This is a genomic window from Promicromonospora sp. CA-289599 (assembly GCF_050936155.1).
Classification (GTDB): domain Bacteria; phylum Actinomycetota; class Actinomycetes; order Actinomycetales; family Cellulomonadaceae; genus Promicromonospora.
Map to the genome: position 1 here is coordinate 3,418,720 of NZ_JBNJNI010000001.1, position 56,955 is coordinate 3,475,674.

At 68.6% G+C, this 56,955-nt stretch carries 59 protein-coding genes (2 of these 59 cut by a window edge); 55 read left to right on the forward strand and 4 right to left on the reverse strand.

Translation table 11 applies throughout. The features are described from left to right. The 42 genes from ACQEVI_RS15160 to rplQ all read left to right on the forward strand — a co-directional run. Positions 1–206, forward strand: partial view of a S8 family peptidase gene (locus ACQEVI_RS15160; protein WP_432900277.1) — the final stretch only. 1,045 nt of this gene lie to the left of the window's left edge; the window shows 206 of its 1,251 coding nt (coding positions 1,046–1,251); the start codon falls outside the window, past its left edge; it ends in the stop codon at positions 204–206. Positions 207–226: 20 nt separating this feature from the next. Further along, complete coding sequence (locus ACQEVI_RS15165) at positions 227–2,839, forward strand: CHAT domain-containing protein (RefSeq protein WP_432900279.1); 2,613 nt, start codon at positions 227–229, stop codon at positions 2,837–2,839. A 157-nt stretch (positions 2,840–2,996) separates the two neighbouring features. Beyond that, a complete protein-coding gene (locus tag ACQEVI_RS15170) occupies positions 2,997–5,594 on the forward strand; it encodes a CHAT domain-containing protein (RefSeq protein ID WP_432900281.1) in 2,598 nt (865 codons plus the stop codon). 318 nt (positions 5,595–5,912) lie between these two features. After that, positions 5,913–6,443, forward strand: coding sequence for a 50S ribosomal protein L10 (gene rplJ, locus ACQEVI_RS15175; protein WP_432900283.1), 531 nt, complete (start codon positions 5,913–5,915; stop codon positions 6,441–6,443). 83 nt (positions 6,444–6,526) lie between these two features. Further along, positions 6,527–6,907: a 50S ribosomal protein L7/L12 gene (gene rplL / locus ACQEVI_RS15180; protein WP_432900284.1), complete on the forward strand. Its 381-nt coding sequence runs from the start codon at positions 6,527–6,529 to the stop codon at positions 6,905–6,907. Between the two features lie 408 nt (positions 6,908–7,315). After that, positions 7,316–10,828, forward strand: coding sequence for a DNA-directed RNA polymerase subunit beta (rpoB, locus tag ACQEVI_RS15185; RefSeq protein ID WP_432900286.1), 3,513 nt, complete (start codon positions 7,316–7,318; stop codon positions 10,826–10,828). A gap of 96 nt (positions 10,829–10,924) precedes the next feature. Further along, positions 10,925–14,809: a DNA-directed RNA polymerase subunit beta' gene (locus ACQEVI_RS15190; RefSeq protein ID WP_432900288.1), complete on the forward strand. Its 3,885-nt coding sequence runs from the start codon at positions 10,925–10,927 to the stop codon at positions 14,807–14,809. A 466-nt stretch (positions 14,810–15,275) separates the two neighbouring features. Beyond that, positions 15,276–15,650 carry a 30S ribosomal protein S12 gene (rpsL, locus tag ACQEVI_RS15195; protein WP_108492305.1) on the forward strand — a complete coding sequence of 125 codons (375 nt, stop codon included), beginning with the start codon at positions 15,276–15,278 and terminating at the stop codon, positions 15,648–15,650. After that, positions 15,650–16,120 (forward strand): 30S ribosomal protein S7, encoded by a 471-nt coding sequence (rpsG, locus tag ACQEVI_RS15200; RefSeq protein ID WP_182620558.1) that lies wholly within the window; start codon positions 15,650–15,652, stop codon positions 16,118–16,120. The genes rpsL and rpsG overlap by 1 nt, the downstream gene beginning before the upstream one ends. Before the next feature lie 92 nt (positions 16,121–16,212). Further along, positions 16,213–18,315, forward strand: a complete 2,103-nt coding sequence (gene fusA / locus ACQEVI_RS15205; protein WP_432900291.1) for an elongation factor G — start codon at positions 16,213–16,215, stop codon at positions 18,313–18,315. A 122-nt stretch (positions 18,316–18,437) separates the two neighbouring features. Then, positions 18,438–19,634, forward strand: a complete 1,197-nt coding sequence (tuf, locus tag ACQEVI_RS15210; protein ID WP_432900293.1) for an elongation factor Tu — start codon at positions 18,438–18,440, stop codon at positions 19,632–19,634. 525 nt (positions 19,635–20,159) lie between these two features. Next, entirely contained in the window at positions 20,160–20,468 is a 309-nt protein-coding gene (gene rpsJ, locus ACQEVI_RS15215) for a 30S ribosomal protein S10 (RefSeq protein WP_019146773.1), read from the forward strand. Positions 20,469–20,482: 14 nt separating this feature from the next. After that, positions 20,483–21,136 carry a 50S ribosomal protein L3 gene (gene rplC / locus ACQEVI_RS15220; protein WP_357510385.1) on the forward strand — a complete coding sequence of 218 codons (654 nt, stop codon included), beginning with the start codon at positions 20,483–20,485 and terminating at the stop codon, positions 21,134–21,136. 5 nt (positions 21,137–21,141) lie between these two features. After that, on the forward strand, positions 21,142–21,834 hold the full coding sequence (gene rplD / locus ACQEVI_RS15225) for a 50S ribosomal protein L4 (RefSeq protein WP_432900296.1): 693 nt from the start codon (positions 21,142–21,144) through the stop codon (positions 21,832–21,834). Next, positions 21,831–22,133, forward strand: coding sequence for a 50S ribosomal protein L23 (gene rplW, locus ACQEVI_RS15230; protein WP_357443959.1), 303 nt, complete (start codon positions 21,831–21,833; stop codon positions 22,131–22,133). Before rplD ends, rplW begins: the two co-directional genes overlap by 4 nt. Before the next feature lie 31 nt (positions 22,134–22,164). Next, positions 22,165–23,001 carry a 50S ribosomal protein L2 gene (gene rplB, locus ACQEVI_RS15235; RefSeq protein WP_116673589.1) on the forward strand — a complete coding sequence of 279 codons (837 nt, stop codon included), beginning with the start codon at positions 22,165–22,167 and terminating at the stop codon, positions 22,999–23,001. Between the two features lie 14 nt (positions 23,002–23,015). Next, positions 23,016–23,297, forward strand: coding sequence for a 30S ribosomal protein S19 (rpsS, locus tag ACQEVI_RS15240; RefSeq protein ID WP_253869175.1), 282 nt, complete (start codon positions 23,016–23,018; stop codon positions 23,295–23,297). A gap of 67 nt (positions 23,298–23,364) precedes the next feature. Then, positions 23,365–23,724, forward strand: coding sequence for a 50S ribosomal protein L22 (rplV, locus tag ACQEVI_RS15245; protein ID WP_116673591.1), 360 nt, complete (start codon positions 23,365–23,367; stop codon positions 23,722–23,724). Further along, positions 23,724–24,569, forward strand: coding sequence for a 30S ribosomal protein S3 (rpsC, locus tag ACQEVI_RS15250; RefSeq protein WP_432900299.1), 846 nt, complete (start codon positions 23,724–23,726; stop codon positions 24,567–24,569). The genes rplV and rpsC overlap by 1 nt, the downstream gene beginning before the upstream one ends. 2 nt (positions 24,570–24,571) lie before the next feature. Then, positions 24,572–24,988, forward strand: coding sequence for a 50S ribosomal protein L16 (rplP, locus tag ACQEVI_RS15255; protein WP_108492297.1), 417 nt, complete (start codon positions 24,572–24,574; stop codon positions 24,986–24,988). 1 nt (position 24,989) lies between these two features. After that, positions 24,990–25,229, forward strand: a complete 240-nt coding sequence (rpmC, locus tag ACQEVI_RS15260) for a 50S ribosomal protein L29 (RefSeq protein ID WP_116673593.1) — start codon at positions 24,990–24,992, stop codon at positions 25,227–25,229. Positions 25,230–25,233: 4 nt separating this feature from the next. Further along, the gene (rpsQ, locus tag ACQEVI_RS15265; RefSeq protein WP_357443709.1) at positions 25,234–25,521 is read left to right on the forward strand and encodes a 30S ribosomal protein S17; all 288 of its coding nucleotides are present in this window, start codon (positions 25,234–25,236) and stop codon (positions 25,519–25,521) included. A gap of 137 nt (positions 25,522–25,658) precedes the next feature. Further along, on the forward strand, positions 25,659–26,027 hold the full coding sequence (gene rplN, locus ACQEVI_RS15270) for a 50S ribosomal protein L14 (protein ID WP_020016123.1): 369 nt from the start codon (positions 25,659–25,661) through the stop codon (positions 26,025–26,027). 2 nt (positions 26,028–26,029) lie between these two features. Continuing rightward, the gene (gene rplX, locus ACQEVI_RS15275; RefSeq protein ID WP_116673595.1) at positions 26,030–26,371 is read left to right on the forward strand and encodes a 50S ribosomal protein L24; all 342 of its coding nucleotides are present in this window, start codon (positions 26,030–26,032) and stop codon (positions 26,369–26,371) included. Then, positions 26,371–26,943 (forward strand): 50S ribosomal protein L5, encoded by a 573-nt coding sequence (gene rplE / locus ACQEVI_RS15280; RefSeq protein ID WP_116673596.1) that lies wholly within the window; start codon positions 26,371–26,373, stop codon positions 26,941–26,943. Before rplX ends, rplE begins: the two co-directional genes overlap by 1 nt. Position 26,944: 1 nt before the next feature. Continuing rightward, entirely contained in the window at positions 26,945–27,130 is a 186-nt protein-coding gene (locus ACQEVI_RS15285; protein ID WP_021480434.1) for a type Z 30S ribosomal protein S14, read from the forward strand. Between the two features lie 73 nt (positions 27,131–27,203). Beyond that, on the forward strand, positions 27,204–27,602 hold the full coding sequence (rpsH, locus tag ACQEVI_RS15290; RefSeq protein WP_357443703.1) for a 30S ribosomal protein S8: 399 nt from the start codon (positions 27,204–27,206) through the stop codon (positions 27,600–27,602). A gap of 21 nt (positions 27,603–27,623) precedes the next feature. Further along, positions 27,624–28,160 (forward strand): 50S ribosomal protein L6, encoded by a 537-nt coding sequence (rplF, locus tag ACQEVI_RS15295; protein WP_357510392.1) that lies wholly within the window; start codon positions 27,624–27,626, stop codon positions 28,158–28,160. Positions 28,161–28,162: 2 nt separating this feature from the next. Beyond that, entirely contained in the window at positions 28,163–28,534 is a 372-nt protein-coding gene (gene rplR, locus ACQEVI_RS15300; RefSeq protein WP_274993158.1) for a 50S ribosomal protein L18, read from the forward strand. A gap of 31 nt (positions 28,535–28,565) precedes the next feature. Further along, positions 28,566–29,219: a 30S ribosomal protein S5 gene (gene rpsE, locus ACQEVI_RS15305; protein ID WP_116673600.1), complete on the forward strand. Its 654-nt coding sequence runs from the start codon at positions 28,566–28,568 to the stop codon at positions 29,217–29,219. Next, complete coding sequence (gene rpmD / locus ACQEVI_RS15310; protein WP_020016131.1) at positions 29,219–29,401, forward strand: 50S ribosomal protein L30; 183 nt, start codon at positions 29,219–29,221, stop codon at positions 29,399–29,401. Before rpsE ends, rpmD begins: the two co-directional genes overlap by 1 nt. 26 nt (positions 29,402–29,427) lie before the next feature. Continuing rightward, entirely contained in the window at positions 29,428–29,856 is a 429-nt protein-coding gene (gene rplO / locus ACQEVI_RS15315) for a 50S ribosomal protein L15 (protein WP_432905958.1), read from the forward strand. A 213-nt stretch (positions 29,857–30,069) separates the two neighbouring features. After that, on the forward strand, positions 30,070–31,365 hold the full coding sequence (secY, locus tag ACQEVI_RS15320; RefSeq protein WP_432900304.1) for a preprotein translocase subunit SecY: 1,296 nt from the start codon (positions 30,070–30,072) through the stop codon (positions 31,363–31,365). Between the two features lie 80 nt (positions 31,366–31,445). Then, positions 31,446–32,003 (forward strand): adenylate kinase, encoded by a 558-nt coding sequence (locus ACQEVI_RS15325; protein ID WP_432905961.1) that lies wholly within the window; start codon positions 31,446–31,448, stop codon positions 32,001–32,003. Between the two features lie 3 nt (positions 32,004–32,006). After that, positions 32,007–32,894 carry a type I methionyl aminopeptidase gene (gene map, locus ACQEVI_RS15330; RefSeq protein ID WP_432900306.1) on the forward strand — a complete coding sequence of 296 codons (888 nt, stop codon included), beginning with the start codon at positions 32,007–32,009 and terminating at the stop codon, positions 32,892–32,894. 54 nt (positions 32,895–32,948) lie between these two features. Next, positions 32,949–33,311 (forward strand): hypothetical protein, encoded by a 363-nt coding sequence (locus ACQEVI_RS15335; protein WP_432900307.1) that lies wholly within the window; start codon positions 32,949–32,951, stop codon positions 33,309–33,311. Between the two features lie 294 nt (positions 33,312–33,605). Next, positions 33,606–33,827: a translation initiation factor IF-1 gene (gene infA / locus ACQEVI_RS15340; RefSeq protein WP_116673604.1), complete on the forward strand. Its 222-nt coding sequence runs from the start codon at positions 33,606–33,608 to the stop codon at positions 33,825–33,827. Positions 33,828–33,952: 125 nt separating this feature from the next. Further along, positions 33,953–34,066: a 50S ribosomal protein L36 gene (gene rpmJ / locus ACQEVI_RS15345; protein ID WP_003956441.1), complete on the forward strand. Its 114-nt coding sequence runs from the start codon at positions 33,953–33,955 to the stop codon at positions 34,064–34,066. 185 nt (positions 34,067–34,251) lie between these two features. Continuing rightward, positions 34,252–34,626 (forward strand): 30S ribosomal protein S13, encoded by a 375-nt coding sequence (gene rpsM, locus ACQEVI_RS15350; RefSeq protein WP_253869160.1) that lies wholly within the window; start codon positions 34,252–34,254, stop codon positions 34,624–34,626. Between the two features lie 78 nt (positions 34,627–34,704). Continuing rightward, positions 34,705–35,109: a 30S ribosomal protein S11 gene (rpsK, locus tag ACQEVI_RS15355; protein ID WP_116673606.1), complete on the forward strand. Its 405-nt coding sequence runs from the start codon at positions 34,705–34,707 to the stop codon at positions 35,107–35,109. Between the two features lie 183 nt (positions 35,110–35,292). Further along, complete coding sequence (locus ACQEVI_RS15360; protein WP_116673607.1) at positions 35,293–36,309, forward strand: DNA-directed RNA polymerase subunit alpha; 1,017 nt, start codon at positions 35,293–35,295, stop codon at positions 36,307–36,309. Positions 36,310–36,364: 55 nt separating this feature from the next. Then, positions 36,365–36,949 (forward strand): 50S ribosomal protein L17, encoded by a 585-nt coding sequence (rplQ, locus tag ACQEVI_RS15365; protein WP_432900310.1) that lies wholly within the window; start codon positions 36,365–36,367, stop codon positions 36,947–36,949. Between the two features lie 81 nt (positions 36,950–37,030). Here rplQ and ACQEVI_RS15370 read toward each other — a convergent pair whose 3' ends face one another. Further along, positions 37,031–37,792, reverse strand: a complete 762-nt coding sequence (locus ACQEVI_RS15370; RefSeq protein WP_432900312.1) for an ROK family protein — start codon at positions 37,790–37,792, stop codon at positions 37,031–37,033. 39 nt (positions 37,793–37,831) lie between these two features. Between ACQEVI_RS15370 and truA the strand changes: the two genes are divergently transcribed. Beyond that, entirely contained in the window at positions 37,832–38,746 is a 915-nt protein-coding gene (gene truA, locus ACQEVI_RS15375) for a tRNA pseudouridine(38-40) synthase TruA (protein ID WP_432900314.1), read from the forward strand. A gap of 70 nt (positions 38,747–38,816) precedes the next feature. On the opposite strand, the gene ACQEVI_RS15380 is transcribed toward truA, so the two are convergent. After that, the gene (locus ACQEVI_RS15380; RefSeq protein WP_432900316.1) at positions 38,817–39,242 is read right to left on the reverse strand and encodes a DUF5709 domain-containing protein; all 426 of its coding nucleotides are present in this window, start codon (positions 39,240–39,242) and stop codon (positions 38,817–38,819) included. Positions 39,243–39,524: 282 nt separating this feature from the next. On the opposite strand from ACQEVI_RS15380, the gene rplM reads away from it, so the two are divergent. The 4 genes from rplM to ACQEVI_RS15400 all read left to right on the forward strand — a co-directional run bounded on the left by rplM (position 39,525) and on the right by ACQEVI_RS15400 (position 42,872). Next, entirely contained in the window at positions 39,525–39,974 is a 450-nt protein-coding gene (gene rplM / locus ACQEVI_RS15385; protein ID WP_116673612.1) for a 50S ribosomal protein L13, read from the forward strand. A 43-nt stretch (positions 39,975–40,017) separates the two neighbouring features. After that, entirely contained in the window at positions 40,018–40,503 is a 486-nt protein-coding gene (gene rpsI / locus ACQEVI_RS15390) for a 30S ribosomal protein S9 (RefSeq protein ID WP_432900318.1), read from the forward strand. 124 nt (positions 40,504–40,627) lie between these two features. Next, complete coding sequence (glmM, locus tag ACQEVI_RS15395; protein ID WP_432900320.1) at positions 40,628–41,992, forward strand: phosphoglucosamine mutase; 1,365 nt, start codon at positions 40,628–40,630, stop codon at positions 41,990–41,992. Positions 41,993–42,182: 190 nt separating this feature from the next. Continuing rightward, positions 42,183–42,872: a DedA family protein gene (locus tag ACQEVI_RS15400; protein WP_432900321.1), complete on the forward strand. Its 690-nt coding sequence runs from the start codon at positions 42,183–42,185 to the stop codon at positions 42,870–42,872. A 4-nt stretch (positions 42,873–42,876) separates the two neighbouring features. Here ACQEVI_RS15400 and coaA read toward each other — a convergent pair whose 3' ends face one another. After that, positions 42,877–43,872: a type I pantothenate kinase gene (gene coaA, locus ACQEVI_RS15405; RefSeq protein WP_432900323.1), complete on the reverse strand. Its 996-nt coding sequence runs from the start codon at positions 43,870–43,872 to the stop codon at positions 42,877–42,879. Between the two features lie 121 nt (positions 43,873–43,993). On the opposite strand from coaA, the gene glmS reads away from it, so the two are divergent. The 3 genes from glmS to ACQEVI_RS15420 all read left to right on the forward strand — a co-directional run bounded on the left by glmS (position 43,994) and on the right by ACQEVI_RS15420 (position 46,995). Then, a complete protein-coding gene (gene glmS / locus ACQEVI_RS15410; RefSeq protein ID WP_432900325.1) occupies positions 43,994–45,895 on the forward strand; it encodes a glutamine--fructose-6-phosphate transaminase (isomerizing) in 1,902 nt (633 codons plus the stop codon). A 33-nt stretch (positions 45,896–45,928) separates the two neighbouring features. Then, positions 45,929–46,297: a pyrophosphatase gene (locus tag ACQEVI_RS15415; RefSeq protein ID WP_432900327.1), complete on the forward strand. Its 369-nt coding sequence runs from the start codon at positions 45,929–45,931 to the stop codon at positions 46,295–46,297. A 347-nt stretch (positions 46,298–46,644) separates the two neighbouring features. Further along, positions 46,645–46,995 carry a holo-ACP synthase gene (locus ACQEVI_RS15420; RefSeq protein WP_116673618.1) on the forward strand — a complete coding sequence of 117 codons (351 nt, stop codon included), beginning with the start codon at positions 46,645–46,647 and terminating at the stop codon, positions 46,993–46,995. A 15-nt stretch (positions 46,996–47,010) separates the two neighbouring features. Here ACQEVI_RS15420 and ACQEVI_RS15425 read toward each other — a convergent pair whose 3' ends face one another. Next, positions 47,011–48,060: an LLM class F420-dependent oxidoreductase gene (locus tag ACQEVI_RS15425; RefSeq protein ID WP_432900329.1), complete on the reverse strand. Its 1,050-nt coding sequence runs from the start codon at positions 48,058–48,060 to the stop codon at positions 47,011–47,013. Positions 48,061–48,158: 98 nt separating this feature from the next. On the opposite strand from ACQEVI_RS15425, the gene ACQEVI_RS15430 reads away from it, so the two are divergent. The 5 genes from ACQEVI_RS15430 to ACQEVI_RS15450 form a co-directional block, all read left to right on the forward strand. Beyond that, positions 48,159–49,907, forward strand: a complete 1,749-nt coding sequence (locus ACQEVI_RS15430; protein ID WP_432900330.1) for a bifunctional ADP-dependent NAD(P)H-hydrate dehydratase/NAD(P)H-hydrate epimerase — start codon at positions 48,159–48,161, stop codon at positions 49,905–49,907. 35 nt (positions 49,908–49,942) lie between these two features. Then, entirely contained in the window at positions 49,943–50,407 is a 465-nt protein-coding gene (locus tag ACQEVI_RS15435) for a hemerythrin domain-containing protein (protein WP_432900332.1), read from the forward strand. 278 nt (positions 50,408–50,685) lie between these two features. Next, complete coding sequence (locus tag ACQEVI_RS15440; RefSeq protein WP_432900333.1) at positions 50,686–53,022, forward strand: LuxR C-terminal-related transcriptional regulator; 2,337 nt, start codon at positions 50,686–50,688, stop codon at positions 53,020–53,022. Positions 53,023–53,340: 318 nt separating this feature from the next. Beyond that, complete coding sequence (locus ACQEVI_RS15445) at positions 53,341–56,076, forward strand: choice-of-anchor G family protein (protein ID WP_432900335.1); 2,736 nt, start codon at positions 53,341–53,343, stop codon at positions 56,074–56,076. A 53-nt stretch (positions 56,077–56,129) separates the two neighbouring features. Continuing rightward, on the forward strand, positions 56,130–56,955 hold the 5' portion of the coding sequence (locus tag ACQEVI_RS15450; RefSeq protein WP_432900337.1) for a copper amine oxidase. It continues 623 nt past the right edge of the window; the window shows 826 of its 1,449 coding nt (coding positions 1–826); it begins with the start codon at positions 56,130–56,132; its stop codon lies off the right edge, out of view.

Here is a 56,955-nt window from a genome sequence, read left to right on the forward strand (position 1 = left end):
ACGACTTCACGCAGGGCTTCGGAACATGGAGCGGCACCTCGTTCTCGTCGCCGTATCTCGCGGCGCAGCTCGCGGCGCAGCTGCTTGCACATAGGTCTTCCGGTCAGCAGCCGGCGCTTGACGCGCAAGGTCGTGTCAGCGATGCCTGGCATGCTGTGACCCAGGTCGGGGATCTCTACGCGGAGGTGCCCGTAGTGCCGGTGTGAGGTTCTGATCGGGGGGCGCGGTGGGCACAGCGGAGCTGGAGGCTCTAACCGAGCGATTCGAACGGGCGCGGGAATGGAACGTCCGTGCCCAACCGCGTCGTGCTCGCCGCGAGTTCCGCGCGCTTCTCCGGGATCTTGATCGCCGCGAGGCGGTGGACCTGACGATGGCCGACCGAGTGGCTTGGGCCTGGCTCATTGCTCGATCATGGATGGGACTCGCGCAGGCAGATCTCGCGTGCACCGGAGACCTTCCAGGAGCTCTCGAACTGCTTGACCGGGCACGGGGTGCTGCCCGGCTGCTCGAGGGTTTGGAACGTCGGCGCATCGAGGCGGTGACCGACGGACAACAGGGGCTGTTCCTGCTGCGGGTCGCGGGGAAGCCTGCGGAGGCGGTTCGCCTGTTTGACCGGGTACTTGCGGTCAGCGACTCCGGTGCACCGCGGGACCTTGCGATGGCGTACCTCAATCGGGCGATTGCTCTCTCCGATCTCGGAGACGTCGAGGGCGCGCTGGCGGACAACTTCGAGGCCGTCCGGCACGCCGAAGCGGCGGGATCGCCCACGCTCGTAGCCTTCGCACGGCACAACTCGGGCTACTACTTGAGCATGCTCGGCGATGCACCCGCAGCGCTCGCGGAGATGGCTGCTGCGCGTGAGCTTGCGCCAGACCAAGATGACGGCATCTCCATGCTCGGCCAGGCTGAGGTGCTGTATGGCGTTGGCCTGCTGGAGGAGGCGGAAGCGCTGCTGGACGAAGCGATACCGCAGCTACTCGCTGCGGGCCGGCGCACTGACCATGCCATTGCCGAATACGTTCGGGCACGTTGCCTCCTGGCGCTCCTGCGATTCGAGGAGGCGTCGGCGCTCGCAGCCCGGGCACGTGCCCATTTCACGGCTGTGGGCTACGAACAATGGGCCGTTCTCTCTCGGGTCCTGGAATTTGAAGCAGCCCTTGCACCGCTTCGTCGCGGTGTGCGGACACCGACAGGTGGTGAAGTCCGCCGTCGGGCACGGCAAGCGCTCACTGCCGCGCAGGACGGTGATGCCGCCGGACCAGTCCTGGGCCAGCACCCCGGTCACGCCGCACGTCTTGTCGCTGCGCAATGGTTCCTGCTGGCCGACGACCTTGATACGGCTCGTGTCACGCTCCGGGGCCTGCCCCGCGGCTTGACGAGCGCCCCGTTGACGATGCGGATCCAGCACTACACGGTCCAGGCGGAGCTGGCGTTCGCAGCTGACGACCGCACGAGGGGGCTTCGTGCCGTGCGGGCGGGTCTGAGGCTGCTTGCCGACCATCGCAGCAGGCTCGGCGCGGTCGAGTCAGTTACGGCTGCCGCCGCACACGGTGTGGAACTGACACGTATCGACGTCGGGGCAGCCGCGCACACCGGACGGCCGGCGGCGCTGTTCGACGCGGCGGAGCGAGGCCGTTCCACGTTCGCTGGTACGGGCCGCGTAACTCCGCCGGACGACGCAAGGGCCGCCGCGCTCCTCTTCGAGGCTCGAGGCTTGTTGGCCAGGGCGCGCGAGATGCCTGCTGACCAGGCAAAGGAGCGGGAGCGGCTCACTCGCCGTGCGCACCGGGCCCAGAGCGAGGTGCGGGAACGCTCGTGGCGCCATGCGGGTAACGCGGGCGGGGTGCAGCGTTCGGTGACTGCCCGCGAACTACGCCAGGTGCTCGTCGAGCGAGGCGACGACACGGCGGTGGTGGCCAACTTTGTAGTGCTCGACGGCATGCTGCGCTGTGTCCGTGTCGATGCCAAGGGCGTGACGGCCATCGAGTTCGGTCCGGCGCACGACGTGACCGAACGCGTCCGCCGCCTCGGCGCCGACTTCGCCATGGCCGCCAACGACCTCATCCCTGCACCCCTGCGCGCCGCCGCCAACGCCTCCCTGGCGCGCAACCTCAAGGTGCTCGACGACATGCTGCTCGCGCCCCTGCGCGCTCAGGGCGACCTCTACGTCGTGGGTCGTGAACCCCTGCTCAGCGTCCCCTGGACAGCGCTCCCGTCCCGAAGCGGTCTGCGCACCGCCGTCAACTCGTACGTCGCCCGGGGCCGCACCCACGCCCGTCCGAGCGGTAGCCGACGTCTGCTCGCGGCTGCGGGACCTGGCGTGCGGCACGGCACCGAGGAGGTCCACGCGGTCGGCAGGCAGTGGGCGGGCGCAACCGTGCTGACCGGGGACGACGCCGTCACCGAGCATGTCCGCACGGCACTCGCCACGCACGACGTCGTGCACCTCGCCACCCATGGCCAGCACGATGCGGACAACCCGCTCTTCGCGAGCATCGACCTCGACGACGGCCCGCTGTTCGCCCACGAGCTCGACGGGACGCCACTGCCCGGCTCGGTGGTGATCCTGTCCTCGTGCGAGGTCGGCGGCTCTACCCAGGTGCTCGGCGGCGAGGTGCTGGGCCTCACGTCGGTGCTCCTGCGCCTGGGGGCGCGCGCGGTGATCGCGTCCGTCGCGAAGCTCTCGGACGAGCTCGCCGCCCGGGTCATGCCACGCCTGCACGCTCACCTTCGTGAGTCCGACGATCCGGAGGCTGCGCTCGCGGCGGCCCTCAAGGACGTTGCCGAGCCGGTCCCGCTGGTCTGTTTCAGCTCGGTCGAGGGCCTCGCCGGCGCCTGATCTCGGGACGGGCGAATAGTGGTCCCAGCGGCCGTCTTCATCCAGGCCCGAGCCGCTGACCTGCGGCGTCGGAAAGAGCGGTGACACAAGACATCTCACCCCGCTAGCGTGTCCCGCCTGACGCCCCACGAGGGCGCGGAAATGGCTAGGGGGCAACATGTGGCCGGAACTCGAGGCGGAGCTGCTGGTCGCGCGGGACCTCAACTCCCGCTCGCGGCCGGGCGACGCGCTGCTGCGGTTCCAGGGGGTGCTCGACCGGCTTCGCGTCATGGACCTCGCTGAACTCGAGCCCGGAGACCACGAGCGCTGGGCGGAGGGTGTGGTGCGCTCCCTGACCGGGGAGGCGGTCGCCGTCCATGCGGTCGAGGACGCGCTCGACAAACCGCTGGCCATCCTCGAGGACGCCGAGTCCCGCGCGGAGACGGCGCCACCGGCGGTCCGGGCGCGTCTCGTCGCCGTCGTCGAAGGGACACGCGGCCTGCTCCTGCAGCGCTCCGGCCGGCTGGCCGATGCCATGGCCGCCTTCGACCGGGTGTTCGCGGATCCGGGAGTGCTCCACGGGCGAGACCTCGCGACGGTACTGCTCAACCGGGGCGCGACAGCCATCGAGCTGGGTCGGTTCGACGCGGCGCTCCGGGACTTCGACGTCTGCCACGAGCATGCGGTGCGTGCGGGCACGCCCTCGATCGCTTCGCTCGCCCTGCACAACATCGGCTTCGTGCGGTACGCGCTCGGCGACCTCCCCGGCGCGCTCCAGGCGATGGAGGCGGCCCGCGCCGTCGACCCGGAGCGGACCGACGGGCTGCTGGACATCGGCCGTGGCGCCGTCCTCTACGAGGCGGGGCTCCTCGAGGACGCCGAACGTGTGCTCACCCAGGCCATCTCCCGCATGGTCGGTCCTGGCCGCGCGCCGCACCGCGCGGAGGCCGAGTACTTCCGCGCCCGCTGCCTCATGGCACTGCACCGGTGGGACGAGGCCCGCACGGTCGCGGCCTTCGTCAGCCAGTACTACGCCGGGGTAGGCCATCCGCAGCGTGCAGCCATCGCCCGTGTCACGGAGCTGGAGGCGATCCTTCTGCCGGTCCGGCGTGGCGAGGCCCCTGTGCCCGACGACGCGCGCCACCGCGCCGAGCAGGCCATCGAAGCCGCGGAGGCAGGCGACGAGGTGGACCCGCTCCTGGGACAGTACCCAGGCCTCGCCGCGCGGTTCGTCGCCGCGCACTGGTATCTCCTCGCCGACGACGTCGAGGCCGCCCGCGCCGTGCTCGACGACCTCCCGGACGGCATCGCCGACGCTCCGCTGACCACCCGGATCCAGCGGCAGACGGTCCTCGCGCAGATCGCGTTCGCGGCGGGGGACCGGACCGCCGGCATCGCCGCCGTCACCCTGGGCCTCGGGCTGCTCGCCGACCAGCGCGTCGGCCTGGGCTCCGTGGAGTCGGTGACGGCCGCGGCCGCACACGGCGTCGACCTGCAGCGGACCGACGTCGCGGCAGCCGTGCGGACCGGCCGCCCCGACGCGCTGTTCGAGGCGGTCGAACGCGGACGCGCCACGTTCGCGGGGGTGGGTGGCACCGCAGCGCCGGACGACCCCGCCGTGCGCGCACTCGTCACGGAGGCCCGGGGGCTCGTCGTCCGGGCCCGCACCCTCACGAACCGCGAGAGCGCCCCTGAGCGTGCCCACCTGTTCGAACGCTCCGGCAGGCTCCTGGCGACCGCCCGCGAACGTGCCTGGCACCGCACGGGCACCGACGAGGCCGCGGCCGAGGAACGCCCCGCCACCGTCGCGGACGTGCAGAGCCTGCTCGCCACCCGCGACGACGGCGCGGTGGTCGCCAACTACCTGGTGCTCGACGGCGTCCTGCGGTGCGTCCGCGTGGACGCGGACGGTGCGCGCACCGTCGAGCTGGGCCCACGGGCCGACGTCGCCGAACGGGTGCTGCGCGCCCGGGCCGACCTCGGCGTGTGCGCCAACGAACTGGTGCCGCCGGCCATGCGCGCCGCCGCCCGGCGCTCGCTGACCCGCAGCCTGGACGCCCTCGACGAGCTCCTCGCCGTACCGCTGGAGGCGGACGGTTCGTTGTACGTCGTCGGCCGGGACCCGCTCGTCGGCGTCCCGTGGACGGCTCTCCCGTCCCGCAGGGGCAAGCGCACCACCATGCGTTCCTACGTCGCACGCGGACGAGCCCACGTGCGGGCGGGGGAGGGGCACCGACTGCTCGCGGCGCACGGCCCGGGTGTGACCCTCGGCGCGAGCGAGGTGCGGGCGGTGGGCGACATGTGGCCCGGCGCGACGGTCCTCACCGGTCCCGCAGCCACGACGGCCGCGGTACGCGAGGCACTCGCCACGCACGACATCGTGCACCTGGCGACCCACGGCCGACACGACGCCGACAACCCGCTCTTCGCCTCCATCGACCTGGCCGACGGACCACTGTTCGCGCACGAGCTCGACGGCGCCCGGCTGCCCGGATCGGTGGTGATCCTGTCGGCATGCGAGGTCGGCGGTTCCTCCCAGGTGGTCGGGGGAGAGGTCCTGGGCCTGACGTCGGTCCTCCTGCGCCTCGGTGCCCGCGCCGTCGTCGCGGCGGTCGCCCCGCTGTCCGACGCCGTCGCCGCCCGCGTGATGCCGCGCTTCCACGCGCACCTGCGCGCCACCGACGACCCGGAGGCCGCGCTCGCCGCGGCGCTCGCGGACGAGTCGGAACCGGCGCCGCTCGTGTGCTTCGGCTCCCTGGAGGGGCTGGAGCGCTGACGGCGGGCCACGCGCCGTCGGACAGCGTGTGGCGCGGGCCACCGTCCGCCCGTGCAGCACCACGCGTGCAGCCATGTATGATTCTCAGGTAACCCAAGACCGCCGGTCGTCCGACGCTGCCCGCTCTTCACGAGCACAGGGCGGAAGAAGACCGAAGTCCCGCTGAGAGCGGGGGCCTGCGCAGGTGACGAACTCGAGTGCGGCCCTGCCGTGCGAACCGAGCCCCGTGCACCTGCGCCGGGGCTCTTTCTCATTTTCCGGGGCACGCCCGGGGCATGCGCCCCAGGGGACGGTGGTACCACCACCGGAAGGATTGCCATGGCGAGGCCGGAGAAGGCAGCCGCTGTCGCGGAGATTGCGGGCAAGTTCCGCGACTCCAACGCGGCCGTGCTGACCGAGTACCGCGGGCTCACCGTCGCGCAGCTCAAGGAGCTGCGTCGGTCGCTCAGCGGCAACGCAACCTACGCCGTGGTGAAGAACACGCTGACGGGGATCGCGGCCAAGGAGGCCGGTGTCGAGGGTCTCGACGCCGACCTGAAGGGCCCGTCCGCCATCGCATTCGTGACCGGGGACCCGGTCACGGCTGCGAAGGGTCTGCGTGACTTCGCCAAGGCGAACCCTGCTCTGGTCATCAAGGGTGGCGTGCTCGACGGCCGCCCGATGTCCGCCGCAGAGATCACGAAGCTCGCGGACCTCGAGTCCCGCGAGGTTCTGCTGGCCAAGGTGGCCGGCGGTCTGAAGGCCACGCTGACGCGTGCTGCTTACGCCTTCAGCGCCAAGCCCGCCCAGGTCGCCCGCGTTATCGATGCCCTGCGTCAGAAGCAGGAGTCGGAGGGCGCTGCCGCCTGATCAGGCGGTCGCGCTAGAACAAAACCCCCTGCTTCTCGCGGGCCGCACCGGTCCGCGAAGCGCCTACTGAAAGGAACGCCATCATGGCGAAGCTCTCCACCGACGAGCTCCTGTCCGCCTTCGAGGAGCTCACGCTCATCGAGCTGTCCGACTTCGTGAAGGCCTTCGAGGACAAGTTCGACGTCACCGCCGCCGCTCCGGTCGCCGCTGCCGTTGCCGGCCCGGCCGCCGCCGCCGAGGCCGTCGAGGAGAAGACGGAGTTCGACGTCATCCTCGAGGCCGCCGGTGACAAGAAGATCCAGGTCATCAAGGAGGTGCGCGCGCTCACGTCCCTCGGTCTCAAGGAGGCCAAGGACCTGGTCGACGGCGCACCGAAGCCGGTTCTCGAGGCTGCCGACAAGGACGCCGCCGAGAAGGCCAAGGCTGCCCTCGAGGGCGCCGGCGCCACCGTCACCATCAAGTGACCTCAGGCTCCACCGCCTTCGGGCAGGTGTGACGGCGGCCCGGGCTCGTCCCGGGCGCCGTCCGCCGACTGCAGAGGCCCGCATCCCTCGGGGGTGCGGGCCTCTCGTTTTCACCCACGTCAGCCGCAGCGTCGCGGCAGTGCGGGCCGGTAGTGCGGATACGCAACGATTCGAGGATTATTGCGGTCTCGGCGTGCACGTAGTAGGGCGACTGGACATACTAGAACCAGATAGGTATGCTAGCGCTTTGCGCCCGCGTGTGCCCTCGACGCCTCCCCCTGCTTCCCGAAAGTCCTGGTTGCATCCCCTCTTGTGGGATGCCCTCCGGCGACCGGTGAAGTCCGGCAGAGCTTCCTGCAGCACCGCAGAGCGTACAGCGTTCACCCGAACTGCAGGGAAGGACCCCTCTTGGCTGCCTCGCGCACCCCTTCAGCTCCGTCCGCCGAAGCCATTGCGAACCGTACCGCTTCCCGTCGCGTTTCCTTCGCAAAGATCTATGAGCCACTCGAGGTCCCCGACCTGCTTGGCCTTCAGACCGAAAGCTTCGACTGGCTCCTTGGTAACCCAGCCTGGCAGGCCAGGGTAGAAATTGCCAAGACGGCTGGCCGTAATGATGTCCCGGAAACTTCGGGCCTCGAGGAGATCTTCGAGGAGATCTCCCCGATCGAGGACTTCGGCTCCTCGATGTCCCTCTCCTTCTCGAACCACCGCTTCGAGCCGCCGAAGTACACGGCGGACGAGTGCAAGGAGAAGGACTTCACCTACGCGGCCCCGCTGTTCGTCACCGCGGAGTTCGTCAACTACACCACCGGTGAGATCAAGAGCCAGACCGTCTTCATGGGTGACTTCCCGCTCATGACGGCCCGCGGCACCTTCATCATCAACGGCACCGAGCGCGTCGTCGTCTCCCAGCTGGTTCGTTCGCCGGGCGTCTACTTCGAGCGCACCCCGGACAAGACCAGCGACAAGGACGTCTTCTCCGCGAAGATCATCCCGTCGCGTGGTGCCTGGCTCGAGTTCGAGATCGACAAGCGCGACGCCGTCGGCGTGCGCGTCGACCGCAAGCGCAAGCAGTCCGTCACGGTGCTGCTCAAGGCCCTCGGCATGAGCGAGGCGGAGATCCGTGAGGAGTTCGCCGAGTTCCCGTCCGTGCTGGACACCCTCGAGAAGGACCACGTCCACACCGAGGACGAGGCGCTCGTCGACCTGTACCGCAAGATCCGCCCGGGCGAGCCGCCCACGGTCGAGGCCGGTCGCGCGCTGCTCGAGAACTTCTACTTCAACCCGAAGCGTTACGACCTCGCGAAGGTCGGCCGCTACAAGGCGAACAAGAAGCTCGGTGTCGACGCACAGCTGGCCGAGTCCACGCTGTCGCTGACCGACGTCGTCGCGACGATCAAGTACCTCGCGGCCCTGCACGCCGACAAGCAGATCCTCTCGGGGATGCGCAACGGCAAGCCGGTCGAGGTGCGCGTCGAGGTCGACGACATCGACCACTTCGGCAACCGCCGTATCCGCGCCGTGGGTGAGCTCATCCAGAACCAGGTGCGTACGGGTCTGTCCCGCATGGAGCGCGTCGTTCGCGAGCGCATGACCACGCAGGACGTCGAGGCCATCACGCCGCAGACGCTGATCAACATCCGTCCGGTCGTCGCGTCGATCCGTGAGTTCTTCGGCACGTCGCAGCTGTCGCAGTTCATGGACCAGAACAACCCGCTGGCCGGTCTGACGCACAAGCGTCGTCTGAACGCGCTGGGCCCGGGTGGTCTGTCCCGCGACCGCGCCGGCATGGAGGTCCGTGACGTCCACCCGTCGCACTACGGCCGCATGTGCCCGATCGAGACCCCTGAGGGTCCGAACATCGGTCTGATCGGTTCGCTCGCGTCGTTCGGTCGCATCAACCCGTTCGGCTTCATCGAGACGCCGTACCGCAAGGTCGAGAACGGCAAGGTCACCGACAACATCGAGTACCTGACGGCCGATGACGAGGACCGCTACATCATCGCGCAGGCGAACACGCCGCTGCTCGCGGACGGCACGTTCGTCCTCGACCGCGTGCTCGTCCGCACCAAGGGTGGCGAGACCAACGACATCCCGGGTGCCGAGGTCGACTACATGGACGTCTCGCCGCGCCAGATGGTGTCGGTCGCGACCGCCCTGATCCCGTTCCTCGAGCACGACGACGCCAACCGCGCCCTCATGGGTGCGAACATGCAGCGCCAGGCGGTGCCGCTGGTCCGGTCCGAGGCCCCCGTGGTCGGTACCGGCATGGAGCGCCGTGCGGCGGTCGACGCCGGCGACGTCATCCTGGCGACCAAGCCCGGTGTTGTCACCGAGGTCTCGGCCGACCTGGTGCTCGTGGCGAACGACGACGGCACGACGGGCTCGTACCGCGTGCACAAGTTCGTGCGCTCGAACCAGGGCACGAGCTACAACCAGCGCGTGCTGGTCGACGAGGGCGCGCGGGTCGAGGTCGGCTCCGTGCTCGCCGACGGCCCGGCCACGGACGAGGGCGAGCTCGCGCTCGGCCGCAACCTGCTGGTCGCGTTCATGTCGTGGGAGGGCCACAACTACGAGGACGCGATCATCCTGTCGCAGCGCCTCGTGGAGGACGACGTCCTCTCCTCGATCCACATCGAGGAGCACGAGGTCGACGCTCGCGACACCAAGCTCGGCCCGGAGGAGATCACGCGGGACATCCCGAACGTCTCCGAGGAGGTCCTCGCGGACCTCGACGAGCGCGGCGTGATCCGCATCGGTGCCGAGGTCGGCGCGGGCGACATCCTGGTCGGCAAGGTCACCCCCAAGGGTGAGACCGAGCTGACCCCGGAGGAGCGCCTGCTCCGTGCGATCTTCGGTGAGAAGGCGCGCGAGGTGCGCGACACCTCGCTCAAGGTTCCCCACGGCGAGCAGGGCACGGTCATCGCGGTGCGCGAGTTCAACCGGGAGGACGGCGACGAGCTGCCCGCCGGCGTGAACCAGCTGGTGCGTGTCTACATCGCGCAGCGCCGCAAGATCACGGTCGGCGACAAGCTGGCCGGCCGCCACGGCAACAAGGGCGTCATCTCGAAGATCCTCCCGCAGGAGGACATGCCGTTCCTCGAGGACGGCACGCCTGTCGACGTCGTCCTCAACCCCCTGGGTGTGCCGGGCCGGATGAACGTCGGCCAGGTGCTGGAGACCCACCTCGGGTGGATCGCCAAGCAGGGCTGGGACGTCTCGCTGGCCGAGGACAAGGGCGGGGAGTGGCTGGAGAGCCTCCCCGAGGTCGCTCACACGAGCGTTCCGGGCCGCCCTGTCGCCACGCCGGTGTTCGACGGTCTGGAGGAGGTCGCGCTCCGCGGTCTCTTCGGGGCCACCCTGCCCAACCGTGACGGCCAGCGCATGGTCAACCACGACGGCAAGGCGATGCTCTTCGACGGCCGCTCCGGCGAGCCGTTCCCCGAGGCCGTATCGACCGGCTACATGTACATCCTGAAGCTGCACCACCTGGTCGACGACAAGATCCACGCGCGTTCGACCGGTCCGTACTCGATGATCACGCAGCAGCCTCTGGGTGGTAAGGCGCAGTTCGGTGGTCAGCGGTTCGGTGAGATGGAGGTCTGGGCACTCGAGGCCTACGGCGCCGCGTACACGCTCCAGGAGCTGCTCACCATCAAGTCCGACGACGTCCCGGGCCGTGTCAAGGTCTACGAGGCGATCGTCAAGGGCGAGAACATCCCCGACTCGGGCATCCCGGAGTCCTTCAAGGTGCTCCTCAAGGAGATGCAGTCGCTGTGCCTGAACGTCGAGGTGCTCTCGAGCGACGGTGTCTCCATCGAGATGAAGGAGTCCGACGACGAGGTGTACCGCGCCGCTGAGGAGCTCGGTATCGACCTCTCGAGGCGGCCGAACGCCGCCTCCAGCGTCGACGAGATCTGACACCGGTCCGCGCCCGCACAGCGGGCGCGGACCTGGACACCAGGCGCGGACCTGGACACCACGAGGGTTTTCGAGAACTTCAGGAAGTAGGACATCTTGCTCGACGTCAACGTCTTCGACGAGCTGCGTATCGGCCTCGCCACGGCCGAGGACATCCGTGCCTGGTCGCACGGTGAGGTCAAGAAGCCAGAGACCATCAACTACCGCACCCTCAAGCCGGAGAAGGACGGGCTCTTCTGCGAGAAGATCTTCGGTCCGACCCGCGACTGGGAGTGCTACTGCGGCAAGTACAAGCGCGTGCGCTTCAAGGGCATCATCTGCGAGCGTTGTGGCGTAGAGGTCACGCGTTCCAAGGTGCGCCGTGAGCGCATGGGCCACATCGAGCTCGCCGCGCCCGTCACGCACATCTGGTTCTTCAAGGGTGTGCCGTCCCGCCTGGGCTACCTGCTGGACCTGGCCCCGAAGGACCTCGAGAAGGTCATCTACTTCGCGGCCTACATGATCACGTCGGTCGACGACGAGGCCCGCCAGGAGGACCTGCCGAACCTGCAGAACGAGATCGATCTCGAGAAGAAGGAGATCTCCGACCGCCGGGACAACGACATCAACACCCGCGCCCAGAAGCTCGAGGCCGACCTGGCCGAGCTCGAGGCCGAGGGTGCCAAGGCCGACGCGCGCCGCAAGGTGCGTGACTCCGCCGAGCGCGAGATGGCTCAGCTGCGCAAGCGTGCGGACCAGGAGCTCGACCGCCTCGAGCAGGTCTGGGACCGGTTCAAGAACCTCAAGGTCGCTGACCTCGAGGGCGACGAGATGCTGTACCGCCAGCTCCAGGACCGCTACGGCACCTACTTCGAGGGTGCGATGGGTGCGAGCGCGATCCAGCAGCGCCTCCAGAACTTCGACCTGGAGGCCGAGGCCGACTCGCTGCGCGAGACCATCCGCTCCGGCAAGGGCCAGCGCAAGACCCGTGCCCTCAAGCGGCTCAAGGTCGTGAACGCGTTCCTCACGACCACGAACTCGCCCACGGCGATGGTGCTCGACGCCGTCCCGGTCATCCCGCCGGACCTGCGCCCGATGGTGCAGCTCGACGGTGGCCGGTTCGCGACGTCGGACCTGAACGACCTGTACCGCCGCGTCATCAACCGGAACAACCGCCTCAAGCGGCTTCTGGACCTGGGCGCGCCGGAGATCATCGTCAACAACGAGAAGCGGATGCTCCAGGAGGCCGTGGACTCGCTGTTCGACAACGGTCGCCGCGGCCGTCCGGTCACGGGTCCGGGCAACCGCCCGCTGAAGTCGATCTCCGACATGCTCAAGGGCAAGCAGGGCCGGTTCCGTCAGAACCTGCTCGGCAAGCGCGTCGACTACTCGGGCCGTTCGGTCATCGTCGTCGGCCCGCAGCTCAAGCTGCACCAGTGCGGTCTGCCCAAGCAGATGGCGCTCGAGCTGTTCAAGCCGTTCGTCATGAAGCGGCTCGTGGAGCTCAACCACGCGCAGAACATCAAGAGCGCCAAGCGCATGGTCGAGCGCACGCGCCCGGTCGTGTGGGACGTGCTCGAAGAGGTCATCACGGAGCACCCCGTGCTCCTGAACCGTGCGCCGACGCTGCACCGTCTGGGTATCCAGGCGTTCGAGCCGCAGCTCGTCGAGGGCAAGGCCATCCACCTGCACCCGCTCGTCTGCGGCGCGTTCAACGCCGACTTCGACGGTGACCAGATGGCAGTGCACCTGCCGCTGAGCGCCGAGGCGCAGGCCGAGGCCCGCATCCTCATGCTCTCGAGCAACAACATCCTCAAGCCGTCGGACGGCCGTCCGGTGACCATGCCCTCGCAGGACATGATCATCGGTCTGCACCACCTCACGAGCGACCGTCCGGGCGCCGTGGGCGAGGGCCGTGCGTTCGGTTCCGTGGCCGAGGCCATCATGGCCTTCGACCGCGGTGAGCTGGACATCAACGCCAAGATCAAGCTTCTGATGTCGGACCTCGTGCCGCCGCTGAAGGACTTCGAGGCGCCCGAGGGCTGGGAGCAGGGGCAGCAGCTCCTGTTCGACACGACCCTCGGCCGGTACCTGTTCAACGAGACGCTGCCCGTCGACTACCCGTACGAGAACGGTGTCGCCGACAAGAAGCGCCTCTCTACGATCGTCAACGACCTCGCCGAGCGCTACCCGAAGGTGGAGGTGGCCGCGGCGCTGGACGCGCTGAAGGACGCCGGCTACCGGTGGGCAACGCGCTCCGGTGTCACGATCGCCATCTCCGACGTCGCTGCGCCGACCGAGAAGGCAGCGATCCTCGACGAGCACGAGGCTCGGGCCCTCAAGGTCCAGCAGCAGTTCGACAAGGGTCTGATCACCGACGACGAGCGCCGTCAGGAGCTCATCGAGATCTGGACGCAGGCAACTGACCGGGTCGCGTCGGTGATGCGGGAGAAGCTCGAGAGCAACGCGCGGAACACCGTGATGCGCATGGTGGGCTCGGGTGCTCGTGGTAACTGGATGCAGGTCCGTCAGATCGCCGGTATGCGCGGCCTCGTGGCGAACCCGAAGGGCGAGATCATCCCTCGTCCGATCAAGTCCAACTACCGTGAGGGCCTGTCCGTCCTCGAGTACTTCATCGCGACGCACGGTGCCCGTAAGGGTCTGGCCGACACGGCCCTCCGTACGGCCGACTCGGGCTACCTGACCCGTCGTCTCGTGGACGTGTCGCAGGACGTCATCATCCGTGAGGACGACTGCGGTACCGAGCGTGGCCTCACGCTGCCGGTCGCCGAGCGGCTCCCGGACGGCTCGCTCGTCCCGGACGACCGCGTCGAGACCAGCATCTACTCGCGTACCTTCGCGACCGACGTGGTGGACGCCGACGGCAACGTCATCGCGACCGCCGGTTCGGACGCGGGCGACGTCATCATCGACCAGGTGATCGCGGCGGGCATCGAGAGCGTCAAGGTCCGTTCGGTCCTTACCTGCACCTCTCGCGTCGGTACCTGCGCGAAGTGCTACGGACGCTCCCTGGCCACGGGCCTGCTCGTGGACATCGGCGAGGCCGTCGGCATCATCGCGGCGCAGTCGATCGGTGAGCCGGGCACGCAGCTGACGATGCGTACCTTCCACACCGGTGGTGTGGCTGCCGCTGAGGACATCACGCAGGGTCTGCCGCGTGTCACCGAGCTCTTCGAGGCCCGTACCCCCAAGGGTGAGGCGCCGATCGCGGAGTACACGGGTCGCGTGACGATCGAGGACACCGAGCGGACGCGTCACCTCGTGCTGACGCCGGACGACGGTGGCGAGGAGATCAAGTACCCGGTCACGAAGCGTGCGCGCCTCAAGATCGCGGACGGCGACCACGTCACCGTGGGCACCCAGCTCGTCCAGGGTGCTGTCGACCCGAAGAAGGTGCTGCGCATCCTCGGCCCGCGTGCCACGCAGACGCACCTGGTGGACCAGGTCCAGGAGACCTACCGCAGCCAGGGTGTGGACATCCACGACAAGCACATCGAGGTCATCGTGCGGCAGATGCTGCGGCGCGTGACCGTGCTCGACTCGGGTGACTCGCAGCTGCTGCCCGGTGAGCTCGCGGAGCGCATGCGCTTCGAGGACGCGAACCGCAAGGCCGTGTCGGAGGGTGGCCAGCCGGCCGCCGGCCGTCCGGAGCTGATGGGTATCACGAAGGCTTCGCTCGCCACCGACTCGTGGCTCTCGGCGGCCTCCTTCCAGGAGACCACCCGGGTGCTCACCGAGGCGTCGATGAGCGGTCGCCGTGACCCGCTGCTGGGCCTCAAGGAGAACGTCATCATCGGTAAGCTCATCCCGGCCGGTACGGGTCTGCCCCGCTACCGCAACGTCGAGGTCGAGCCCACCGAGCAGGCCAAGGCCGAGCTCTACCCGAGCTTCGGTTACGACGAGATCGACTTCCCGACGCTCGGTATGGGCTCGGGCGAGGCGATCCCGCTGGAGGACCTGGACCTCGGCGACTTCCGCTGATCCGATCCTGACTGCGACGTAGCGAACCTGTCAGAGCCCCGCTGACGTGTCAGACGTGCAGGTCACTCCCGTGACCTGCACGTCTGACACGAACGGTGGGCTCCGACAGGTTCGCTCGTTTCCGCTCGCGGTTGCTCGGGCGCATCTCACACCCGATTCGTTTTGACCCCCCGTAAACACGTGGGTATTCTTAGAATTCGTGCCCGCGCCGTCGGGCCGCACCTCCTGAAGGCCGCCGCAAGGCAGCTTCGGAAGCGGCCGATGTGAGTGCGTGGGCATCCCGGCAAGAACCTCCCGGGGCACGTCGTGCCCCGATGGCGGAGCCGGGCCATCGAGCCGGTGGTAAGTGGCGCAGCAGTCCCCGTGGGGGCTGTGGGTGTCGCATGCAATCGGCACGCACAAGCCAAACCATCGACGGGGACGCCGGCAGGGCGTCGCCGAAGCTCAAGAAGACGACGGAGACGTAGTGCCTACGATCCAGCAGCTCGTCCGCAAGGGGCGTACCTCGAAGGTCACGGCGTCCAAGACGCCGGCCCTTCATGCCTCCCCCCAGCGGCGCGGTGTGTGCACTCGCGTGTACACCACCACCCCCAAGAAGCCGAACTCGGCGCTCCGCAAGGTTGCGCGTGTGAAGCTCTCCTCCGGTACCGAGGTCACCGCGTACATCCCCGGCGTCGGCCACAACCTGCAGGAGCACTCCATCGTGCTCGTGCGTGGCGGCCGTGTGAAGGACCTCCCGGGTGTGCGGTACAAGATCGTCCGCGGCGCGCTCGACACCCAGGGTGTCAAGGGCCGCAAGCAGGGTCGGAGCAAGTACGGCGCCAAGAAGGAGAAGAGCTGATGCCCCGCAAGGGTCCGGCCCCGAAGCGGCCGCTCATCGTCGACCCGGTCTACGGGTCCCCGGTTGTCACGCAGCTGATCAACAAGGTCCTGCTCGACGGCAAGAAGTCGACCGCCGAGGCGATCGTCTACGGCGCGCTCGAGGGTGTCCGCTCCAAGACCGACGGTGACCCCGTCGTGGTGCTCAAGCGTGCGCTGGACAACGTCCGCCCCGCGCTCGAGGTCCGCTCCCGCCGCGTCGGTGGCGCCACGTACCAGGTGCCGGTCGACGTCCGCCCCACGCGTGCCACCACGCTCGCGCTGCGCTGGCTCACCGACTTCTCCCGCGCCCGTCGCGAGAAGACGATGACGGAGCGTCTCATGAACGAGATCCTCGACGCGTCGAACGGTCTCGGTGCTGCGGTCAAGCGCCGCGAGGACATGCACAAGATGGCCGACTCCAACAAGGCCTTCGCGCACTACCGCTGGTAGTAGCTTCCGAGCGGCCCCGGGTCACCCCGGGGCCGTCGGTGGATGCTTGACCGCCGGCCCCAACCCACCTTCAGACCAAGGGGTAAGACACCGTGGCACTCGACGTGCTGACCGACCTGAACAAGGTCCGCAACATCGGCATCATGGCCCACATCGATGCCGGAAAGACCACGACGACCGAGCGCATCCTGTTCTACACGGGTGTGAACTACAAGATCGGTGAGACGCACGACGGTGCGTCGACGATGGACTGGATGGAGCAGGAGCAGGAGCGCGGCATCACGATCACGTCCGCCGCGACGACCTGCTACTGGAAGAACAACCAGATCAACATCATCGATACGCCGGGTCACGTCGACTTCACGGTCGAGGTGGAGCGGTCGCTCCGCGTGCTCGACGGTGCCGTTGCCGTGTTCGACGGCAAGGAGGGTGTCGAGCCCCAGTCGGAGACGGTCTGGCGCCAGGCGGACAAGTACGACGTCCCCCGCATCTGCTTCGTCAACAAGATGGACAAGCTCGGTGCGGACTTCTACTTCACCGTCGACACCATCATCAACCGCCTCAAGGCGAAGCCGCTCGTCATCCAGCTCCCGATCGGGTCGGAGAACGACTTCGAGGGCGTTGTCGACCTCATCGAGATGAAGGCGCTCACGTGGCGCGGCGACACCAAGATGGGTGAGGAGTACGAGGTCGAGGAGATCCCGGCCGACATGCTCGAGAAGGCGCAGCAGTACCGCGCCGACCTGGTCGAGGCTGTCGCCGAGGCGGACGACGAGCTGCTCGAGAAGTTCCTCGGTGGCGAGGAGCTGACGATCCCGGAGATCAAGTCCGGTATCCGGAAGCTCGTCATCAAGTCCGCGGCCTTCCCGGTCCTGTGCGGCTCGGCGTTCAAGAACAAGGGCGTCCAGCCCATGCTCGACGCCGTGATCGACTACCTGCCGACCCCGCTCGACGTCCCGGCTGTCCAGGGTGTCGACGTCAAGGACGCAGAGAAGATCATCGAGCGCCGTCCGGACGAGACGGAGCCGTTCTCGGCCCTGGCGTTCAAGGTCGCCACGCACCCGTTCTTCGGCAAGCTGACCTACGTCCGCGTCTACTCGGGCAAGGTCGCGCAGGGCGCTGCCGTGCAGAACTCGACCAAGGGCAAGAAGGAGCGCATCGGGAAGCTCTTCCAGATGCACTCCAACAAGGAGAACCCGGTCGAGGAAGCGCACGCCGGCCACATCTACGCGTTCATCGGGCTCAAGGACGTCACCACCGGTGACACCCTGTGCGACCCGCAGAACCAGGTCATCCTCGAGTCGATGAGCTTCCCGGAGCCCGTCATCGACGTGGCGATCGAGCCGAAGACGAAGGCCGACCAGGAGAAGCTGTCCACAGCTATCCAGAAGCTCGCGCAGGAGGACCCGACCTTCCGCGTGCGGCTGGACGACGAGACCGGCCAGACCGTCATCGGCGGTATGGGCGAGCTCCACCTCGACATCCTCGTCGACCGTATGCGTCGCGAGTTCAAGGTCGAGGCCAACGTCGGTAAGCCGCAGGTCGCCTACCGCGAGACCATTCGCCGCGTTGCGGAGAAGGTCGACTACACGCACAAGAAGCAGACCGGTGGTTCCGGCCAGTTCGCCAAGGTCCAGGTGACCTTCGCGCCGCTGGAGACCACGGACGGCGAGCTCTACGAGTTCGAGAACGCCGTCACCGGTGGCCGTATCCCGCGTGAGTACATCCCGTCCGTGGACGCTGGTATCCAGTCGGCCATGCAGCAGGGTGTGCTGGCAGGCTTCCCGGTCGTCGGCGTCAAGGCGTCGCTGATCGACGGTGCGTACCACGACGTCGACTCCTCGGAGATGGCGTTCAAGATTGCCGGTTCGATGGTCTTCAAGGAAGGCGTCAGGCGCGCTGACCCTGTCCTGCTCGAGCCGGTCATGGCCGTCGAGGTGCGTACGCCCGAGGAGTACATGGGCGACGTGATCGGCGACATCAACTCCCGACGTGGCATGATCCAGTCCATGGAGGACGCGACCGGCGTCAAGGTCGTTCGCGCCCAGGTGCCGCTCAGTGAGATGTTCGGCTACATCGGTGACCTCCGGTCGAAGACCCAGGGTCGCGCGGTGTACTCGATGCAGTTCGACAGCTACGCCGAGGTTCCCAAGGCAGTTGCCGAAGAGATCATCAAGAAGACCCGGGGCGAGTGAGTCCCCACAGGTCGACCCGCACAACCAACCTGTAGGAAGAACCGCACGCCCCGCAGTTGTAGGCTTCTTGGCCGAGCATCTGCAACGTTCGGAACATCTACCCAAGTCCCAGGAGGACCCCAGTGGCTAAGGCCAAGTTCGAGCGGACCAAGCCGCACGTCAACATCGGCACGATCGGTCACGTCGACCACGGTAAGACGACGCTGACCGCCGCGATCTCGAAGACGCTTGCGGACAAGTACCCGGAGCTCCCGGCGAACACGCAGCGCAACTTCGACGAGATCGACGCCGCGCCGGAAGAGAAGCAGCGCGGTATCACGATCAACATCGCGCACATCGAGTACGAGACGCCGAAGCGCCACTACGCGCACGTCGACGCTCCGGGTCACGCCGACTACATCAAGAACATGATCACCGGTGCCGCGCAGATGGACGGCGCGATCCTGGTGGTTGCCGCGACCGACGGCCCGATGGCCCAGACGCGTGAGCACGTTCTGCTCGCCCGTCAGGTCGGCGTGCCGTACCTGATGGTGGCGCTCAACAAGTCCGACATGGTCGACGACGAGGAGATCCTCGAGCTCGTCGAGATGGAGGTCCGTGAGCTGCTGTCCTCGCAGGAGTTCGACGGCGACAACGCTCCCGTCATCCGCGTCTCGGGCCTCAAGGCTCTCGAGGGCGACGCCGAGTGGGTCGAGAAGATCGTCGAGCTGATGGAAGCTGTCGACGAGAACGTGCCGGAGCCGGTGCGTGACCTCGACAAGCCGTTCCTGATGCCGATCGAGGACGTCTTCACGATCACCGGTCGTGGCACCGTCGTCACCGGCAAGGTCGAGCGTGGCACGCTCGACATCAACTCCGACGTCGAGATCGTCGGTATCCGCGTGCCGCAGAAGACCACGGTCACGGGCATCGAGACGTTCCACAAGCAGATGGACCAGGCGCAGGCCGGCGACAACACCGGTCTCCTCCTGCGTGGCATCAAGCGCGAGGACGTCGAGCGCGGCCAGGTCATCGTGAAGCCGGGTTCGATCACCCCGCACACGAACTTCGAGGCTCAGGTCTACATCCTGGGCAAGGACGAGGGTGGCCGTCACAACCCGTTCTACTCGAACTACCGCCCGCAGTTCTACTTCCGCACCACGGACGTCACCGGCGTCATCACGCTGCCCGAGGGCACCGAGATGGTCATGCCCGGCGACAACACCGAGATGACGGTCGAGCTCATCCAGCCGATCGCCATGGAGGAGGGTCTGGGCTTCGCCATCCGCGAGGGTGGCCGCACGGTCGGTTCAGGCCGTGTCACCAAGATCCTCAAGTGATCTTGGAGAACGGACTCATCTGACGGAAGTCAGCTGAACGATGGGGCCCGGGTGCTTCGGCACCCGGGCCCTGTTGCGTAAGTAGCCCGTGTCACACGTCCTCCGTTTGGTACATGCGGAGACGTATGGCAAGATTGCATAGTTGCCTGTCAAGGGCGCGCTCTTTCAAGTGTCGAACAGTGTGCAGAACCGCAGTCCTTGGTCCCGGATCGTTCGGGGCCAGCAGAGGCTGGAGCGGTCACCCTCCCGGGGAGAAACCGGGTGAGGGGTCGCGGGGTTTATCGCCTGTTGTTCGATGCGTACGAGGCGCCCCGCGGAGCACACGTCCTTCGGTCTTCCGGAGGCACTGTTCCGAGCAGGCTCTGCAAACGTCGTGGTCGCTCTGGCTTGCAGCCAGCGCAGATCACTTCCCAACGGCCCCGGCACCAGCGATGGTGTTATGCGCCCGGCTGTGCCGCATTATGCGACACGCCCGAGTGCGTGGGTCGGACAGTAGCGGTTCGAGAGAGAGAGTCAGACGACGCCATGGCGGGACAGAAGATCCGCATCCGGCTCAAGTCCTACGACCACGAGGTGATCGACAGTTCGGCGCGCAAGATCGTCGACACGGTCACTCGCGCTGGTGCGACGGTCGTGGGTCCGGTGCCGCTGCCGACGGAGAAGAACGTCTTCGTTGTGATCCGGTCGCCTCACAAGTACAAGGACAGCCGCGAGCACTTCGAGATGCGTACGCACAAGCGGCTCATCGACATCATCGATCCCACGCCCAAGGCCGTCGACTCGCTCATGCGACTCGACCTGCCGGCGGACGTGAACATCGAGATCAAGCTCTGAGGCTGGAGGACATCATGACCAACCAGCAGAAGAACGTGACCGCGTTGCTCGGGACCAAGCTCGGCATGACGCAGCTCTGGGACGAGGCAGGCCGCCTCGTGCCGGTGACCGTTGTCGCCGTGGGCACCAATGTGGTGACCCAGGTCCGCACTGCAGACGCCGACGGTTATGCGGCTGTTCAGCTCGCGACCGGCCAGGTTGACCCGCGCAAGGTCACCAAGCCCCTCAAGGGCCACTTCGAGAAGGCCGGCGTCACGCCGCGCCGTCACGTGGCCGAGATCCGCACCGAGAACGCCTCCGAGTACACCCTCGGCCAGGAGATCACCGCAGACGCCTTCGAGGCCGGCGCGCTGGTCGACGTGGTCGGTACGACCAAGGGCAAGGGCACCGCCGGCGTCATGAAGCGTCACGGCTTCCACGGCGTGGGTGCTTCTCACGGTGCGCACCGCAACCACCGCAAGCCCGGCTCGATCGGTGGCGCTTCGACGCCGTCGCGAGTCTTCAAGGGCATGAAGATGGCCGGTCGGATGGGTAACGCCCGTCAGACCACCCAGAACCTGACCGTTCACGCGGTCGACGTCGAGAAGGGTCTGCTGCTCGTCAAGGGCGCGGTTCCCGGCCCCAAGGGTGGCGTCGTCCTCGTGCGTAACGCCGCGAAGGGAGCGTGAACCCGATGACCGCTCTGACTGTCGACGTCCTGGACGCCCAGGGCAAGAAGTCCGGCACCGCCGAGCTCCCCGCTGAGGTGTTCGACGTCGCCGTGAACATTCCGCTGATCCACCAGGTGGTCGTTGCGCAGCGCGCAGCCGCCCGCCAGGGGACCGCATCCACGAAGACTCGTGGCGAGGTCCGCGGTGGTGGCCGCAAGCCGTACAAGCAGAAGGGCACCGGTCGCGCCCGCCAGGGTTCGACGCGTGCTCCGCAGTTTGCCGGCGGTGGCGTCGTCCACGGCCCGCAGCCGCGCAGCTACGACCAGCGCACCCCGAAGAAGATGAAGGCTGCCGCCCTGCGCGGTGCCCTCTCGGACCGCGCTCGTTCGGGTCGCGTGCACGTCGTGTCCGGCTTCGGCATCGAGGGCGTCCCGTCCACCAAGACGGCACTCGCCACCATCACGAAGCTGACGACGCGTGCACACGTGCTCGTCGTGACGCTGCGCGACGACGAGGCCACGGTCAAGTCGCTGCGCAACGTTCCCGAGGTGCACCTCCTGGTCGCTGACCAGCTGAACACCTACGACGTGCTCATCTCCGACGACGTCGTCTTCACCGAGGGCGCGCTTGCCGCGTTCCTCGAGGGCCCGACCAAGGGCGCGAAGGCTGTCGCCACGGAGTCCGAGGCCGAGACCGCTGAGGAGACTGCCAAGTGACCGTCACCGTGAAGGACCCGCGCGACATCCTGATCGCGCCGGTCGTCTCCGAGAAGAGCTACAACCTTCTCGACGAGGGCAAGTACACCTTCATCGTCGACCCGAGCGCGAACAAGACCGAGATCAAGATCGCTATTGAGAAGGTCTTCAGCGTCAAGGTCGCGTCGGTGAACACGATGAACCGCAAGGGCAAGACGCGTCGCACGCGTTTTGGCCTCGGCAAGCGCAAGGACACGAAGCGTGCGATCGTCACCCTCCGCGAGGGCACGATCGACATCTTCGGCGGTCCGGTCGGCTGAGCTGACGAGAGACGATTGAGGACAGGTTTCCATGGGAATCCGTAAGTACAAGCCGACTACGCCCGGCCGCCGCGGCTCCAGCGTTGCCGACTTTGTCGAGATCACGCGCTCGCAGCCCGAGAAGTCGCTGATCCGGCCGCTGAGCAAGACCGGTGGTCGTAACAACACCGGTCGCATCACGACGCGTCACAAGGGTGGCGGCCACAAGCGCGCCTACCGCGTCATCGACTTCCGTCGTCACGACAAGGACGGCGTGCCCGCGAAGGTCGCTCACATCGAGTACGACCCCAACCGCACGGCACGTATCGCCCTCCTGCACTACGCGGACGGCGAGAAGCGCTACATCATCGCGCCGAACAAGCTGTCGCAGGGCGACCGCATCGAGGCCGGTGCGGGTGCTGACATCAAGCCCGGCAACAACCTGCCGCTGCGCAACATCCCGACCGGTACGGTCATCCACGCCATCGAGCTTCGGCCCGGCGGCGGTGCGAAGATCGCCCGTTCGGCTGGTGCGTCCGTGCAGCTCGTTGCCAAGGACGGCCCCTATGCGCAGCTGCGCATGCCGTCCGGCGAGATCCGGATGGTCGACCTGCGCTGCCGCGCGACGGTCGGCGAGGTCGGCAACGCCGAGCAGTCGAACATCAACTGGGGCAAGGCCGGCCGCATGCGGTGGAAGGGCAAGCGCCCGACCGTCCGTGGTGTCGCCATGAACCCGGTGGACCACCCCCACGGTGGTGGTGAAGGCAAGACGTCCGGTGGACGCCACCCGGTCAGCCCCTGGGGCCAGGCCGAGGGTCGTACCCGCCGTCCGAACAAGTCGAGCGACCGGATGATCGTCCGTCGCCGTCGTACCGGCAAGAAGCGCTGATAGGAGCCTGAAACATGCCTCGTAGCCTGAAGAAGGGCCCCTTCGTAGACGGACACCTCCAGAAGAAGGTGGACGTCCAGAACGAGAAGGGGACCAAGACAGTTATCAAGACCTGGTCCCGTCGGTCGGTTGTCACGCCCGACTTTCTCGGTCACACCTTTGCCGTGCACGACGGTCGCAAGCACGTCCCGGTCTTCGTGACCGAGTCGATGGTCGGCCACAAGCTCGGCGAGTTCGCTCCCACGCGGACCTTCCGCGGCCACGTGAAGGACGACAGGAAGGGTCGTCGCCGCTGAGGCGTGGGATTCTCCCCGTCACAGCAGCGATGATCTGGACTGTCTGAGAAAAGGAAGCAGGACAGCAATGGAAGCCAAGGCGCAGGCGCGGTTCGTCCGTGTCACGCCCCAGAAGGCCCGGCGCGTCGTGGACCTCATCCGTGGCAAGCAGGCCTCTGAGGCCGTCGCGGTGCTGAAGTTCGCACCGCAGGCCGCCAGTGAGCCGATCCGCAAGGTCGTGGAGAGCGCGATCGCGAACGCTCGGGTGAAGGCCGACCGCGCGAGCGAGCGCTTCGACGAGGGCGACCTGGTCGTCTCCGCCGCGTTCGTGGACGAGGGGCCGACGCTCAAGCGTTTCCGGCCTCGGGCTCAGGGACGTGCTACGCGCATTCTCAAGCGCACCAGCCACATCACCGTGGTGCTCGCCGATAAGGAAGGGGCCCGATAGTGGGACAGAAGGTTCACCCGCACGGGTACCGCCTGGGTATTACGACTGACCACCGGTCGCGTTGGTTCGCCGACAGCACCAAGCCTGGTCAGCGGTACCGCGACTACGTCCGTGAGGACGTTCAGATCCGCAAGCTCATGGGCACCGGCCTCGAGCGTGCGGGTATCTCCAAGGTTGAGATCGAGCGCACCCGCGACCGTGTCCGCGTGGACATCCACACGGCACGTCCGGGCATCGTGATCGGTCGTCGAGGTGCTGAGGCCGACCGCATCCGCGGTGAGCTCGAGAAGCTCACGGGCAAGCAGGTTCAGCTCAACATCCTCGAGGTCAAGAACGCGGAGATCGACGCGCAGCTCGTTGCTCAGGGCATTGCCGAGCAGCTGGCCAGCCGTGTCTCCTTCCGTCGCGCGATGCGCAAGGGCATGCAGTCCGCCCAGCGTGCCGGCGCGAAGGGTATCCGCGTGCAGGTCGCCGGCCGCCTCGGCGGCGCCGAGATGAGCCGTTCGGAGTTCTACCGCGAGGGCCGCGTGCCCCTGCACACGCTCCGCGCGTACATCGACTACGGCTTCTACGAGGCCCGCACCACCTTCGGCCGCATCGGCGTCAAGGTGTGGATCTACAAGGGCGAGGTCACCGAGAAGGAGTTCGCCGCTCAGCAGGCTACTGCCGCACCCCGCGCGGGTCGCGGTCGTGGCGACCGTCCTGAGCGCGGTGGCGAGCGCGGTGGCGACCGTCGCGGTGGTGGCGGACGTCGTAACGAGCGTCCGGCCGAGCGCAGCACTGAGGCAGCCCCCGCGGCTGAGGCAGCTGCTGCTCCGGCCGCTGAGACCGGAACGGAGGCCTGACCATGCTGATCCCGCGCAGGGTCAAGCACCGCAAGCAGCACCACCCGTCGCGCTCCGGTGCGGCAAAGGGTGGCACCCAGATCGCGTTCGGCGACTTCGGCATCCAGGCTCTGGAGCCGGCGTACGTCACCAACCGCCAGATCGAGGCGGCGCGTATCGCAATGACTCGCCACATCAAGCGTGGCGGCAAGGTGTGGATCAACATCTACCCGGACCGTCCGCTGACGAAGAAGCCTGCCGAGACCCGCATGGGTTCCGGTAAGGGTTCTCCGGAGTGGTGGGTCGCCAACGTCAAGCCCGGCCGGATCCTCTTCGAGCTGGCCGGTGTTGACGAGTCCCTTGCACGTGAGGCCATGCGCCGCGCGATGCACAAGCTCCCGATGAAGTGCCGTTTCGTGGTGCGCGAGGGTGGTGTCTGATATGGCTATCGGTACGCAGGGGCTTGCCCCCATCGATCTGGATGGCATGGACGACGAGACCCTCGTCGCCAAGCTGAAGGAAGCCAAGGAGGAGCTCTTCAACCTCCGCTTCCAGTCGGCGACCGGCCAGCTCGAGAGCCACGGTCGTCTCAAGGCCGTGCGTCGCGACATCGCTCGGATCTACACGATCCTGCGTGAGCGCGAGCTCGGCATCCGTACGGCTCCGAGCGTGAGTGAGTGAGGCAATGAGCGAGAAGACGACGCCCGAGGCCCCCGAGGCCCAGCGCGCGACGCGTAAGGTGCGCCGTGGCTACGTGGTCAGCGACAAGATGGACAAGACCATCGTGATCGAGGTCGAGGACCGGGTTAAGCACCCCCTCTACGCCAAGGTCATCCGTCGCACGACCAAGGTCAAGGCACACGACGAGCAGAACAGCGCCGGCATCGGCGACCTGGTCGTCATCATGGAGACCCGCCCGCTGTCCGCTACCAAGCGGTTCCGCCTGGTGGAGATCCTCGAGAAGGCCAAGTAAGGACTTCTACATCGGCAGGGGCGGTGCGTGACACACGTACGCGTGCCGTCCCGGCCTAGCACAGCAACTATCCGTTCGACCAGGCTCGCCGGAAGCAGTCCGCGCGAGAACCAGTTCGACGACAGGAGTTCATTCAAATGATCCAGCAGGAGTCGCGACTTCGTGTCGCCGACAACACGGGTGCCAAGGAGATTCTCTGCATCCGCGTTCTCGGTGGCTCGGGCCGTCGCTACGCCGGAATCGGCGACACCATCGTCGCCACCGTCAAGGACGCGATCCCGGGCGGCAACGTGAAGAAGGGCGACGTCATCAAGGCCGTCGTCGTCCGGACCGCCAAGGAGCGCCGCCGTCCCGACGGTTCCTACATCAAGTTCGACGAGAACGCCGCCGTCATCCTCAAGAACGACGGCGAGCCTCGTGGGACGCGCATCTTCGGCCCGGTCGGCCGCGAGCTGCGTGACAAGCGGTTCATGAAGATCATCTCGCTGGCTCCGGAGGTGCTCTGACCATGGCGAAGATCAAGAAGGGCGACCAGGTCATCGTGATCTCTGGTCGTGACAAGGGCAAGACCGGCCGGGTGCTCGAGGTCCTCAAGGACTCCGACCGCCTCGTGGTCGAGGGTGTCCAGCGCGTCACGAAGCACACCAAGGTGGGTCAGTCGCAGCGCGGCGCCCGCACCGGTGGCATCGAGACGGTCGAGGCGCCGATCCACGTGAGCAACGTGATGATCGTCGACCCGGAGACCAAGAAGGGCACCCGCGTCGGGTACCGCGAGGAGCAGGTGGAGCGCGACGGCCGTACCAAGACCGTCCGGATCCGCGTTGCGAAGCGCTCCGGGAAGGACATCTGATGACCGAGACGACCATCGAGGCCCCGGCCCAGCCGCGCCTCAAGCAGAAGTACCGCGAGGAGATCCTCCCGGCGCTGATCGAGGAGTTCGGCCACAAGAACCTGCACCAGGCCGGCGGTCTCACGAAGATCGTCGTGAACATGGGTGTGGGCGACGCGGCCAAGGACTCGAAGCTCATCGAGGGCGCCATCCGCGACCTCTCGGCGATCACCGGTCAGAAGCCGCAGGTCACCAAGGCTCGTAAGTCCATCGCACAGTTCAAGCTGCGCGAGGGCATGCCGATCGGTGCGCACGTGACGCTTCGTGGCGACCGCATGTGGGAGTTCCTGGACCGCCTGCTGGCGACCGCCCTGCCGCGTATCCGCGACTTCCGTGGTCTGTCGCCCAAGCAGTTCGACGGGCACGGCAACTACACCTTCGGTCTCACGGAGCAGTCGATGTTCCACGAGATCGACCAGGACAAGATCGACCGGGTCCGCGGTATGGACATCACGGTCGTGACGACGGCGACGACCGACGACGAGGGCCGCTCTCTGCTGCGCCGTCTCGGCTTCCCCTTCAAGGAGAACTGACATGGCGAAGAAGGCCCTGATCAACAAGGCGGCCGCCAAGCCGAAGTTCGCGGTTCGCGCCTACACCCGGTGCCAGAAGTGCGGTCGCCCGCACTCCGTTTACCGCAAGTTCGGCCTGTGCCGCATCTGCGTCCGGGAGATGGCCCACCGTGGCGAGCTTCCGGGCGTCACCAAGAGCAGCTGGTAACACAACTACGCCGTAGGTCTGTCCGGCCCCTCGAGGCCGTTCGGATACCCCGGCGAGGAAGGGCAAGAGCCCGATGACTATGACCGACCCGATCGCAGACATGCTGACCCGTCTGCGTAACGCGAACTCGGCGCACCACGACACGGTTTCCATGCCGTCGTCGAAGCTGAAGACGCACATTGCTGAGATCCTGCAGGCCGAGGGCTACATCGTCGGCTGGAACGTGGAGGACGCCCAGGTGGGCAAGACCCTCACGCTCGAGCTGAAGTACGGCCAGAACCGGGAGCGCGCCCTGGCGGGCGTGCGCCGCATCTCGAAGCCCGGTCTGCGTGTCTACCGCAAGTCCACCGATCTGCCCAAGGTGCTCGGCGGCCTGGGCGTGGCGATTCTGTCCACGTCCTCCGGCCTCCTCACCGACCGTCAGGCACAGGCCAAGGGCGTCGGCGGCGAAGTCCTCGCCTACGTCTGGTAATCCGGAAAGGAGAAAACGCCAATGTCTCGAATCGGCAAGCTTCCCGTTCCGGTCCCAGCCGGCGTGGACATCACTGTCAGCGGCGCGCTCGTGACCGTGAAGGGCCCCAAGGGTTCTCTCGAGCACAACGTGCCCGCACCCATCAATGTCGCTCAGGAGGACGCCCAGCTCGTGGTGTCGCGTCCTGACGACGAGCGGAACTCCCGTGCGCTGCACGGCCTGACCCGCACCCTGATCGCCAACATGATCACGGGTGTGACGCAGGGCTACGAGAAGAAGCTCGAGATCGTCGGTACTGGTTACCGCGTCGTGGCGAAGGGCTCGAGCCTGGAGTTCGCGCTCGGCTTCAGCCACCCTGTTGTCATCGAACCGCCCGCAGGCGTCACGTTCGCGGTCGAGAGCCCCACCAAGTTCTCGGTCTCGGGCATCGACAAGCAGCAGGTCGGCGAGGTCGCAGCGAACATTCGCAAGATCCGCAAGCCCGAGCCCTACAAGGGCAAGGGCGTGCGTTACGCCGGCGAGAACGTCCGCCGCAAGGTCGGAAAGGCTGGTAAGTGACGATGGCTATCAAGATCCTGGGCAAGGGCAAGTCCGTCGCTCGTCAGCGTCGCCACCTTCGCCTGCGCAAGAAGATCGCTGGCACCGCCGTTCGTCCGCGTCTCGTCGTCACCCGTTCCTCGCGCCACATGGTGGCGCAGGTCGTGGACGACAGCGTGGGCAAGACCGTCGCGTCTGCGTCGACCCTCGAGGCCGACCTGCGTGCGTTCGACGGCGACAAGACGGCCAAGGCCCGCAAGATCGGCGAGCTCGTCGCCGAGCGTGCCAAGGCTGTCGGCGTCGACACCGTCGTGTTCGACCGCGGCGGCAACAAGTACCACGGTCGCGTCGCTGCAGTGGCTGACGGCGCCCGCGAGGGCGGTCTGGCCCTGTGATGACCAACGCACGGAAGAAGAGGACTCTCTGATGGCTGCAGGGCAGCGCAGCGGCGCCCCCCAGGGTGCCGCCACCGAGAACAAGGACCGTAACGACCGCCGTGGTGGCGGCCGTGGCGGCGACCGTCGTGGGGCGCGCGAGGAAAAGAGCGCCTTCATCGAGAAGGTCGTCTCCATCAACCGCGTCTCCAAGGTCGTCAAGGGTGGCCGCCGCTTCAGCTTCACCGCGCTCGTCGTGGTGGGCGACGGTGACGGCACCGTAGGCGTCGGCTACGGCAAGGCCAAGGAGGTGCCCGCGGCGATCGCCAAGGGTGTCGAGGAGGCGAAGAAGAACTTCTTCCGCGTCCCTCGTATCCAGGGCACCATCCCTCACCCCATCCAGGGTGAGAAGGCTGCCGGTGTCGTGTTCCTGCGTCCGGCGTCCCCGGGTACCGGTGTTATCGCCGGTGGTCCGGTGCGCGCCGTGCTGGAGTGCGCGGGCATCCACGACGTGCTGAGCAAGTCGCTCGGTTCGTCGAACGCGATCAACATCGTGCACGCCACGGTCGCGGCCCTGAAGGGCCTCGAGGAGCCGGCTGCTGTTGCCGCTCGTCGTGGCCTCCCGCTCGAGGACGTGGCCCCGGCCGCGCTCCTGCGTGCGCAGGCCGCTGGTCGTGCCGAGTCGACTGCAAAGGCGGGTGCGTGATGGCTCGACTCAAGGTGACTCAGACCAAGTCCGCCATCGGCGGCAAGCAGAACCAGCGTGACACGCTGCGAACCCTCGGCCTCAAGCGGATCGGCGACACCGCCGTGAAGGAGGACCGTGCGGAGATTCGTGGCATGGTCAAGACGGTGGCGCACCTCGTCGCCGTCGAGGAGGTCGAGTGATCATGGCGGAGAACAAGCCGCTGAAGATGCATCACCTCCGTCCGGCCCCCGGCGCCAAGACCGCGAAGACCCGTGTGGGTCGCGGTGAAGGCTCGAAGGGTAAGACGGCAGGTCGCGGTACCAAGGGTACGAAGGCTCGTTACCAGGTCCCCGCAGGCTTCGAGGGTGGGCAGGTGCCTCTGCACATGCGCCTCCCGAAGCTGCGTGGATTCAAGAACCCGTTCCGCGTGGAGTTCCAGGTCGTGAACCTGGACAAGCTCTCCACGCTGTTCCCCGATGGTGGCTCCGTCACCGTCGAGGACCTCGTCGCCAAGGGGGCGGTCCGCAAGGGTCAGCCCGTCAAGGTGCTCGGCAACGGTGAGATCACCGTCAAGCTCGAGATCGCGGTCGACCGCGTCTCGGCTACCGCCAAGGAGAAGATCCTGGCGGCCGGCGGTACGGTCTCGGAGGCCTGATACAGCTACAGGGCCGGCGGCGCATGATGCGCGGCCGGCCCTGTGTGCTCTCTTGAGAATTTCGCGGGGCTCTTGTGGTCCGAAAGACCCCGTAAGCAACGTAGAATCCGACACGGTCTGGCTGCACCGTTGTGGTCTGGCCCACGTTCGATACATCTCGCCGGCGTCGCGTCGGCGACACTAGATCCCGCAACGGCGGGCCAGGAGGATAGGGTGCTCAGCGCTTTCGGCCGGGCTTTCCGGACGCCAGACCTGCGGCGCAAGCTGCTGTTCACGATCGCGATCATGGCGATCTTCCGGCTCGGGTCGTTCATACCGACTCCCGGCGTGGACTACGCGAACGTGCAGCAATGCATCGCTGGGCAAGGGGACAACACCCTGCTCGGCCTGATCAACGTCTTCAGCGGCGGCGCTCTGCTCCAGCTGTCGATCTTCGCCCTCGGGATCATGCCGTACATCACGGCAAGCATCATCGTGCAGCTGCTTCGCGTGGTGATCCCACGCTTCGAGGCGCTGCAGAAGGAGGGCCAGTCGGGTCAGACCAAGCTGACCCAGTACACGCGCTACCTCACCATCGGTCTCGCGATCCTGCAGTCGACCACCGTCATCACGACGGCGCGTCAGGGCCTGCTCTTCCAGGGCTGTGATGTTCCTGTCATCCCCGATGACGGTGTTCTGACCTCCATCCTCATGGTCATCACGATGACCGCCGGTACAGGCCTCGTCATGTGGCTCGGCGAGCTGATCACCGAGCGCGGCGTCGGCAACGGCATGTCGCTCCTGATCTTCACGTCGATCGCCGCGAGCTTCCCGACGTCGCTCTGGTCGATCGCCGGTGGCGCCAACGGCGTCCTGAACTTCACCATCATGATCCTCGTGATCGTCCTGGTCATCGGCCTCGTGGTGTTCGTCGAGCAGTCGCAGCGCCGCATCCCGGTGCAGTACGCGAAGCGCATGGTGGGCCGCCGCATGTACGGCGGCACCAGCACCTACATCCCGATCAAGATCAACATGTCCGGTGTGATCCCGGTGATCTTCGCGGCGTCGATCCTGGCCATCCCGGGTCTTCTGGCCCAGTTCGGCGATCAGCAGTCCGAGTGGGTCGTCTGGATCTCCAACAACCTGGTCCAGCAGTCGTCGCCGCTGTACATCGCGATCTACACGCTGATGATCATCTTCTTCTGCTTCTTCTACACGTCGATCACGTTCAACCCGGACGAGGTCGCGGACAACATGAAGAAGTACGGCGGCTTCATCCCCGGCATCCGGGCCGGCCGCCCGACGGCGGAGTACCTGGACTTCGTGATCACCCGGATCACCTCCGCCGGTTCCGTGTACCTCGCGCTGGTTGCGCTGATCCCGACGCTGGTGCTCGTCTTCCTCGGCGTCAGCACACAGTTGCCCTTCGGCGGTGCCTCGATCCTCATCGTGGTCGGCGTCGGGCTGGATACGGTCAAGCAGATCGATTCACAGCTGCAGCAGCGCCATTACGAAGGATTTCTCCGTTGAGTCAGACCCCCTCCACCGCCTCTCGTCGCGAGCTCCACGCTCGTCCGGACAAGGAGGGCCAGGTCACACGCCTGGTCATCATGGGCCCGCAGGGCGTCGGCAAGGGCACGCAGGCCGCGCGCCTCGCCGAGGTGTTCGGGATCGTCGCGATCTCCACCGGCGACATCTTCCGGGCCAACATCAAGGGCAGCACGGAGCTCGGCACGACGGCCAAGGAGTACATCGACAAGGGTGAGCTCGTCCCGGACGAGATCACCAACGCGATGGTCCGCGACCGCCTCGGCGACGAGGACGTCAAGGCCGGGTTCCTGCTCGACGGCTACCCCCGCAACGCGGCCCAGGTCGCTGAGCTGGACACCACGCTCGCCGGCTTCGGGTGGGAGCTCGACGGCGTGATCGAGCTGACGGCGGACCGCGACGTCCTGATGGAGCGTCTCACCAAGCGCGCCCAGGACGAGGGCCGTGAGGACGACACCCCTGAGGGGATCGCCCGCCGGCTCGACATCTACGCCACCGAGACGGCTCCCCTCACCGCCGCGTACGCGGAGCGGGGGCTGCTGGCCAAGGTGGACGGCGTCGGTGAGATCACCGAGGTCACCGACCGCATCGTCGCCGCACTCGCGGCCCAGCTGGGCTGAGGCGTGGTCTTCGGGCGGGACCGCGTCGAGTACAAGACGCCGGACCAGGTACGCCTCATGCGGCGTGCCGGTCTGGTGGTCGCGGACACTCTTGCCGCGGTCCGGTCCGCGGCCCGGCCCGGTGTCACCACCACTGACCTCGACGCCGTGGCCACCAAGGCCATCGACGACGCCGGTGCGGCGCCTTCGTTCCTGGGCTACCACGGGTTCACCGGAGTCATCTGCACGTCGGTCAACGACGAGGTCATCCACGGCATCCCGGGCAGCCGGGTGCTGGCAGCGGGTGACCTCGTCTCGATCGACTGCGGCGCGATAGTCGAGGGCTGGCACGGTGACTCGGCAGTCTCGTTCGTCCTGGGCCCCGACGGGGCACTCGACCACACGCTGCCCGACGACGACCTGGTCGCCGCGGGTGCGGATCTCGCCGACATCGCGCTCGTCCGGGCCACGGAGACCGCCATGTGGGCGGGCATCGCCACGCTGGCGTCCGCGAAGCGTCTGAACGCGGTGGGCGAGGCGGTGGAGGCCGCCGTCGAGATGGCCGGTGAGTTCAACGGCATCGAGTACGGCATCGTCGAGGAGTACGTCGGGCACGGCATCGGCAGCGCCATGCACCAGCCGCCGGACGTGCACAACTACAGGACGTCCGGGTCCGGCCCTCGGCTGCGGTCGGGGATGTGCCTGGCGATCGAGCCGATGATCACGCGCGGCGGTTCCGAGACCAGAGTCCTCGAGGACGACTGGACGGTGGTCACCGTCGACGGCTCCCGTGCGGCGCACTGGGAGCACTCCACCGCGATCATGGAGGACGGCATCATCGTCCTCACGGCGGTCGACGGGGGAGCGGAGCACCTCGGCGTCTTCGGCGTGGAACCGGTCTCGCTCGATTGAGCGACTTTCACCCGGGGCCTATTTAAGTCGGAGTCAGTTGGCTACGATCGGCTTGTGACCGACGAAGCGCACACTCCGCCCGGCGTGCGGACACGGGTTCTTCTGGCTGCGCGCCGCGGCCTGGAACGGTTCGGGCGCTGGCTCGCCGCATGGGGCCGCCGGCTCGCGCCGAGCCCGTTCCTCTGGGTCGGCGTGGTCCTCGGTTTCGGCACCTCGTTGCTCGTCTGGGAGTCGGTCCTGCTGCTCGGCATCGCGGTGTGGCTGCTCGGCGTGTGGTTCTGGAAGGCGCGGGGCAGGCACATGCTCATCGCGCTCGGCCTGGGCATGGTGCTCGGCTGGCTCCCCATGCTGTTCTTCTTCGTCACCAGCCTCCCGCACACGATGATCGGCCTGCCGGGGGTCGAGTACGACCTCTGAGGGGCTCGTCGTGGCGAGGCTCACGGCCGGGAGCGGCTTTCGCCGTCGTCCTGCGCTTTGAATGCTTTCCGAAGTGACGTAGGCTGGACCGCTGGGTGTAGTCCGTTCAACGCCTCCAGTTCTTGAAAGGGTGCCGAGGCGCCTGCCGGTCCCCGCGAGAGCGGGGCGCAGGCCGAGGCACACGAGGTCGGCGGTACACGGACACACACGACATCCACACCCGACTGTCGGCTCCGCAGGGCTCCTGCGGTGCCGTGGGCGTGGAAGCAGTCACGACGAGAGTTAGCGGAGGATATGGCAAAGAAGGACGGTGTCATCGAGATCGAGGGCAGTGTGATCGAGGCTCTGCCGAACGCGATGTTCCGCGTCGAGCTGTCGAACGGTCACAGGGTTCTCGCGCACATCTCGGGCAAGATGCGACAGCACTACATCCGGATCCTCCCCGAGGACCGCGTGGTGGTGGAGCTCAGCCCGTACGACCTGTCCCGCGGCCGGATCGTCTACCGCTACAAGTAGTCAGTCCCCGATCCGGGGCTATGTCACTCGCGGCTTGGCCAGAGGTGACGTCGCCGCACGATCGACCACCCACGACACTGCTGCGTGCGCACCGAGAGACCGGGCGCCGTGGTGGAGGAAAAACCATGAAGGTCAAGCCGAGCGTCAAGAAGATCTGCGACAAGTGCAAGGTGATTCGCCGGCACGGTCGCGTCATGGTGATCTGCGACAACCTGCGCCACAAGCAGCGCCAGGGCTGATCACGTCCCGGGCATCCGCCCGGGGTCCGGTGGCTGAGGCCACCACCAGCGCACCACCTCGAACCTCACCCAGCGGGCAACCGCACAGGTGAGGGGAACCCTCGGCCCGGAGGCCGGGGCTCGCGTGAATCGCGGGATGGCGGTGCGGCAGACCTCCGATGAGCAGTACAGGAGCCGGAAGGCACATGGCACGTCTTATCGGCGTCGACCTCCCCCGCGACAAGCGGCTTGAGGTTGCGCTCACTTACATCTTCGGTGTGGGTCGTACCCGCGCGAAGGAGACCCTGGCCGCCACGGGCATCAGCCCGGACGTCCGCGTCAAGGACCTCGGCGACGCCGAGCTCGTTGCGCTCCGCGACCACCTCGAGGGCAACTTCAAGCTCGAGGGTGACCTCCGCCGTGAGGTCGCGGCCGACATCCGCCGCAAGGTCGAGATCGGTACCTACCAGGGCATCCGCCACCGTCGCGGACTGCCGGTGCGTGGTCAGCGCACAAAGACCAACGCGCGTACCCGCAAGGGTCCCAAGCGCACCGTCGCGGGCAAGAAGAAGGCCCGCTGATAGCAGTCCGTGGAGCGGTCGGCTCATCTTGAGCTGAGACCGCCCCGGTCCGATCAGACCAGGAGATTTCAAAAACACATGCCTCCCAAGACTCGCGCCGCCGCCGGCCGCAAGCCGCGCCGCAAGGACAAGAAGAACGTCCCGCTCGGCCAGGCGCACATCAAGTCCACGTTCAACAACACGATCATCTCGATCACCGACCCCTCGGGTGCTGTGATCGCATGGGCGTCCGCCGGCCACGTCGGCTTCAAGGGCTCCCGTAAGTCGACCCCGTACGCCGCGCAGATGGCTGCCGAGTCGGCCGCGCGCCGCGCGCAGGAGCACGGCGTCAAGAAGGTCGACGTCTTCGTGAAGGGCCCGGGTTCCGGTCGCGAGACCGCCATCCGCTCGCTCCAGGCGACCGGCCTCGAGGTCGGCTCGATCCAGGACGTGACGCCCCAGGCTCACAACGGCTGCCGCCCCCCGAAGCGTCGCCGCGTTTGATATCCGTCGCGCCGCGGTGCGGCCGCGCAGCCCGATGGCTGCGGGACCGCACCGCGACCGCGACAGCGCTCACCGCTCGCGGTGAGCACCTTGCCTGGACGGTGACAGAGATCCGTCCGGGCCGCGAGAGATCGCAGCCGTGATGCGTCATATAGCGGACGCACACTCGAAAGGACACCCACAGTGCTTATCGCACAGCGCCCCACGCTGACCGAAGAGGTCATCTCGGAGAGCCGTTCCCGCTTCTCCATCGAGCCGCTCGAGCCTGGCTTCGGCTACACGCTCGGCAACTCGATGCGTCGCACCCTGCTGTCGTCCATCCCGGGCGCGGCCGTCACGTCCATCCGTATCGACGGTGTGCTGCACGAGTTCAGCACCGTGTCGGGCGTGAAGGAAGACGTCACCGAGATCATCCTCAACATCAAGAACCTCGTGGTCTCCTCGGAGAACGACGAGCCCGTCGTGATGTACCTGCGCAAGCAGGGCGCCGGCGTCGTGACCGCTGCGGACATCGTTCCGCCGGCGGGGGTCGAGGTCCACAACCCCGACCTGCACATCGCCACCCTCAACGACAAGGGCAAGCTCGAGATCGAGCTGACCGTCGAGCGGGGCCGTGGGTACGTGTCCGCCGCGCAGAACAAGCAGTTCGACGCGGAGATCGGGCGCATCCCGGTCGACTCGATCTACTCGCCGGTCCTCAAGGTCACGTACAAGGTCGAGGCCACCCGAGTCGAGCAGCGCACCGACTTCGACAAGCTCATTGTCGACGTCGAGACGAAGCAGGCAATCACGCCTCGCGACGCGCTCGCCTCGGCTGGCAAGACCCTGGTCGAGCTGTTCGGCCTGGCACGTGAGCTGAACGTCGAGGCCGAGGGCATCGAGATCGGGCCGTCGCCGACGGACACCGCGCTTGCCGCGGACCTGGCGCTGCCGATCGAGGAGCTCAACCTCACCATCCGTTCGTACAACTGCCTCAAGCGCGAGGGCATCCACCAGGTGGGCGAGCTTGTTGCCCGCAGTGAGGCGGACCTGCTCGACATCCGCAACTTCGGTGCGAAGTCGATCACCGAGGTCAAGGAGAAGCTGGCCGAGCTCGGCCTCAGCCTCAAGGACTCGCCGCTGGACTTCGATCCGGCCGGCGCTTCGTACTTCGAGGGTAGCGACTCCGCGGCCTACAGCGGCGACGAGCAGTCGTACTGACGTCCCATGTCCGGCCTAGGCCGGACGTGCGGAACCACTTCCAAGGAGACAAGTAATGCCTACCCCTACCAAGGGCGCGCGGCTCGGCGGTAGCCCGGCTCACGAGCGTCTGATTCTCGCGAACCTGTCCACCTCCCTCTTCGAGCACGGCCGCATCACGACCACGGAGACCAAGGCCAAGCGCCTGCGTCCCCTGGCCGAGCGTCTGATCACGTTCGCGAAGAAGGGCGACCTGTCCGCCCGTCGCCGCGTGCTCACCGTCGTGCGTGACAAGGGCGTGGTGCACACGCTCTTCACCGAGATCGCCCCGGCCATGGCCGAGCGCAACGGTGGCTACACGCGCATCACCAAGATCGGCACCCGCAAGGGTGACAACGCGCCCATGGCGGTCATCGAGCTCATCACCGAGCCCGTGAGCCCCAAGCAGGCAGTCGTCAAGGAGGCCACCAAGGCCACCGAGAAGGCCGCTGACGTGACCGAGGCCCCGGCCGAGGACGCGGTCGTCGAGGACGCTCCGGTCGAGGACGCCCCGGCCGAGGACGTCGCCGACGCCCCCGCCGAGGACGCCGCTGCCGAGGCCCCCAAGAAGAAGAAGGCGGCTCCCAAGAAGAAGGCCGCCGAGGAGACGAAGGAGGCCTGAGCCTCTTTCTCCCCTGCACGACGCCGGGCCGCACCTTCCGTACGGAGGGTGCGGCCCGGCGTCGTCGTGCGTGGCGGTGCGTCACTGAGCAGGCAGCAGGTCCCATGCTCGCGCGCCGCCCACCAGTGCGGCGGAGTTCGGGACGATGACGACGTCGTCGCCGAGCCTGGTGAGCGCGGACGGCGTGATGCGCCGCGCGTTGCCGCCCCCGAGGTAGAGCCGGTCCCAGTGGAAGACGGGCCGCAGCCCGTCGACGACCGTGACCACGCGTCGTGACCACAGGCCGTCGCCCAGCCGACGTCGTTCGGGCTCGCCGATGTACTGGTCGTACGTCAGGTTGCGGCGTACCGGCGCGTGCGACCACTCCAGGTGCGGCGCGATCCGGCCGCCGTGGAACATCGCGGTCCCGAGGCCCGTGCCGAGCGTGATGACCAGCTCGAGGCCCGACGCCGCGACCACACCCGCGCCGTGCACCTCTGCGTCGTTCAGGACCAGCGCGGGCAGGTTCAGCCGGCTGGCGACGGCCGCGCGCATGTCGAAGCTGTGCCACGCGTCGAGCAGCGCTGGATCCACGCGAGAACGCGGCCCCGACCGGGTGATGTAGTGCGGCGTGTGCACGACGACGCCGCTCCGGATCATGCCGGGCATGCCGACCGTGACCCGTCCGGCCGCCGGGAGGTCGGTGGCGATCTTCGCGATCGTGTCCACGAGGAGCTCGGGCGGCAGCGGGTAGGGCGTCGGTACACGGACCGGCGCCGCGTGCGCGGTGCCCGACGAGTCGAGGACGGCTGCCTTGATCCCGCCTCCACCGCAGTCGACTGCCAGCGTGAGGATGTCTGCCATGACGTCACTGTACGAACTCTGGCGCGAGGATCGGGGAAGATGGCTGGCGTGAACGAGTTCATCAGGGTCCGGCTCGACCTCGCCTACGACGGCACCGACTTCGCCGGCTGGGCGCGCCAGCCGGGTCTGCGCACCGTGGAGGGTGCTCTCGACGACGGGCTCGCGCGACTCCTGCGTGGCGATCAGAACGGCCCGCAGCCGCGCTTCACGGTCGCCGGACGGACCGACTCGGGCGTCCACGCGCGAGGTCAGGTGGCGCACTTCGACATTGAGGCGGGCGCCTGGGCCAGGCTCCCGGGCCGCTCCGCGGGCTCCGGCCGCAGCCCGGAGGAGGCGCTGGTGGCGCGGCTGGCCAGCGTGCTCCCCAGCGACGTCGTCGTACGCAGCGCGATGCAGGCACCCAAGGGCTTTGACGCCCGCTTCTCCGCCATGCGGCGCCGCTACACCTACCGGATCGCCGACACCGCCGCGCTGCGCGACCCCCTGCGCCGCAGGCACGTCCTGTGGTCCCGCAAGCCGCTCGACGCGGCCGTGATGGACGCCGCCGTCCGCCCGCTCGTGGGGGTGCGCGACTTCGCCTCGTACTGCAAGCCCCGTCCGGGCGCGACGACCATCCGGGAGCTGCAGCACATCGCCTGGGAACGGCCGGCCGACGGACCGGATGCGGGCCTCGTGGTCGGCCACGTCGTCGCCGACGCGTTCTGCCACAACATGGTGCGGGCCCTCGTCGGGGCGTCGATGGGGGTGGGGGAGGGGCGCCGCCCGGTGAGCTGGCCCGCGGAGCTCCTGGCCAGCCGGCGGCGGGACGCGGGCGTCTTCGTCGTGCCCCCGGAGGGGCTGTGCCTCGAGGAGATCACGTTCCCGCCGGACGAAGAGCTCGCCGCCCGCGCGGACGCCGTCCGCGCCAAGCGGATGGACGAGGACATCTGGGACGACACCCCGGCCGCGAAGTAGAGCGCCTGTCCGAGTCTCTCTGATGTCGCCAGGGAGACTCGGACAGGCGCTCTGCTTCGCGAGACCGGGGTCAGGGCTCCTCGACCCAGTGGACCGCAGCCTCCTCGGCGCTGGCGCCGGCGCCGTCGATGCCCGCGTCGGTGCCGTACAGGTCGTTCTGGCGGCTGCCGTCCTCGGCCGCGTAGCTGCCGGGGTCCGCGTCGGGGTCGGACACGAGCCGTCCCGCGCGTGACGTGTCGGCGCGGTTCAGCGGGTCCTCCTGCCAGACGTCCGGCTCTTCCTCACTGAGGCGCTGGTCCATCGGCTCGCGGTGCCGCTCCTCCCACGGGGTCTCGCCCCAGTGGTTGCTCCGGGGGCGCTCGGGCGGGGAGTAGCCCTCGTCGAGGTTGTCCTTGGTGCCCCGGCTGTAGAGGGTGTCCTCCGCCGGCAGCTGGTCGGTGTCGCCCTCGGCGATCCCGTCCGGTCCTGGCATGGTGGCTGGGGTTTCCTCGGTCATGTTCCTACCGTGGCACCAGATTCGCCCCCACGCCAGCAGGCGGACGTGTCGAACCTCATGCCACTCGCCGTACATCCGTGCCCGCTTCGCTTTGACCCCTGGGGAAGCGGCCAGGTACTCTAATGAGTCGTTGTGCTTTGTCACGACGTCCTGCGTAAGCACCGAGCCCACTCGTGTGCCGACGAACGGCCCGGACGTCACTCTGACCCCCGCGCACAACGACCTGACTCTTCGGGCGCTGCTTCTCGCCCGACGACACCGAAAACGAAAAGGTTACGAACCGTGCGTACGTACACCCCCAAGCCCGGCGACGTCCAGCGCGACTGGCACGTCATCGACGCGACCGACGTCGTCCTGGGCCGCCTGGCAAGCCAGGTCGCCATTCTGCTGCGCGGGAAGCACAAGCCGACTTTTGCTCCGCACGTCGACGGTGGTGACTTCGTCATCATCATCAACGCGGACAAGGTCGCGCTGAGCGGCAACAAGCGCGAGACCAAGCTGGCCTACCGCCACTCGGGCTACCCGGGCGGCCTCACTGCCACCCCGTACGGCGAGTTCCTGGACACCAAGCCGGAACGCGCCGTCGAGAAGGCCGTGCGCGGCATGATCCCCAAGACCTCGCTCGGTCGGACGCAGATGACCCACCTGAAGGTCTACGCCGGCTCTGAGCACCCGCACACGGCGCAGCAGGCCAAGCCGTTCGAGATCACCCAGGTTTCGCAGCAGGCTTGAGCCGCTGCCGGATCGCAACGCTGAAGGACGCGAGGACACCACAGTGGCCGAGACCACCGTCGAAATCGAGCAGGACGCCGAGGCGCCCAGCTCTTACACCACCGAGACGACTGCGCCCGCAACGCGCGGCTCGTCCATCACCGCCCCGGCTCAGGCCCTCGGGCGCCGTAAGGAGGCCGTGGCGCGCGTGCGCCTCGTCCCCGGCACCGGCACCTGGAAGGTCAACGGTCGCACCCTCGAGGAGTACTTCCCGAACAAGGTGCACCAGCAGCTGGTGAACTCCCCGCTGCAGCTGGTCGAGGTCGAGGGCCGGTTCGACGTCATCGCCCGTATCACGGGTGGCGGCACGTCGGGCCAGGCCGGTGCTCTGCGCCTGGGCATCGCCCGTGCGCTGAACGAGATCGACCGGGACGCCAACCGCGCCGAGCTCAAGAAGGCCGGCTTCCTCCGCCGCGACGACCGTACGGTCGAGCGCAAGAAGGCCGGTCTCAAGAAGGCCCGCAAGGCTCCGCAGTACAGCAAGCGCTGATCCAGCGCGTGGCTGGGTGGCCCCGCCGAACAGTGTCGACACTGTTCAGCGGGGCCATCTGCATTTGCCGGCAGGTGCCGGTGGCCCACTACGGTGGGATTCGAACGATCTGAGGAGAACCGGCATGGGCAGGCTGTTCGGCACCGACGGAGTTCGGGGCCTCGCCAACAAGGACATCACCGCGGAGCTGGCGCTGGAGCTGGGCGCCGCCGCGGCGCGGGTACTGACCGCGCAGGGTGAGCTGCTGGGGCCGCGTCCGCGCGCGGTCGTCGGGCGCGACACGCGCGCGTCCGGCGAGTTCCTCGCGGGCGCCGTCGCCGCGGGTCTGGCGTCCGCCGGCGTCGACGTGGTGATGCTCAACGTGCTGCCGACGCCCGCGCTGGCGTACCTCGTGACGGAGCTGGAGGCCGACCTCGGCGTCATGGTCTCCGCCTCGCACAACCCGATGCCGGACAACGGCATCAAGTTCTTCGCCCGCGGTGGTCTCAAGCTCGACGACGCCGTGGAGGACGCCATCCAGGCCACTCTCGGCGACGACTGGGAGCGGCCGACGGGCGCGGGCGTCGGACGTATCCGCACCGACGGCCAGGCCGCCGCCGAGCGCTACGTGCGCCACCTGACCGACAGTGTCGGCACCACCCCGGACCACCGGCCGCTCGAGGGCCTGCGGATCGCGCTAGACTGCGCCAACGGCGCCGCGAGCGAGGTGGGTCCGGAGGCGCTGCGCGCCGCGGGCGCCGACGTCGTCGTGATGAACGCGAGCCCGGACGGCCGCAACATCAACGAGAAGTGCGGCTCGACGCACCCCGAGCAGCTGCAGGCCGTCGTCGTGGCGTCGGAGGCGGACTTCGGCGTCGCGTTCGACGGCGACGCCGACCGCTGCCTCGCCGTCGACCACACCGGCGCCATCGTGGACGGGGACCAGATCCTCGGGATCCTCGCCACCGCGCTCAAGGAGGAGGGACGCCTGCCGGGCGACACCCTCGTCGTGACGGTGATGAGCAACCTCGGCCTGCTCCTCGCGATGCGGGAGCGCGGCATCACGACCGTGCAGACCGCGGTCGGCGACCGGTACGTGCTGGAGGAGATGCGCACGGGAGGCTTCAGCCTGGGCGGAGAGCAGTCCGGCCACATCATCCTGGCGGACCACGCCACGACCGGCGACGGCGTCCTCGCGGCGCTGCACCTCGCAGCGCGGGTCAAGGCCTCGGGCAAGCGGCTGGATGATCTCGCGGGTGAGATCCAGCGCCTGCCGCAGACCCTCGTCAACGTGCGCGGTGTGGACAAGTCCCGTGCGGGTACCGACGAGGGCGTCCAGGCGGCCGTGCTGGACGCGACGACGCGGCTGGGGGACACCGGGCGGGTGCTGCTGCGCCAGTCCGGCACGGAGCCGCTGGTGCGCGTGATGGTCGAGGCTCCGGCGCAGGACGAGGCGGACAAGGTCGCGGACGACCTGGCCGCCGTCGTGCGGGAGCGGCTCGCGCTGTAGGGAGAAACGGGACCGCCGTGAACACCCCGTGAATCCTTGGGAAGCGGGGTTCGACCAGGGGCACCCCTGATGCTTTTCAGGGGCGCCCCTTGCGTAGGCTGGCACCAGGCACTAAGAAGTGCTCTCCCCGCCCCCGGGCGCCGCCCTGAGCCGTTCGCAGGGCAGCTCCCGACGAGACTCTCGAGGTCCCGTGCTCGATCTCATCTCCGCCGTCCTGAGCGCCACCGAGGCGTGGATCCTCGCGATGGCCGCCTCGCCGTGGATCTACCCGGCGATGTTCGCCTTCGCGACCATCGACGGGTTCTTCCCGCCGCTGCCCAGCGAGTCCGTGGTCATCACCCTCGCGGTCTCCGCGCACACCACGGGCACGCCATGGATGTGGCTCGTGCTGATCGCGGCGGCGGCAGGGGCGTGGGTGGGTGACCAGATCGCGTACCAGATCGGGAAGATGATCGGCACCGACCGCGTACCGTTCCTGCGCTCCCGGCGGGGGCGCAGGGCAGTCGCCTGGGCCGAGCGTGCGCTGGCGCGGCGCGGCGCCTCGTTCATCCTGGCCGCGCGGTACATCCCGATCGGCCGCGTGGCCGTGAACATGACGGCGGGCGCCGTCGGCTATCCGCGGCGCCGGTTCATGGTGATCGCCGCCATCGCCGCGGTCATGTGGGCGCTCTACTCGGCGGGGATCGGCCTGGTTGCGGCCCAGTGGTTCGGCCACAACCCGCTGCTGGCCATCGGTATCGGCGTGGTCCTGGGCGTCGCGATGGGCTTTGTCGTGGACCTCATCGTGGGCTGGTTCTCCCACCGGCACCTCGACCCCGAGAAGACGGCGGGCACGGCGGACAGCTCGGCGGCCGCGGAGGAGCACGCCGACGTCCGCTGACGGGCTAGAGCTTACGGAGGCGGACCCGCTGCACCGCGTGGTCCGATCCCTTGGTCAGCACCAGCGTCGCGCGGCCCCGGGTCGGGATGATGTTCCGCTCCAGGTTCGGCGCGTTGATGGACTCCCAGATCTTCATGGCTCGCTCCGTCGCCTCCTGGTCGGAGAGCGAGGCGTACCGCCGGAAATAGGAGTCGGGCTTGGTGAACGCGGTCCTGCGCAGCTCGAGGAACCGGTCCACGTACCACTGCCGGATGTTCCGCGTCCGGGCGTCCACGTAGATGGAGAAGTCGAAGAAGTCGCTCACGGCGACCGTCGACTCGTCGACGGTGGACGGCCGGGCCGGCTGCAGCACGTTGAGGCCCTCGACGATGAGGACGTCGGGCTTCCGGACCACCGTCTCCTGGTCGGGCACGATGTCGTAGATGACATGCGAGTACACGGGTGCCCGGACCTCGGCCTGCCCCGCCTTGATGCGGGACAGGAACCGGATCAGGGCGCGCCGGTCGTACGACTCGGGGAAGCCCTTGCGCTCCATCAGGCCGCGCCGTTCGAGCTCGGCGTTCGGGTAGAGGAAGCCGTCGGTGGTGATGAGCTCGACGCGCGGCGTCTCTGGCCAGCGGGCGAGCATCTCGCGCAGGACGCGCGCCGTCGTCGACTTGCCGACGGCGACGGAGCCGGCCACACCGATGACGTACGGCGTGCGGGGCGGATCCTCGTGCAGGAAGGTGGACGTCGCGTCGTGCAGGCCGGCGGTGGCCTGCACGTACAGGTTGAGCAGACGCGACAGGGGGCGGTAGATCGCGTCGACCTCGGCAAGGTCGATCGGGTCACCGAGACCGCGCAGGCGCTCGACGTCCTCGTCGGTCAGCGGCAGCGGTGTGGAGGCCGACAGACGGCTCCACGCCGCACGGTCGAGATCCACATAGGGCGAGGACGGGGCAAGGGCCAGCAGGTGCTCGCTGAGGTCCGTCGTCGGAAACTGGGAAACCACCTGCAGCATTGTGCCCCAACCGGGCGCGGGAATCCCCACCGGCCGCTGCGGGACCTCCCGCGGTGCCCGCGGCGCACTCCTGTGAGCCCGGTGATGGGGGCAGGCCCGGACCCTCGCTAGACTCGCCCGCATGTGTGGGATTGTGGGTTACACGGGAACTGCTCCGACTATCGCGGACGGCAACGCGTCAGGTGCTGCCGCGCCGTCGGGCATGCCCCTCGAGGTGGTGGTCGAAGGGCTCCGCCGGCTCGAGTACCGCGGATACGACTCGGCGGGCGTCGCGCTCGTCGCGCCAGGGCTGGACGGCATCGCCTGGGCCAAGAAGTCGGGCAAGCTCGCCAACCTGATCGAGGCACTGGAGCAGGACCCGCTGCCCGCCGCCACCGCGGCGATCGGCCACACCCGCTGGGCCACGCACGGCGGCCCCACCGACGCGAACGCCCACCCGCACCTGGCCGACGGCGACCGGCTCGCCGTCATCCACAACGGCATCGTCGAGAACTTCGCCCAGCTCAAGGAGGAGCTGCTGGCCGACGGCGTGACGTTCCGCTCGGAGACCGACACCGAGGTCGCCGCTCACCTGGTGGCCAAGGCGTACCGCGAGACGCGCGACCTGACGGAGGCCATGACGGTCGTCGCAGGGCGCCTGCACGGCACGTTCACGCTGCTCGCGGTGCACGCCGACGCACCGGAGACGGTGGTCGGCGCGCGGCACGACTCCCCGCTCGTGGTGGGGCTCGGCGAGGGGGAGAACTTCCTCGGCTCCGACGTCGCGGCGTTCATCGCGCACACCAAGGAGGCCCTCGAGCTGGGCCAGGACCAGGTGGTGACCATCACGCCGACGTCGGTGGTCGTCACCGACTTCGACGGCAAGCCCGCCGACGCCAAGCGCTTCACCGTCGACTGGGACGCCGCCGCCGCCGAGAAGGGCGGCTTCGACTCCTTCATGGACAAGGAGATCCACGACCAGCCGCAGGCCGTCGCGGACACGTTGCTCGGCCGGACCGACGCCACGGGCGCTCTCGTGCTGGACGACCTGCGCATCGACGAGTCGGTGCTGCGCGCGGTGAACAAGATCATCGTCGTCGCCTGCGGCACCGCCGCCTACTCCGGGCACGTGGCCAAGTACGCGATCGAGCACTGGTGCCGCATCCCCGTCGAGGTCGAGCTGGCGCACGAGTTCCGCTACCGCGACCCGATCGTCGACGAGCGCACGCTGGTCGTGGCCGTCACGCAGTCCGGCGAGACCATGGACACCCTGATGGCCGTGCGGCACGCGCGCGAGCAGGGCGCCAAGGTGATCTCCATCGTCAACACGCACGGCTCGACGATCCCGCGCGAGTCCGACGCCGTGCTGTACACGCACGCCGGCCCCGAGATCGCCGTCGCCTCCACCAAGGCGTTCCTCGCGCAGATCACCGCCGCCTACGTGCTGGGCCTGTACCTGGCGCAGCTGCGCGGCAACAAGTTCCCCGACGAGATCGCGACGCTGCTCGACGAGCTGCGCGACATGCCGCGCAAGATCCAGACGGTCATCGAGCGCGGCGAGTACGTCCGCGCGACCGCCCGGTCCATGGAGAAGTCCGACAAGGTCCTGTTCCTGGGGCGGCACGTCGGGTTCCCGGTCGCCCTGGAGGGCGCGCTCAAGCTCAAGGAGCTCGCGTACATCCACGCGGAGGGCTTCGCGGCGGGCGAGCTCAAGCACGGGCCCATCGCGCTGATCGACGAGGGCCAGCCGGTCTTCGTCGTCGTGCCCTCCCCGCGCGGGCGCGACTCCCTGCACTCCAAGGTCGTCTCCAACATCCAGGAGATTCGCGCCCGCGGCGCGCGCACCCTCGTGATCGCCGAGGACGGCGACGACGCGGTGCGTCCGTACGCCGACGAGATCTTCTGGATCCCGCAGGCACCCACGCTGCTCCAGCCGCTGCTCGCCGTGGTGCCGCTGCAGATCTTCGCGATGGCGCTCGCGACCGCCAAGGGCCTCGACGTGGACCAGCCGCGCAACCTCGCCAAGTCCGTGACGGTGGAGTAACCGCCGCCGTCCGGCTGTGGCACGCTCGGCGGCGTGGAAATCGAGAAGCTCTCCGACGACGTCGAGATCATCAGCCGCGTCTACGCGCGGGTACACGGCATCGACCGCACCGACGACTGGCTGGTGCTGAAGCTCCACGAAGAGGTCGGTGAGCTCACGCAGGCGTTCCTCAACCTGTCCGGTCGCTCGCGCGACCGCGGCCAGTCCGATGACGAGACGCGGGACGCCTTCCGCGGCGAGGTCGCGGACGCCCTGGCGCAGCTGCTGCTCGTGGCCCGGCGGTTCGACGTCGACCTGACCGAGGAGCTGGAGCGCAAGTGGTTCCGCTGGCGGCACCTGGTCCAGCCGGAGGACACGGCAGGTATCCGGGATGTCGGTGACCCCGTCCAGCCTCGGCGCTGACGAGAGGGGCGTGCATGGCGTACGTGGAGACGGGCCCGGCACGAGCGCAGACCCGCGCATGCCGGAAGGTCAGCTCGACACGGCGACGTACACGAGCAACGCGAGGATGGCGACGATCATGACGCCGAAGATCAGGACCATGACCTTGGGGAAGGGCAGCTTGTCGTCGTCCGCGGGCATGGCGACCTCCTGAACATGAAAGATGGCGCACTGGGAGCAGAATGCAGGCACTATCTTTACCGAAACGTTACTGCGACATGGTGCCCCAAGTCGGGCATCCTGCGCAAGGCTGCGGTTGTGGGACGCGACGGAGCCTGCGGCCGTCGGCAGCCGCTTAGGCTGAGCCAATGATCATCGGGACGGGCATCGACGTGGTCGACGTGGCCCGGTTCATGGAGACCCTCGACCGGACGCCCCGGCTGCGCGAGAAGTTGTTCACCGAGGTCGAACGTGAGCTGCCGCCGGCGTCCCTGGCCGCCCGGTTCGCCGCGAAGGAGGCCATCGCGAAGTCGCTCGGTGCTCCGGGAAACCTCCGGTGGCACGACGTCACCGTGCACCGCACGGTGGGTGGCCCGCCCCGGATCGACGCGAGCGGCACCGTCGCCGCCCGCGCCGCCGAGCTCGGTGTGCGCACCTGGCACATCACGATCTCGCACGACGCGGGCATCGCGTCGGCAATGGTGATCGCGGAAGGGTGACCTTCCGCCCCCCCGTCACTGGAGCTCGGGGATCACCTGCTTCTCGAAGAGCTCCAGGCCCGTCTGGTCGTAGGCGGCCTCCTGGAAGTACGTGATCGCGTACTCCAGGCCGCGCGAGCGCATGTCCTGCAGCCGCTCGACGATCTGCTCGGGCGTCCCGACCAGGAGCCCGGTGCGCCAGGTGTCCATCTCCTGGTCGGCCTTCTCGGGGACCTGCTTCCGCAGGTGCGCCTCGATCCAGCCCAGCCGCTCGGCGACCTCGGCGTCGTTCTCGCCGATCACCACGTTGTAGTTCGCCGACCGGGTGATCTCACCGAAGTCCCGTCCCAGCTCCTTGCAGTGCTCTTCCAGGACGCGTGACTTGTGGTCGAACGCCTCCGGCGCACCGGCGAAGTTCGTGTACTGGGCGTGCTGCGCGGCGATGCGCAGCGTTTTCTTCTCGCCACCGCCCGCGATCCACAGGGGGATGGACGGTACCTCGGCGCCGCCGTCGCCCACCGGGAGCTGCTGCAGGGGCTGCGGGTAGCAGAGCGCGCCGTCGACCTGGTACTGCTTGCCCTCGAACGTGCCGGAGGAGCCCGTGCGCCACATGTTCGCCATGATCTGCACGCCCTCGTCGAGGGCTCGCAGACGCTCGCCGGCGGACGGGAAGCCGTAGCCGTACGCGCGCCACTCGTGCTCGTACCAGCCCGCGCCGATGCCCATCTCGACGCGCCCGCCGGAGACCGTGTCGACGGTCGAGGCGACCTTGGCCAGGTAGGCCGGGTTGCGGTACGCCATGCAGGTGCACATCTGGCCCAGCCGGATGCGCTGTGTCGCCGCGGCGAATGCCGCCATGAGGGTCCAGGCCTCGTGGGTGGCCTCCGTGGTGACCGCCGGGACGGTGAGATAGTGGTCGTAGACCCATGCGGAGGTCCAGGCGAACTCGCCCCCGGGAACGGCCTCGCCCGCCGCCTGGTTCTCCGCGCGGTGCACGAGGGAAAGCATGGAAGCCCACTGGTCGGCAGGCGGGATGTCGACCAGGTCGAGGCGCCAGCCCTGCGGGATGAAGAGTCCGAATCGCATGGTCCGACCTTATGCCGAGAGGGTTGCGGAGGGGAGGGGCCGTCCATTTCGCCCACAATCTGTCCCTGGGACGGCGGCGGAAGCGGCACTATAGGACTGTGAAAGACGCGTGGAGTTCCGACGAGGTACGAAAGGCCGAGGAGCCGCTGATCGCTGCCGGCGAGCCGCTCATGGCCAGAGCTGCGTACGGGCTGGCCCAGGCGGTGCTCCGCGAGGTCGCGGCGTCACTTGACGGTCGTCCCTCTGATCATCGGCTCGTCCGCCCGGGCACCGTCCGCCTGCGCGGCAGCCTCGGTTCCGACGGGCTCCCCGGCACCGCCCGCGTCCGCCCCAGCCGCGCGACCGGTCCCAGGACCGACGTACGCGGCGCCAGCGCCCTGCTGCTCGTCGGACCCGGTAACAACGGCGGGGACGCCCTGTTCGCCGGCGCGCACCTCGCGCGGCGGGGTCTGACGGTCACCGCCGTGCTCGCGTCGGCGCGCGCCCACGAGGACGGCCTCGCGGCGTTCCGGGCAGCGGGCGGAAAGGTGCTGACGCTCGCCGACGTCCGCGTCCCCGCAGTGGTCCAGGCCGCGCTCGCCGCCGACGTCCTGCTCGACGGTCTGGTCGGTGTCGGCGCACGGGGCGCGCTGCGGCCCCCGGCCGGCGGCCTGGTCCGGACGCTCGCGGAGGCCCGGGAGAAGGCGGGGGAGCGCTGGCCGCTCACCGTCGCCGTCGACATCCCGAGCGGCATCGGCGTGGACGACGGCGCGGTACCCGGCCCCGTCCTGCGCGCCGATCGCACGGTGACGTTCGGCGCGCTCAAGCCCGGTCTGCTCCTGCCGCCCGCGGCCCACCTCGCAGGCGACGTCGAGCTGGTCGACATCGGCTTCCCCACGGTCGCGGGCGCCGAGGGCTGGTCGGGCACCGTGTGGGGCGTGGCGACGGGCAGGCACGCGATGAGCGGGACGGACCCGGCGTCGGGCCGCGTGCGGCGGATGGAGCCGGCCGACGTCGCCGAGCTGTGGCCCGTCCCCGGCCCGCACGACCACAAGTACACGAGAGGCGTGGTCGGCGTGATCGCGGGGACGAGCACGTACCCGGGCGCGGCGGTCCTCGCGACGTCGGGTGCGGTGCAGGCCGGACCAGGCATGGTGCGCTACCTGGGGCCCGAGGCGGTCGGCGCACGCGTGCTGCTCGCCCGCCCCGAGGTGGTCGTGGCGGGCGGCCGGGTGCAGGCGTGGGTCCTCGGGCCGGGAGTCCCCGCGCTCGGGCCCGACGACGGGCCCGACGACGACGGCCAGGCCCGCCGGATCTTCGGCGCGCTCGCCGCCGTGACCGGCGTGCTCTCCGAGGACGTGACCGGCGGCAGGATGCCCGCCGTCATCGACGCGGGTGCGCTCACCATGCTGGAGCACCGGCTCCCGGCCTGGGCGGTCCTGACCCCGCACGCCGGTGAGCTGGCAGAGCTGCTGCAGGGCCTGGGGCACGACGTCGACCGCACGGCGGTCGAGGCGCAGCCGCTGCACTGGGTGCGTACCGCGCACCAGGCCACCGGCGCGACCGTGCTGCTCAAGGGCGCGATCACCGTCGTGGCGGGCCCGGGCGACGTCTACACCCAGGCCGACGCGCCGGCCTGGACCGGCACGGCCGGGTCCGGTGACGTGCTCGCGGGGATCCTCGGGACGCTGCTCGCCGGCCGCTCGGCCGACGTCGTGGAGGACGAGACCCTCGCAGCCCGGCTCGCGGCCGCCGCCGTGCTCGTGCACGGCCGGGCTACGGCGCGGGCGTCCGCCGGTGGTCCCGTGACGGCGCTCGGTATCGCCCACGCGGTGCCCGCCGTCGTCGCGGAGCTGTTGCGCGCCTGAAGACCGGGCGCGCTCCGCGGGCTAGGGTTGCGGCGATGAGTCAACGTGTCGTCGCCTGGGGCCAGGAGCTCCGTGAGGTCCACCGGCGGTTGCGGGACGCGCTCGCGGTGGCGCGGTCCGCGGTCGAGGACGGCGCGGAAGGACCAGCTGCGGCGAAGGAGCTGCAGCTCTACTGCGTGGGTTTCTGCGCGGCGCTGACCGGCCACCACCGCAGCGAGGACGCGACGCTGTTCGACGTGGTGCTGGCGGACCGGCCCGAGCTTGCGCCCGTCGTCGCAGACCTGAAGCGGGACCACTCGATGCTCGACCACCTCCTGGGCGAGCTGGAGCGCGCCGCCCTGTCGGGTGGTGCGCAGGACGAGCTGCTGCGGCACCTTGACGGCATCGAGGCCGTCATGGAGACGCACTTCCGGTACGAGGAGAAGAAGCTGGTCGACGTGCTCGACGGCACGGTGCGGTCCGACATGGGCAGACAAGAAATGCTCGGCCCCCTGGCGTGACGCCGGACCTCTGGAACAAGACATTCTGCTCTGAATTGCGGGCGCGAAGTCTCCCCTACCTGCCCGAGATCCGCCAGTAGAGCCGTAATATCCCGTACCACACGCTCATCCTGCACGATTCATCTCCTGTCATAGACTCCTGAGGCGCTACTGATAGACATTCATGTAAGTGGCGAATTGGGGTGTGCGTGCCATCAAGTAACGGGCCTTCCGTGGCAGTGCCTTCGGCAGTGCCGACGGTATGGACGAACCAGGTAGGCAGCAGGGGGAGGGACCTCGTGGTCCACGGGCGTGATCGAGAGCTGCGGGTCATCGGGCATTTCGCAACCGACCTGGACCCGACGGTCCTGGTCGTGCGCGGACTGAGCGGGATCGGCAAGACCTCGACGGTGCTCCACGCGCTGAAGCAGGTCGGCGCGGGATCGTCAGCGGTCCGCGTGGTACGGCCGTGCTCGTCCCGCCCGTCGGCGCACGACCTGGACAACAGCCGGCGGGTCGACCTGTCGGCCTGGTCCGTACCGGACGATCCGGAGGACGGCCCGGGCTTCGACGCGGCAGGGTTCCTGCGCGCGGTCTCGGTCTGGGCGGGCGACGGCGGCTCCGGGCCGCGCGTCCTCTTCGTCGACGACGTCGGGGTGCTCACCGCCGAGCGCGCGCGTTGGCTCCAGCACCTGGCGGACGAGGCGTACGGACAGGACTGGCGGGTGATCGCCGCGGTGCGGAGCATCGCGGTCGAGGCGCTCTCCGACGACGTCGAGGTGCTTGAGCTCGGCCCGCTCGACCGGATGTCCCTGCGCCGTGCGCTGGCGACGGAGATGAGCGCCCCGGTGGCGGCCGACGTCGTCGAGCACCTGCGCTGGTGGAGCGCCGGCAACCCGCGTCTCGCGCTCGAGCTCGCGGGTTCGCTGAGCGCCGCGGAGCTGCGCGGGGACGCCTCCTGGGCCGGACCCGAGACAGTAGGGTCGGCGGCCCGGCGCGCCTACCGCGCGATGCTTGCCGGGCTCGACCCGGCGACCATGACCGCGCTCGCGACCGCACCCCTCGGCGGCGCCTCGGCGGCGCGCCGGGACGGCCGCTCGAGCGTCCGGCACCCGTTACTGGCCCTGCTGTGCAAGGAGGTGCGGGGCGCGGACGGCCAGGTGGACGGCCGGGACGCCCTGGCGCCGGATCGCGACGTCACCGACGCCGGCGCGCTGCTGAGAATCCTCGACGGGCTGCACCTGGAGGAGCTGCCGGCGCGCGCGTGGGCGGCCGTGGCAGCTGCGCCCGACCCGCACCTGGCTGCGCGCGCCGTCGGGGTGTCGCTCATGACCGGTCGCGCCTGGCGCGACCATCTGGCCGGCTCGCTGGTGCCGGACGGGGTGGGCGCGGAATGGACCGACCATCTGTGGTGGCGCGACCTGACGGGTGTCAGTGCCGAGGCCCGCGCCGCGGGTGCACGGGTCGCCGAGGCGCTGCTGTGCCTCGAGGACTCGGGCGACCTGCCGGACCCCGGCGCGCTGCGGGCAGACCTGCGGCTGATCGGGCCGACGCCCGGCCAGGACTGGGTCGGCGTCGACATCCAGGTGCGCGCCCTCCTGACGTTGGGGGACGTGATCGGCGCACGCGGCCTCCTCGCCGACCACTCCGGCGCGACGCAGGACCGGGCGGTGGCGGAGGTCGTCGCGCGCGACCTCGCGGCGGCCCGGGTGGCCGCGTTCGACGGGCGCGCGGTCGATGTTCGCACGCATCTCGCGCACGCCACCGAGCTGCGCCCGTCCGTCGACACGTGGTTACCGGCCCGGGGCATGCGTGCCTCGGCGGACGCCGTCGTCGACGGGACCGTCCCTGGCAGCACGATGCCGGCGCAGGCGGGCAGCTGGTCGGCGCGGGTGCTCGGTGAGTACGCCGCCGACCTGGGCGCCGCCCACCTCGTCGTCGGACAGGCGGAGGGCGCGGTCGCGCTGCTGACCATCGCCCTCGAGCACTGCGCCTGGCCCTACCGGGGACGTGTGCAGGTGCGGTGCGACCTCGTGGAGTCGGTCATGGCTTCCACGCCGCCCGGCCGGGTGGGACCGCGAGCCCAGCGGCTGCTCGATCCGCCGGTGGCACCCGAGGAACGGTCGGCGCCCGACGTCGCTGCCGCCTACGCGAGGCTCGATGCGCTGCTGGCCGACGACGGTGTGCCGTCGGTGGCGTTCGAGACCGCGCTGCACGCTCCGTCCGCTCCCATGTCGCCGTGGCAGCGGGTCCGCATGCTCATCGCGTACGGCCGGTACGCGGTGACGCGTGGCGGTCGCGCCACCGGCAACGCGATGCTCGACGAGGCCAGGACGCTCGTGCGGCTGGCCGGGATGTCCGGCTGGCTGCGGGGTATCGACGTCTTCCTCGCGGAGGCCGACGCGAGCGGTGGTGCCGGCCCCGAGTGGGAGGTGCTCGGCACGCACGAGCGGGAGATGGTCAAGCTGGCGGTGCACGGCGCGACGAACTCGCAGATCGCTCAGGCGACCTTCGTGTCCGAGCGAACAGTCGTGAACCGGCTGCGCCGGGCCTACGCCACGCTCGGCATCCGGGACCGCAGGGACCTGGTGCGGCTCGCCGAGACCCGTCCGCCCGCTTGGCTTGCCGGTGGTTGACACGCGACCTGAACGCAAGGTTTTCACCTGCTGTTGGTAGGGTTTTTCACCCGGCATTTCGGACTTCCGTCACTTCTTTCCGCGGACCTGCATGTGGACGCCTTTATCGCGCCTCTTATCGATTCGAGCGCACGGTGAATTGCGTTGAGTTGCGTCAGCGCACGATTGCCGCTCCGCCTGGCAGGTCCCTGGGAATCACTGTTCTCTAAAGCCCGGGCACCGGTGTGTCATACGCCTCGCCCCAGCCGATTCCGGACGTGATCACGTACCGATCCGGACGCTTTCACTTGAAGCGTGTATATGGAGGAGTGAGTTCTCTTGAACCGAACGCAAGTACCGTCAGGTCGACGTCGGAAGGGCGGCGCCCCGTGGCGCCGGACCCTGGCGACGGCCGCGGCAACCGCAGTCGTGGTCACGGCCACCGGACTGCCTGCGGTCGCAGTGAACAACTACCCGGACGAGCCGTCCGAGGCCGCTGCGAGCGTCCTCGACTCGACGCTCTTCCAGGAGGCGCTGCTGGCTGCTGCTTACTCGCAGGCCGGCTCGGAGTCCAACCCCGGGCCGAACGAGGGCAACCTCAATGTTGAACTGCTCGGCTCCGAGCTCATCAAGCTCAATGACATCGAGGTTCGCCTCGACGAGATCCTTGACTACGGTCAGGCTGGCGCGCTCGCCAGCAAGAGCGAGGCGTCGTCCCCGGTCGACGCATACGCGGTGTCGGGCCTGCTCGGCGCGGACGGTGGCGTCCACCTGGACGGCGAGACCGAGGACTTCGGCAAGGCGTCCGTGGACGTCCTGTCCGTCGCGCGCCTGCTGGGCATCGACGGCCTCACCGACGAGATCGTGGACCAGCTCCTGATCGAGGCCGGCGCGGCCGCGGCCGAGGTCAAGGCCGAGAACGGCGTCATCCTGGACCAGGACGGCGTGGGTGGCCTCGGCCAGTACCGCGTTGCCGACCTGGACCTGTTCCTGCACTCCCCGGTTATCGAGGACGCTGCCTCGTCGATCTACGACATCGGCGGCACCATCGACACGACCGTCGAGGACCTCATCAACGAGAACCTTGACGACAGCGCCCTGACCGGCCTGTTCGACGCGGTCCCGGGTGTTCCGACGCCCTCGATCACCGTCGACAGCAACATGCAGGAGAACCTGTTCCAGTCCGTCGTGGGCGAGCCGATCACCTCGGCGAACCAGCTCATCACGATCGACCTGTCGACCGGTCAGCTGGAGATCCACCTCGACAAGCTCGTCGACAGCCCGGAAGGGAACGAGGAGGGCCTCAACGGCCTCCCGGCGAACACCGAGCTCATCGACGACACGACCTACCCGCTGATCGCGGAGACCGTGCACGAGCTGATGCAGGAAGTCACCCGCATCCTCATCGGTGCGATCGAGGACTCGCTGAACTCCGTCACGATCAACATCGCCTTCTACGAGGAGGGCGCCCTCGGCACCCTCGACGTCTCGTGGTCGCTGCCCCTGGTGGACGCCGTGAACGGCGACTTCCCCGAGGCAGTCAACAACAGCACGGGCACCATGGCACCGGTCGCAACGGTCCTGGTCAACACCATCAACACGGTCGGCCCGGCGCTCGCGCCGATCCTGGCCCCGGTGTACGACCTGCTGATCAGCGACGAGGGTGACAACATCTTCGAGCTGCTGATCAACGACCTCAAGACGGACTCGATCACGGCCCCGATCCGCGAGCTGCTCTCGCCGGTCTTCGATGTCCTGTCCCAGGTCCTCTCGATCACGATCAACCGTCAGGTGACCGAGACCGCTGACTCGGTGGCCCCGACCGCTACGGCGGACGAGGTCGTCACGTCGCTCGACCTGAACGCGCTGAGCATCGCGCTGCTGCCGGGGGAGAACGAGCTCGCTCGGATCAACCTGGGCAACGCCGCCGTACGCATCACGCCCGACGACGGCGGACCTGGCGACATCGACCCGTCGCTGTCGGTCGACCCTGCCGTTGTCGCGCCTGGCCAGTCCACGATCACGACGGGTGAGGGCTACACGCCCGACTCGACCGCGACCGTTCAGCTGACCGACCCCGAGGGCAACCCCGTGGGCGACGCCATCCCGGTCGACACCGACTCGGACGGTTCCTTCACCGTCGCGGTTCCGGTTCCGGCTGACGCCGAGCTCGGCGTCTACCCGGTCGTGGGCACGGACGACACCACCGGTGAGGCCGCTGAGGCCCCGCTGGCAGTGGTCGCCGGCTCCGACATCTGCGCCATGGACCCGACGCTGACCGTCGAGCCGGGTGCTGTCTACCCGGGCGACACCGTCTCCGTGGTCGGCCAGGGCTTCCCGGCCGGCGTCCCGGTCGCCGTGCAGCTGCGCGACGCCGAGGGCAACCCGGTCGGCGACGCGGTCATGGTCACCCCGGACGAGGCCTGTGGCTTCATCACGGACCTGACCGTTCCTGAGGACGCAGAGCCCGGCGACCACGTCGTCGAGGCCGTTCCTGAGGACGGCAGCGAGGGTGCCGAGGCGCCGCTCGAGATCCTGGAGCCGGGCACGAACCCCCCGGGTGACTGCACGAACCCGACCATCGTTGCCGACCCGGCAGTGGTCGAGGCCGGCGACGAGGTCATGGTCACCGGTTCGGGCTTCCCGGCCGGCTCCACGGTCATCGTTCAGCTCAAGGACACGCAGGGCAACGACATCGGTGACCCCGTCACCGTGACCGTCGGCGACGACTGCGGCTTCGAGACCCCGATCACGGTTCCCGAGGGGACCCCGCCGGGCGTCATCATCGTCGACGCTCAGCCGGAGGACGGCGGCGAGGGCGCGCAGACGCCGATCACCGTCGTGGCCGACAACAGCGGCTCCGGCAACGGTGACGGCAACGGTGATGGTTCGGGTACGGGCGCCGGTAACGGCGACGGCGGCCTTGCCAACACCGGTGCGAACGTGGCGGTCCTGATCGCCGCCATGGTGCTGCTGCTCGGCGCCGGTGCGGTCATGATCAAGCGTCGCCGCGAGATCAGCCAGGCCTTCGCCACCGCGATGGGCCGGATGTCGGGCGACAAGCCTGCCGTCTGATGAGCTGAGTCTCTGACGCAGTAGCAGGTGTCTGACGCAGTAAGACCGGCCCGGTGCGACGTCGTCGCACCGGGCCGGTCCTGTTCCCGAACGGCCCGCTGACGGGCCGTGTGCCCGAGATCCAAGGGGGAGTCGTGTCCGAGCTGTCGCCGAGACGAGGGGTGATTCCGGCAGTCGTCGCAGCAACGGCGATCGTGGCGCTCGTCGTGGCTGCGATCCTGGTCGTGGAGCACGCGTTACCCGCCGCGCCTGCCCCGCTGACGGAAGAGAACACGGCGTCGGGCGGTGCGGACCTGAGGTGCCCGGAGAACGAGCCGATCACACAGGAGCTGCTCAGCCGTTCGACGTGGAGCATGTGCTGGCGGGTGGACTCCAGCCGCGGGCTGGTGCTCGAGGACGTCCACTTCGCTCCGGCGGGCCAGAAGCCGGTGCAGGTGCTGGCCGAGCTGTCCATCGGGCAGCTCGAGGTGCCGTACGACACCGGCCTGCGCAACACCGAGGACATCACCACGCAGGGCTTCGGCGGCCCCCAGATGATGACGCTCACCACGACCGAGTGCCTGGGTGAGCGTCTCCAGACGTACCTGCCGAAGGTCGGCGACGGTTCGCTGGGCGGGGGCGGCGAGAAGCGTTCGGTGCTCTGCCAGGAAGTGGTCGACGGCGGCATCGCGTACCGCAGCGGCGAGGGCGCCGGGGCCGAGGTGGCACGGCGCACCGAGCTGCGGCTCGCGACCGTGTCGAAGGTCGGCTGGTACGAGTACGTCAGCCAGTACACGTTCGGCAGCGACGGGACCATCCGGTCCGACCTGGGCGCCACGGGCGACCTCTCACCGGAGGACTACGGCGACGACCCGGCCCACGGCTGGCCGGTCGGCCCCG

Excerpts from the sequence above, each read along its gene's own strand:
- ACQEVI_RS15170 (WP_432900281.1), top strand. The coding sequence starts at position 2,997 with ATGTGGCCGGAACTCGAGGCGGAGCTGCTGGTCGCGCGGGACCTCAAC.
- rplJ (WP_432900283.1), top strand. The coding sequence starts at position 5,913 with ATGGCGAGGCCGGAGAAGGCAGCCGCTGTCGCGGAGATTGCGGGCAAG.
- rplL (WP_432900284.1), top strand. The coding sequence starts at position 6,527 with ATGGCGAAGCTCTCCACCGACGAGCTCCTGTCCGCCTTCGAGGAGCTC.
- rpsG (WP_182620558.1), top strand. The coding sequence starts at position 15,650 with ATGCCCCGCAAGGGTCCGGCCCCGAAGCGGCCGCTCATCGTCGACCCG.
- rpsJ (WP_019146773.1), top strand. The coding sequence starts at position 20,160 with ATGGCGGGACAGAAGATCCGCATCCGGCTCAAGTCCTACGACCACGAG.
- rplC (WP_357510385.1), top strand. The coding sequence starts at position 20,483 with ATGACCAACCAGCAGAAGAACGTGACCGCGTTGCTCGGGACCAAGCTC.
- rplD (WP_432900296.1), top strand. The coding sequence starts at position 21,142 with ATGACCGCTCTGACTGTCGACGTCCTGGACGCCCAGGGCAAGAAGTCC.
- rplB (WP_116673589.1), top strand. The coding sequence starts at position 22,165 with ATGGGAATCCGTAAGTACAAGCCGACTACGCCCGGCCGCCGCGGCTCC.
- rpsS (WP_253869175.1), top strand. The coding sequence starts at position 23,016 with ATGCCTCGTAGCCTGAAGAAGGGCCCCTTCGTAGACGGACACCTCCAG.
- rplV (WP_116673591.1), top strand. The coding sequence starts at position 23,365 with ATGGAAGCCAAGGCGCAGGCGCGGTTCGTCCGTGTCACGCCCCAGAAG.
- rplP (WP_108492297.1), top strand. The coding sequence starts at position 24,572 with ATGCTGATCCCGCGCAGGGTCAAGCACCGCAAGCAGCACCACCCGTCG.
- rpmC (WP_116673593.1), top strand. The coding sequence starts at position 24,990 with ATGGCTATCGGTACGCAGGGGCTTGCCCCCATCGATCTGGATGGCATG.
- rpsQ (WP_357443709.1), top strand. The coding sequence starts at position 25,234 with ATGAGCGAGAAGACGACGCCCGAGGCCCCCGAGGCCCAGCGCGCGACG.
- rplN (WP_020016123.1), top strand. The coding sequence starts at position 25,659 with ATGATCCAGCAGGAGTCGCGACTTCGTGTCGCCGACAACACGGGTGCC.
- rplX (WP_116673595.1), top strand. The coding sequence starts at position 26,030 with ATGGCGAAGATCAAGAAGGGCGACCAGGTCATCGTGATCTCTGGTCGT.
- rplE (WP_116673596.1), top strand. The coding sequence starts at position 26,371 with ATGACCGAGACGACCATCGAGGCCCCGGCCCAGCCGCGCCTCAAGCAG.
- ACQEVI_RS15285 (WP_021480434.1), top strand. The coding sequence starts at position 26,945 with ATGGCGAAGAAGGCCCTGATCAACAAGGCGGCCGCCAAGCCGAAGTTC.
- rpsH (WP_357443703.1), top strand. The coding sequence starts at position 27,204 with ATGACTATGACCGACCCGATCGCAGACATGCTGACCCGTCTGCGTAAC.
- rplF (WP_357510392.1), top strand. The coding sequence starts at position 27,624 with ATGTCTCGAATCGGCAAGCTTCCCGTTCCGGTCCCAGCCGGCGTGGAC.
- rplR (WP_274993158.1), top strand. The coding sequence starts at position 28,163 with ATGGCTATCAAGATCCTGGGCAAGGGCAAGTCCGTCGCTCGTCAGCGT.
- rpsE (WP_116673600.1), top strand. The coding sequence starts at position 28,566 with ATGGCTGCAGGGCAGCGCAGCGGCGCCCCCCAGGGTGCCGCCACCGAG.
- rpmD (WP_020016131.1), top strand. The coding sequence starts at position 29,219 with ATGGCTCGACTCAAGGTGACTCAGACCAAGTCCGCCATCGGCGGCAAG.
- rplO (WP_432905958.1), top strand. The coding sequence starts at position 29,428 with ATGCATCACCTCCGTCCGGCCCCCGGCGCCAAGACCGCGAAGACCCGT.
- ACQEVI_RS15325 (WP_432905961.1), top strand. The coding sequence starts at position 31,446 with ATGGGCCCGCAGGGCGTCGGCAAGGGCACGCAGGCCGCGCGCCTCGCC.
- infA (WP_116673604.1), top strand. The coding sequence starts at position 33,606 with ATGGCAAAGAAGGACGGTGTCATCGAGATCGAGGGCAGTGTGATCGAG.
- rpmJ (WP_003956441.1), top strand. The coding sequence starts at position 33,953 with ATGAAGGTCAAGCCGAGCGTCAAGAAGATCTGCGACAAGTGCAAGGTG.
- rpsM (WP_253869160.1), top strand. The coding sequence starts at position 34,252 with ATGGCACGTCTTATCGGCGTCGACCTCCCCCGCGACAAGCGGCTTGAG.
- rpsK (WP_116673606.1), top strand. The coding sequence starts at position 34,705 with ATGCCTCCCAAGACTCGCGCCGCCGCCGGCCGCAAGCCGCGCCGCAAG.
- rplQ (WP_432900310.1), top strand. The coding sequence starts at position 36,365 with ATGCCTACCCCTACCAAGGGCGCGCGGCTCGGCGGTAGCCCGGCTCAC.
- ACQEVI_RS15370 (WP_432900312.1), bottom strand. The coding sequence starts at position 37,792 with ATGGCAGACATCCTCACGCTGGCAGTCGACTGCGGTGGAGGCGGGATC.
- truA (WP_432900314.1), top strand. The coding sequence starts at position 37,832 with ATGGCTGGCGTGAACGAGTTCATCAGGGTCCGGCTCGACCTCGCCTAC.
- ACQEVI_RS15380 (WP_432900316.1), bottom strand. The coding sequence starts at position 39,242 with ATGACCGAGGAAACCCCAGCCACCATGCCAGGACCGGACGGGATCGCC.
- glmM (WP_432900320.1), top strand. The coding sequence starts at position 40,628 with ATGGGCAGGCTGTTCGGCACCGACGGAGTTCGGGGCCTCGCCAACAAG.
- coaA (WP_432900323.1), bottom strand. The coding sequence starts at position 43,872 with ATGCTGCAGGTGGTTTCCCAGTTTCCGACGACGGACCTCAGCGAGCAC.
- glmS (WP_432900325.1), top strand. The coding sequence starts at position 43,994 with ATGTGTGGGATTGTGGGTTACACGGGAACTGCTCCGACTATCGCGGAC.
- ACQEVI_RS15420 (WP_116673618.1), top strand. The coding sequence starts at position 46,645 with ATGATCATCGGGACGGGCATCGACGTGGTCGACGTGGCCCGGTTCATG.
- ACQEVI_RS15425 (WP_432900329.1), bottom strand. The coding sequence starts at position 48,060 with ATGCGATTCGGACTCTTCATCCCGCAGGGCTGGCGCCTCGACCTGGTC.
- ACQEVI_RS15435 (WP_432900332.1), top strand. The coding sequence starts at position 49,943 with ATGAGTCAACGTGTCGTCGCCTGGGGCCAGGAGCTCCGTGAGGTCCAC.